This window comes from Amycolatopsis sp. CFH S0740 (assembly GCF_004522315.1).
Classification (GTDB): Bacteria; Actinomycetota; Actinomycetes; order Mycobacteriales; family Pseudonocardiaceae; genus Amycolatopsis; species Amycolatopsis nivea.
Window position 1 is genome coordinate 398,259 of sequence record NZ_SDLS01000004.1, and the last position, 53,562, is coordinate 451,820.

General features: G+C 69.7%; 50 protein-coding genes, 2 pseudogenes and 1 riboswitch (1 of these 53 cut by a window edge). Of the genes and pseudogenes, 23 read left to right on the plus strand and 29 right to left on the minus strand.

The genetic code is table 11. The features are described 5' to 3' along the window. Window positions 1-246, plus strand: the final stretch of a protein-coding gene (locus EIZ45_RS10335) for a class I adenylate-forming enzyme family protein (RefSeq protein ID WP_134662406.1). It extends 1,272 nt beyond the left edge of the window; only the last 246 of its 1,518 coding nucleotides appear in the window; its start codon lies beyond the left edge, outside the window; its stop codon occupies window positions 244-246. A 165-nt stretch (window positions 247-411) separates the two neighbouring features. On the opposite strand, the pseudogene EIZ45_RS47580 reads toward EIZ45_RS10335, so the two are convergent. The 7 genes and pseudogenes from EIZ45_RS47580 to EIZ45_RS10370 form a co-directional block, all read right to left on the minus strand. Continuing rightward, window positions 412-516, minus strand: a pseudogene (locus tag EIZ45_RS47580) (hypothetical protein); the annotation flags it as partial. A gap of 218 nt (window positions 517-734) precedes the next feature. Next, window positions 735-839: pseudogene (locus tag EIZ45_RS47585) on the minus strand (hypothetical protein); the annotation flags it as partial. Window positions 840-893: 54 nt separating this feature from the next. Next, window positions 894-2,426: an AMP-binding protein gene (locus EIZ45_RS10350; protein WP_134662407.1), complete on the minus strand. Its 1,533-nt coding sequence runs from the start codon at window positions 2,424-2,426 to the stop codon at window positions 894-896. 11 nt (window positions 2,427-2,437) lie between these two features. Then, on the minus strand, window positions 2,438-3,310 hold the full coding sequence (locus tag EIZ45_RS10355; RefSeq protein ID WP_167756396.1) for a cyclase family protein: 873 nt from the start codon (window positions 3,308-3,310) through the stop codon (window positions 2,438-2,440). A gap of 31 nt (window positions 3,311-3,341) precedes the next feature. After that, the gene (locus EIZ45_RS10360; RefSeq protein WP_134662409.1) at window positions 3,342-4,070 is read right to left on the minus strand and encodes an SDR family NAD(P)-dependent oxidoreductase; all 729 of its coding nucleotides are present in this window, start codon (window positions 4,068-4,070) and stop codon (window positions 3,342-3,344) included. A 112-nt stretch (window positions 4,071-4,182) separates the two neighbouring features. Further along, on the minus strand, window positions 4,183-4,923 hold the full coding sequence (locus tag EIZ45_RS10365; RefSeq protein WP_134662410.1) for a FadR/GntR family transcriptional regulator: 741 nt from the start codon (window positions 4,921-4,923) through the stop codon (window positions 4,183-4,185). Between the two features lie 106 nt (window positions 4,924-5,029). After that, entirely contained in the window at window positions 5,030-5,671 is a 642-nt protein-coding gene (locus tag EIZ45_RS10370) for a TetR/AcrR family transcriptional regulator (protein WP_134662411.1), read from the minus strand. A gap of 90 nt (window positions 5,672-5,761) precedes the next feature. On the opposite strand from EIZ45_RS10370, the gene EIZ45_RS10375 reads away from it, so the two are divergent. The 3 genes from EIZ45_RS10375 to EIZ45_RS10385 are packed head-to-tail and all read left to right on the plus strand — an operon-like array spanning window position 5,762 to window position 9,068. Beyond that, window positions 5,762-7,129: an NAD(P)/FAD-dependent oxidoreductase gene (locus EIZ45_RS10375; RefSeq protein ID WP_134662412.1), complete on the plus strand. Its 1,368-nt coding sequence runs from the start codon at window positions 5,762-5,764 to the stop codon at window positions 7,127-7,129. After that, window positions 7,126-8,007, plus strand: a complete 882-nt coding sequence (locus EIZ45_RS10380) for an alpha/beta hydrolase (protein WP_134662413.1) — start codon at window positions 7,126-7,128, stop codon at window positions 8,005-8,007. The genes EIZ45_RS10375 and EIZ45_RS10380 overlap by 4 nt, the downstream gene beginning before the upstream one ends. Then, on the plus strand, window positions 8,004-9,068 hold the full coding sequence (locus EIZ45_RS10385) for a trans-acting enoyl reductase family protein (RefSeq protein ID WP_134662414.1): 1,065 nt from the start codon (window positions 8,004-8,006) through the stop codon (window positions 9,066-9,068). The genes EIZ45_RS10380 and EIZ45_RS10385 overlap by 4 nt, the downstream gene beginning before the upstream one ends. Window positions 9,069-9,139: 71 nt before the next feature. Here EIZ45_RS10385 and EIZ45_RS10390 read toward each other — a convergent pair whose 3' ends face one another. From EIZ45_RS10390 to EIZ45_RS10405, 4 genes are all read right to left on the minus strand, one after another. Beyond that, entirely contained in the window at window positions 9,140-11,440 is a 2,301-nt protein-coding gene (locus tag EIZ45_RS10390; RefSeq protein ID WP_134662415.1) for an FtsX-like permease family protein, read from the minus strand. Continuing rightward, window positions 11,437-12,126 (minus strand): ABC transporter ATP-binding protein, encoded by a 690-nt coding sequence (locus tag EIZ45_RS10395; RefSeq protein ID WP_134662416.1) that lies wholly within the window; start codon window positions 12,124-12,126, stop codon window positions 11,437-11,439. Before EIZ45_RS10395 ends, EIZ45_RS10390 begins: the two co-directional genes overlap by 4 nt. Further along, a complete protein-coding gene (locus EIZ45_RS10400) occupies window positions 12,126-12,647 on the minus strand; it encodes a PadR family transcriptional regulator (RefSeq protein ID WP_043837530.1) in 522 nt (173 codons plus the stop codon). Before EIZ45_RS10400 ends, EIZ45_RS10395 begins: the two co-directional genes overlap by 1 nt. A 161-nt stretch (window positions 12,648-12,808) precedes the next feature. Beyond that, entirely contained in the window at window positions 12,809-13,681 is an 873-nt protein-coding gene (locus EIZ45_RS10405; protein WP_134662417.1) for a MurR/RpiR family transcriptional regulator, read from the minus strand. A 94-nt stretch (window positions 13,682-13,775) separates the two neighbouring features. Here EIZ45_RS10405 and EIZ45_RS10410 point away from each other — a divergent pair, with 94 nt between their 5' ends. From EIZ45_RS10410 to EIZ45_RS10445, 8 genes are all read left to right on the plus strand, one after another. After that, window positions 13,776-14,522, plus strand: coding sequence for an amino acid ABC transporter ATP-binding protein (locus EIZ45_RS10410; RefSeq protein WP_134662418.1), 747 nt, complete (start codon window positions 13,776-13,778; stop codon window positions 14,520-14,522). 14 nt (window positions 14,523-14,536) lie between these two features. Next, window positions 14,537-15,457 (plus strand): transporter substrate-binding domain-containing protein, encoded by a 921-nt coding sequence (locus EIZ45_RS10415; RefSeq protein WP_134662419.1) that lies wholly within the window; start codon window positions 14,537-14,539, stop codon window positions 15,455-15,457. Window positions 15,458-15,470: 13 nt separating this feature from the next. Then, window positions 15,471-16,109, plus strand: coding sequence for an amino acid ABC transporter permease (locus EIZ45_RS10420; RefSeq protein WP_051729800.1), 639 nt, complete (start codon window positions 15,471-15,473; stop codon window positions 16,107-16,109). Further along, complete coding sequence (locus EIZ45_RS10425) at window positions 16,106-16,918, plus strand: amino acid ABC transporter permease (protein WP_037820155.1); 813 nt, start codon at window positions 16,106-16,108, stop codon at window positions 16,916-16,918. Before EIZ45_RS10420 ends, EIZ45_RS10425 begins: the two co-directional genes overlap by 4 nt. Further along, a complete protein-coding gene (locus EIZ45_RS10430; protein ID WP_134662421.1) occupies window positions 16,915-18,381 on the plus strand; it encodes a serine hydrolase in 1,467 nt (488 codons plus the stop codon). Before EIZ45_RS10425 ends, EIZ45_RS10430 begins: the two co-directional genes overlap by 4 nt. Before the next feature lie 18 nt (window positions 18,382-18,399). Further along, a complete protein-coding gene (locus EIZ45_RS10435) occupies window positions 18,400-19,392 on the plus strand; it encodes an AraC family transcriptional regulator (protein ID WP_134662422.1) in 993 nt (330 codons plus the stop codon). 67 nt (window positions 19,393-19,459) lie between these two features. Continuing rightward, on the plus strand, window positions 19,460-19,885 hold the full coding sequence (locus tag EIZ45_RS10440) for a nuclear transport factor 2 family protein (RefSeq protein WP_134662423.1): 426 nt from the start codon (window positions 19,460-19,462) through the stop codon (window positions 19,883-19,885). Next, window positions 19,882-20,619 carry an alpha/beta fold hydrolase gene (locus EIZ45_RS10445; RefSeq protein WP_134662424.1) on the plus strand — a complete coding sequence of 246 codons (738 nt, stop codon included), beginning with the start codon at window positions 19,882-19,884 and terminating at the stop codon, window positions 20,617-20,619. Before EIZ45_RS10440 ends, EIZ45_RS10445 begins: the two co-directional genes overlap by 4 nt. Before the next feature lie 28 nt (window positions 20,620-20,647). Here the strand turns inward: EIZ45_RS10445 and EIZ45_RS10450 are convergent, their stop codons facing one another. The 4 genes from EIZ45_RS10450 to EIZ45_RS10465 are packed head-to-tail and all read right to left on the minus strand — an operon-like array spanning window position 20,648 to window position 24,286. Continuing rightward, window positions 20,648-21,415 carry an amino acid ABC transporter ATP-binding protein gene (locus EIZ45_RS10450; protein WP_134736045.1) on the minus strand — a complete coding sequence of 256 codons (768 nt, stop codon included), beginning with the start codon at window positions 21,413-21,415 and terminating at the stop codon, window positions 20,648-20,650. Then, complete coding sequence (locus EIZ45_RS10455; protein ID WP_037820147.1) at window positions 21,412-22,305, minus strand: amino acid ABC transporter permease; 894 nt, start codon at window positions 22,303-22,305, stop codon at window positions 21,412-21,414. Before EIZ45_RS10455 ends, EIZ45_RS10450 begins: the two co-directional genes overlap by 4 nt. Window positions 22,306-22,362: 57 nt before the next feature. Beyond that, window positions 22,363-23,331 (minus strand): aldo/keto reductase, encoded by a 969-nt coding sequence (locus EIZ45_RS10460; RefSeq protein WP_134662425.1) that lies wholly within the window; start codon window positions 23,329-23,331, stop codon window positions 22,363-22,365. A 31-nt stretch (window positions 23,332-23,362) separates the two neighbouring features. Beyond that, the gene (locus tag EIZ45_RS10465) at window positions 23,363-24,286 is read right to left on the minus strand and encodes an ABC transporter substrate-binding protein (protein WP_167756397.1); all 924 of its coding nucleotides are present in this window, start codon (window positions 24,284-24,286) and stop codon (window positions 23,363-23,365) included. 116 nt (window positions 24,287-24,402) lie between these two features. Here EIZ45_RS10465 and EIZ45_RS10470 point away from each other — a divergent pair, with 116 nt between their 5' ends. From EIZ45_RS10470 to EIZ45_RS10480, 3 genes are all read left to right on the plus strand, one after another. Further along, window positions 24,403-24,942, plus strand: coding sequence for a MarR family winged helix-turn-helix transcriptional regulator (locus tag EIZ45_RS10470; RefSeq protein ID WP_238607037.1), 540 nt, complete (start codon window positions 24,403-24,405; stop codon window positions 24,940-24,942). 138 nt (window positions 24,943-25,080) lie between these two features. Then, complete coding sequence (locus EIZ45_RS47590) at window positions 25,081-25,203, plus strand: DUF1918 domain-containing protein (protein ID WP_370318134.1); 123 nt, start codon at window positions 25,081-25,083, stop codon at window positions 25,201-25,203. A 205-nt stretch (window positions 25,204-25,408) separates the two neighbouring features. Next, window positions 25,409-27,238 carry a DUF4236 domain-containing protein gene (locus EIZ45_RS10480; RefSeq protein WP_134662427.1) on the plus strand — a complete coding sequence of 610 codons (1,830 nt, stop codon included), beginning with the start codon at window positions 25,409-25,411 and terminating at the stop codon, window positions 27,236-27,238. Window positions 27,239-27,240: 2 nt separating this feature from the next. Here EIZ45_RS10480 and EIZ45_RS10485 read toward each other — a convergent pair whose 3' ends face one another. The 7 genes from EIZ45_RS10485 to EIZ45_RS10515 form a co-directional block, all read right to left on the minus strand. Beyond that, window positions 27,241-29,613: an HAD-IC family P-type ATPase gene (locus EIZ45_RS10485; RefSeq protein WP_134662428.1), complete on the minus strand. Its 2,373-nt coding sequence runs from the start codon at window positions 29,611-29,613 to the stop codon at window positions 27,241-27,243. An 84-nt stretch (window positions 29,614-29,697) separates the two neighbouring features. Continuing rightward, complete coding sequence (locus EIZ45_RS10490) at window positions 29,698-30,159, minus strand: nuclear transport factor 2 family protein (RefSeq protein ID WP_134662429.1); 462 nt, start codon at window positions 30,157-30,159, stop codon at window positions 29,698-29,700. Window positions 30,160-30,270: 111 nt separating this feature from the next. Continuing rightward, window positions 30,271-30,471 (minus strand): hypothetical protein, encoded by a 201-nt coding sequence (locus EIZ45_RS10495; protein ID WP_134662430.1) that lies wholly within the window; start codon window positions 30,469-30,471, stop codon window positions 30,271-30,273. 89 nt (window positions 30,472-30,560) lie between these two features. Continuing rightward, a complete protein-coding gene (locus tag EIZ45_RS10500) occupies window positions 30,561-31,226 on the minus strand; it encodes a (2Fe-2S)-binding protein (protein ID WP_205669852.1) in 666 nt (221 codons plus the stop codon). Then, window positions 31,223-32,062: a CbtA family protein gene (locus tag EIZ45_RS10505; protein WP_134662432.1), complete on the minus strand. Its 840-nt coding sequence runs from the start codon at window positions 32,060-32,062 to the stop codon at window positions 31,223-31,225. The genes EIZ45_RS10500 and EIZ45_RS10505 overlap by 4 nt, the downstream gene beginning before the upstream one ends. Window positions 32,063-32,087: 25 nt before the next feature. Further along, a complete protein-coding gene (locus EIZ45_RS10510; RefSeq protein WP_037820126.1) occupies window positions 32,088-32,297 on the minus strand; it encodes a CbtB-domain containing protein in 210 nt (69 codons plus the stop codon). Window positions 32,298-32,353: 56 nt separating this feature from the next. Beyond that, a riboswitch (cobalamin riboswitch) is annotated at window positions 32,354-32,409 on the minus strand. Between the two features lie 138 nt (window positions 32,410-32,547). After that, entirely contained in the window at window positions 32,548-32,736 is a 189-nt protein-coding gene (locus EIZ45_RS10515) for a hypothetical protein (RefSeq protein WP_134662433.1), read from the minus strand. A 180-nt stretch (window positions 32,737-32,916) separates the two neighbouring features. On the opposite strand from EIZ45_RS10515, the gene EIZ45_RS10520 reads away from it, so the two are divergent. Further along, complete coding sequence (locus EIZ45_RS10520; RefSeq protein ID WP_134662434.1) at window positions 32,917-34,545, plus strand: GMC family oxidoreductase; 1,629 nt, start codon at window positions 32,917-32,919, stop codon at window positions 34,543-34,545. A gap of 16 nt (window positions 34,546-34,561) precedes the next feature. Beyond that, complete coding sequence (locus tag EIZ45_RS10525; RefSeq protein WP_134662435.1) at window positions 34,562-36,136, plus strand: succinic semialdehyde dehydrogenase; 1,575 nt, start codon at window positions 34,562-34,564, stop codon at window positions 36,134-36,136. On the opposite strand, the gene EIZ45_RS10530 is transcribed toward EIZ45_RS10525, so the two are convergent. Beyond that, window positions 36,123-36,785: a TetR/AcrR family transcriptional regulator gene (locus EIZ45_RS10530; RefSeq protein ID WP_134662436.1), complete on the minus strand. Its 663-nt coding sequence runs from the start codon at window positions 36,783-36,785 to the stop codon at window positions 36,123-36,125. The two genes, EIZ45_RS10525 and EIZ45_RS10530, sit on opposite strands and share 14 nt — an antisense overlap. Before the next feature lie 84 nt (window positions 36,786-36,869). Here EIZ45_RS10530 and EIZ45_RS10535 point away from each other — a divergent pair, with 84 nt between their 5' ends. Continuing rightward, window positions 36,870-38,366, plus strand: coding sequence for a long-chain fatty acid--CoA ligase (locus EIZ45_RS10535; protein WP_134662437.1), 1,497 nt, complete (start codon window positions 36,870-36,872; stop codon window positions 38,364-38,366). A gap of 6 nt (window positions 38,367-38,372) precedes the next feature. On the opposite strand, the gene EIZ45_RS10540 is transcribed toward EIZ45_RS10535, so the two are convergent. Beyond that, the gene (locus EIZ45_RS10540; RefSeq protein WP_134662438.1) at window positions 38,373-40,916 is read right to left on the minus strand and encodes a DUF5127 domain-containing protein; all 2,544 of its coding nucleotides are present in this window, start codon (window positions 40,914-40,916) and stop codon (window positions 38,373-38,375) included. A 142-nt stretch (window positions 40,917-41,058) separates the two neighbouring features. After that, the gene (locus EIZ45_RS10545) at window positions 41,059-42,843 is read right to left on the minus strand and encodes a gamma-glutamyltransferase family protein (RefSeq protein WP_134662439.1); all 1,785 of its coding nucleotides are present in this window, start codon (window positions 42,841-42,843) and stop codon (window positions 41,059-41,061) included. Between the two features lie 72 nt (window positions 42,844-42,915). On the opposite strand from EIZ45_RS10545, the gene EIZ45_RS10550 reads away from it, so the two are divergent. Next, window positions 42,916-43,827 carry a LysR family transcriptional regulator gene (locus EIZ45_RS10550; protein ID WP_134662440.1) on the plus strand — a complete coding sequence of 304 codons (912 nt, stop codon included), beginning with the start codon at window positions 42,916-42,918 and terminating at the stop codon, window positions 43,825-43,827. Window positions 43,828-43,851: 24 nt separating this feature from the next. On the opposite strand, the gene EIZ45_RS10555 is transcribed toward EIZ45_RS10550, so the two are convergent. Next, on the minus strand, window positions 43,852-45,123 hold the full coding sequence (locus EIZ45_RS10555) for a YbiU family protein (protein ID WP_134662441.1): 1,272 nt from the start codon (window positions 45,121-45,123) through the stop codon (window positions 43,852-43,854). A 101-nt stretch (window positions 45,124-45,224) separates the two neighbouring features. Here EIZ45_RS10555 and EIZ45_RS10560 point away from each other — a divergent pair, with 101 nt between their 5' ends. Next, window positions 45,225-46,313 carry an ROK family transcriptional regulator gene (locus tag EIZ45_RS10560; protein ID WP_134662442.1) on the plus strand — a complete coding sequence of 363 codons (1,089 nt, stop codon included), beginning with the start codon at window positions 45,225-45,227 and terminating at the stop codon, window positions 46,311-46,313. Here the strand turns inward: EIZ45_RS10560 and EIZ45_RS10565 are convergent. Further along, window positions 46,303-47,028 (minus strand): trypsin-like serine protease, encoded by a 726-nt coding sequence (locus EIZ45_RS10565; RefSeq protein ID WP_134662443.1) that lies wholly within the window; start codon window positions 47,026-47,028, stop codon window positions 46,303-46,305. The two genes, EIZ45_RS10560 and EIZ45_RS10565, sit on opposite strands and share 11 nt — an antisense overlap. Before the next feature lie 752 nt (window positions 47,029-47,780). Between EIZ45_RS10565 and EIZ45_RS10575 the strand changes: the two genes are divergently transcribed. Further along, window positions 47,781-48,185: an SRPBCC domain-containing protein gene (locus EIZ45_RS10575; RefSeq protein ID WP_134662444.1), complete on the plus strand. Its 405-nt coding sequence runs from the start codon at window positions 47,781-47,783 to the stop codon at window positions 48,183-48,185. Between the two features lie 2 nt (window positions 48,186-48,187). Here EIZ45_RS10575 and EIZ45_RS10580 read toward each other — a convergent pair whose 3' ends face one another. Both EIZ45_RS10580 and EIZ45_RS10585 read right to left on the minus strand, forming a co-directional pair. Next, window positions 48,188-48,823: a class I SAM-dependent methyltransferase gene (locus tag EIZ45_RS10580; protein ID WP_134662445.1), complete on the minus strand. Its 636-nt coding sequence runs from the start codon at window positions 48,821-48,823 to the stop codon at window positions 48,188-48,190. A 1-nt stretch (window position 48,824) separates the two neighbouring features. Beyond that, window positions 48,825-50,222: an FAD-dependent monooxygenase gene (locus EIZ45_RS10585; protein ID WP_134662446.1), complete on the minus strand. Its 1,398-nt coding sequence runs from the start codon at window positions 50,220-50,222 to the stop codon at window positions 48,825-48,827. 111 nt (window positions 50,223-50,333) lie between these two features. Here EIZ45_RS10585 and EIZ45_RS10590 point away from each other — a divergent pair, with 111 nt between their 5' ends. Beyond that, window positions 50,334-51,299: an Lrp/AsnC family transcriptional regulator gene (locus tag EIZ45_RS10590; RefSeq protein ID WP_134662447.1), complete on the plus strand. Its 966-nt coding sequence runs from the start codon at window positions 50,334-50,336 to the stop codon at window positions 51,297-51,299. 137 nt (window positions 51,300-51,436) lie between these two features. Next, window positions 51,437-53,500, plus strand: a complete 2,064-nt coding sequence (locus tag EIZ45_RS10595) for a phosphocholine-specific phospholipase C (RefSeq protein ID WP_134662448.1) — start codon at window positions 51,437-51,439, stop codon at window positions 53,498-53,500. The last annotated feature ends 62 nt before the right edge of the window (window positions 53,501-53,562 follow it).

Here is a 53,562-nt window from a genome sequence, read left to right on the forward strand (position 1 = left end):
CCGGACGTCGCCGACGCGATCGTGTACGGGATGCCGGACGAGCACTGGGGAGAACGGGTGGAAGCGAGCGTCGTCGCGGTGGCGGGCCGGACTGTGGAACCGGCCGCGCTGCGGGAGTATTGCCGCGCGGAACTGGCGGGCTACAAGATCCCGAAGACGGTCCGGTTGATCGCCGCGGTGCCACTGACCGCGAACAACAAACCGGACCGCCGCCAGGCTCGTGCCGACGCTCTCGGACAGCGCTGAGCTACCCCGCCAGCTTGCGCAACTCCGCCTTGCGGATCTTCCCAGTCGACGTCTTCGGCAACTCCGCGAACCGGATATCCCTCGGCACCTTGAAACCCGCCAACCGCTCCGCAACCAGCCGATCAAGTCCACATCGGACACCTCAGCCCCGTCACGCAACCGCACGAACGCGACCGGTACCTCGCCCCATTTCGGATCCGCCTTCGCGACCACCGCCGCCTCAGCGACCGCCTCGTGGTCCAGCAGCGCGTTCTCGACCTCGATGGACACGACGTTCTCCCCCGTCCGGATGCCGCACCCGCAAGGCTCCCGGACAGCGCTGACTTACTCCGCGAGCCTGCGCAACTCCGCCTTGCGGATCTTCCCAGTCGACGTCTTCGGCAACTCCGCGAACCGGATATCCCTCGGCACCTTGAAACCCGCCAACCGCTCCGCAACCAGCCGATCAAGTCCACATCGGACACCTCAGCCCCGTCACGCAACCGCACGAACGCGACCGGTACCTCGCCCCATTTCGGATCCGCCTTCGCGACCACCGCCGCCTCAGCGACCGCCTCGTGGTCCAGCAGCGCGTTCTCGACCTCGATGGACACGACGTTCTCCCCCGTCCGGATGCCGCACCCGCAAGGCTCCCGGACAGCGCTGACTTACTCCGCGAGCCTGCGCAACTCCGCCTTGCGGATCTTCCCAGTCGACGTCTTCGGCAACTCCGCGAACCGGATATCCCTCGGCACCTTGAAACCCGCCAACCGCTCCCGCAACCACCCGATCAAGTCCACATCGGACACCTCAGCCCCCTCACGCAACCGCACGAAGGCGACCGGTACCTCACCCCATTTCGGATCCGCCTTCGCCACCACCGCCGCCTCAGCGACCGCCTCGTGGTCCAGCAGCGCGTTCTCGACCTCGATCGACGCGATGTTCTCCCCGCCGCTGATGATCACGTCCTTGAGCCGGTCCCGGACCTCGACATACCCGTCCGGATGCCGCACCGCCACGTCGCCGGTATGCAGCCAGCCGCCGGCGAACGCCGCTTCGGTCGCCTCCGGATTGTCGAGGTACTCCGCCATGACCGTGTTCGAGCGGATCACCAACTCGCCCAGGGTCTCCCCGTCCGCGGGAACGTCCTCGAATTCCGGAGTCACCACGCGCGCCGACTCGACGTTGAGCGTTCGAACCCCTTGCCGCGCCATCATTTTCGCCCGATCCGCCGGTGCGAGGTCCTGCCATTCCGGCCGCGGGACGCACATCAGCGAAGGCCCGTACGTCTCCGTCATCCCGTACAGGTGCGTCACCTCGATCCCGATGCCCGCCAGCGCCGCGATCGCGGCAGGCGACGGCGGCGCTCCCCCGACCGCGAACTGCACCCGCTGCGCGAACCGCGCGCCGCCGCTCGCCTGTACCAGCATGTCGAGCACGACCGGAGCACCGCTGAGATGCGTCACCCCTTCCTGCTCGATGAGCTCGAACGCCCGCACCGCGTCCACCTTCCGCAGCGTGACGTGCCGCGCCCCCGCCGCGGTAACCGCCCACGTGAAGCACCAGCCGTTGCAGTGGAACATCGGCAGCGTCCAGAGATAGCGCGAACTTGCTTGCAGGCCAGTGGAAACGACCTGGCCGAGCGCGTTGAGGTACGCACCGCGATGCGTGTAGACCACGCCTTTCGGACCAGCCGTGGTGCCGGAGGTGAAGTTGATCGCCAGCGGCTGCCGTTCGTCGCCGGGCAGGCGCAACGGCACCGGATCCGCGGTTCGCAGCCAATCCTCATAACCGTCGCCGATCAGCAGGACCGCCCGCAGCTCCGGCGTCCGCTCGGGAACCTGGGCGATCAGCGACTGGTCGACGATGAGCACCTTAGCGCCGGAAAGCCGCAGCAGCTGCGCGTATTCGTCCTTGGAGAGACGCGTATTCAGTGCGACCAAAGCACATCCGGCTCCAGGAACGCCGTAATGCGCCTCCAGCAGCGGCACGCCGTTGGGCGCCAGCACCGCGACCCGGTCGCCTTCGCCGAGCCCCAGTTCCCGGAGGCGTCCGGCCAGCCGCTCCGCCCGGTCGGCGAGCCGCGCCCACGACAGCCGTTCCCCGGCGTCGGCGACCACGCCGATCCCGTCGCCGTCGAGGTCGGCGGTGCGCCGCAGGAAACTCAGCGGGCTGAGCGGCACGTCGTTCGCGAATTCCATCCCGGTTCCCTTCACACGACAGCGATCGGGCGCAGCGGCGAACCGGTCCCGCCCCGCAGCGTCAGCGGCAGCGCGACGAAGAGGGACGTGACGACGCCGTCCGCCGCCAGGTCCTCGCAGTTCACCCACTCCATGATGTGCACTCCGTGCCGCTGCAGCAAAAGCACGTGCACCGGCAGCGGATTCCCCGGCACCGGCGACGGCCGGACCTCGAACGACATGGTGTCCGCGCCGACGTACCGCACGCCCTTCGACACCAGCCACTCCGCCCCGTCCACGCCCACGCCGCTGCCGCCGCTGCGCTCGGCGATCCGTGCGGTGTCCGGCCAGAACTTCATCTGCCCGGTCCGCACGAGCACGATGTCCGACCCGGTGATCGTGACGCCGCCCGCTTCGGCCGCCTGCCGGAGATGGTCCTCGCCGACGGCGAAATGCGGTGGCAGGACGTCGAGTCCGAGCACCTTCGGGATGTCCAGCAGCACGCCGCGGCCGATGATCGGCCCGAATTCGGACGCGTCGCCGCGCAGCGCGCCGTAGTCGCCGAGCGCGCTGTTCGCCGAGGTGCCGCCGTGCCATTCGTCCTCGCTGCCGCACGTGACGTGGCACAGCGCGTCGATGTGTGTTCCGGTGTGGAGACTGCCGGAGACCAGTTCGGACACGTAGCCGAATTCGACGTCGTTCGTGCCGGGCGAGTCGAACGGGAACCGGCCTTCAGCGCGCTGGCCCTGCGGGGAGTTGTACGTGACGACTTCCAGCTGCGGGTTGCCCGCGAACGTCGGCATGTGCCGCCACCAGCCGGTCGACAGGTCGTACACGGAGCCGGTCGCGGGCAGGCCGAGGCTGCGCACGAGGTCGGCGTCGGGCGGGGTGCTGCGGGAGCTCATGAACACTTCCTCGGGTTCGGTGGGAACAGGGTCAAACGGTGACGGACAGCCCGGCGTCCACCGGGACGACCGCGCCGGTGATCCCCGCGGCCAGCGGGGAAGCCAGAAACAACACCGCCGCGGCGACCTCGGCGGGCTGCACGGCCCGTCCGCGCGGCGTGCGGCCCACCATGCGCCTGCCCGTCTCCGAGGGCAAGAACTCCTTCATCCGCGGCGTTTCCACCAGGCCGGGCGCGATCGCGTTCACCCGCACGCCGAACGGCGCTTCCGCGGCGAGGTACCGGGTGTAGCCGAGCACGCCCGCTTTCGCCGCGGAATACCAGCTCACGCCGCCGCCGATCACCGTGCCCGCGATGGACGCGACGTTCACGACGGCTTCCGCCCGCTCCCGCACCCGGTCCAGCCACGACGTCGTGACCAGTTCGACGAGCCCGAGCACGCCGACCACCCCGTCCGCGAACGGCCGCGGCCGCTGGCTCGACGGACCGGCGTTGTTCACCAGCATGCCCGGCGTGCGCCAGGCCAGCGTGCGGTCGAGCGCGGCCTGCACCGAGGCCGGGTCGGCGGCGTCGGCCTCGACGGGCAGCACTTCCCCGCCGGACTCCTCGGCAAGACGGGCCACCGCCGCCGGATCGAGATCCCACGCGGCCACTGCCACCCCCAGCTCGGCTGCCCCTAGCGCGACCGCGCGGCCGATCCCGCTGCCCGCGCCGGTGACCAGGACACAGCTTCCGGTTTCAAAACCCATCGTGGTCAGCATCAATACAGTATACTCTTTTATCGAGCCTGATACCAGAACTCGCGTTACAGATCAGTCTGGCGACGCTTGGTACCGCGCCGACGAGCCGAAAGAGTGTACTCTGAGCGGGAGGTCAGGCTTCGGGGCGCAGCAACGCGGCGATGGCCTGCAGGTGCCTGCGCATCCGGTGCTGGCCCAGCGGCGCGTCCCCGGCGACGAGGGCCGCCACGATCGCTTCGTGCGCCTCGTGCGATTCGCGGGCGGCGTCGCGGTGTTCGCCGCCGGCGGATTCCGCGTCCCATTCCCGCTGCACGATGTCCTGGTCGAGTTGCGCGAGAACTTCCACGAACAATGTGATCGCCGGATTTCCGGCGAGTTCGGCGATAACGCGGTGCAGATTGCGCGCGTGCCCCCGGGTGAATCCCTGTTCGATGAGTTCGCGTTCGGATTCGAGCGCTTCTTTCAGCCGCACGATTCCCGATTCCGTGAGGTTTTCCGCGGCCAGCGCGATGCCCGCGACCTCGAGCGCGGTCCGCGCCTCCATCAGCTGCTGCCTGCTCACCTCGGCGTGGCGCAGGTACACCCGCGCCGCGTTGCGCACGACGCCCGGATCCGGTTCCGTCACCACGAGTCCGCCGCCGGGGCCGCGCCGCATCGCCGCCATCTGCTGGTGCTCGACCAGCCGTACCGCCTCGCGGAAGACCGCCCGGCTGACCCCGTACCGCTCGATCAGCTCCGTTTCCGAGCCCAGCACCGATCCGACGCGCCAGCCGCCGTCGATGATGTCTTTTTCGATCTGCTCGGACACCTTTTCCGCCAGCCGCCGATTGCCGCCTTTTTCCCCGGCCGGCGTGGCGTTCTGCTTGCTGGTCATCGGTCGACCCCTGTCGGTGCGCGGGCGGCGGATCGGTAATCACGTGGGCCGTACCAGTCTATACCACTCCGGATTTCCGGCGGGGACACCGCATTTCCGGTATCGCTCAGCGGAGATACGGCCGCAGCATCGCCCCGGTCAGCCTGCGCGCGGTCGCCGCCGCGTGCACGGAATCGCCTTCGACGAGGCCGAGCAGCGGGTCCAGCCCCTCGACGTGCGGGGCCAGCGCCAGATGCGGCAAGACCAGCAGCAGCAACGACAACACGATCTCGACGTCGGTGTCCGCCCGCAGCTGCCCCGCCGCCACCGCCCGCTCGACCAGCGGCCGCAGCACCGCCAGATAGTGACGGTTGACCGCCTCGCGCACCGGCGTGCGGGCGACCGGATCGGGCTCGAGATTGGCCGCCGCGGTCATCGCGCGCTCGAGCGGATGGTCGTAGAAATACCGCACCCACGCCTCGAGCAGCCGGTCGAGCGCGCCGGCGAAATCCTTGTCCCACGGGAGCTTCTCGATCTCGGCCTCCATGGCCGCGCGGATCCGCACACTCGCCAACTCGGCGAGGTGGACGTACATGTCGGCCTTGTCGGTGAAGTACTGGAACAGGCTGCCCTTCGACACCCCGGCCTCGCGGCAGATCGTGTTGAGGCTGCCGCCGCTGAACCCGCGCGCCGCGAACTCCGCCTCGGCCGCCGCCAGCACCGCCGCCCGCCGCTTCTCCGGCAGCCGCTCCCACGTTCCCGTCGGCACCGCCGACCTCCTCTTCTTGACTCTCCCCGTGCTGCGATCGTACTCTATGACCGCTGGTCATATGACCACTGGTCACAAGGAGGAGAACGCATGTCCGCGAACAGCTTCCGGGTCTGCGTCGTCGGCGCGGGCTCGTCCGGGATCGCCGCGGTCAAGGTGCTCGCCGAACGCGGCATCGGCGTGGACTGCTACGAGCTGTCCGACCGGGTCGGCGGCAACTGGGTGTGGGGCAACCGCAACGGGGTCTCCGCCGCCTACCGGTCCCTGCACATCAACACCTCGCGGCAGCGGATGGAGTTCAGCGACTTCCCGATGCCCCGGAACCTGCCCGACTTCGCCCGGCACGACCAGATCGCCGACTACTTCGCGGCGTATGTGGCGCATTTCGGCTTCGGCGACCGCATCCGGTTCGGCACCGGGGTCACCCACGTCGAGCCTCGGCCGGACGGCAGCTTCGCGGTCACACTGTCCACAGGAGACACCGAGCGGTACGACGCCGTGCTCGTCGCCAACGGCCACCATTGGGATCCACGCCTGCCGGAGCCGATGTTCCCCGGAGCCGAAGGATTCCGCGGCGAGATCATGCATTCGCATTCCTACACCGAGGAAGCGCAACTGGCCGGACGGCGCGTCGTGGTGGTCGGCATGGGAAATTCCGCGATGGACATCGCCGTCGACGCCTCGTACCACGCCGCGGAAACGTACCTGTCCGCACGGCGCGGGGTGCACGTGATCCCGAAATACGTGTGGGGCAGGCCGTACGACCAGATCGCCGGGAAGGAATGGCTGCCCTCGGCGTTGCGCTGGCCGCTCGCGCGCCGGTTGATGGCCGCCGCGACCGGGCCGATGACGCGGTACGGCCTGCCGGAGCCGGACCACAAGTTCGCGCAGGCGCATCCGACGATGTCCAGCCGCGTCCTCGACCGGCTCGCGCACGGGGCGATCACGCCGGCGCCGAACATCGAGCGATTCGACGGCGGCGACGTCGTGTTCGCCGACGGCCGCCGGGTCGCCGCGGACCTGGTGGTGTTCTGCACCGGGTACAAGATCAGTTTCCCGTTCTTCGACCGGGACTTCCTCGATCCCTCCGGCGACAACGAAATTCGGCTGTACCGGCGGGTTTTCCACCCCGGCGTGCCCGGCTTGTATTTCGTCGGGCTGGTGCAACCGCTCGGCGCGATCATGCCGATCGCGGAACGGCAGGCACTGCTGATCGCCGACCATCTGCAAGGCCGCTACCGCCTGCCCGGCGCGGCCGAGATGGCGCGCGAAATCGACACGCACCGGCGACGGATCGCACGGCGTTACGTCGCGTCCAAACGGCACACCATCCAGGTTGACTACGACGACTACATGCGCGACCTTCGGCTCGAACGCCGGCGCGGGGCACGCCGTCCGGCCGGCCGCACCCCCGCTGACCGCCCGGTCGCCAGCGCCCGAGAGGAGATCCCCGCGTGAACGTGTCCTTCCCGGTCGGCGGCGACCAGTGCGCCGCCACGCTTTACCTGCCAGCGAACGAAAACCCGCCGATCATCGTGATGGCGCACGGTCTCGGCGCGGTCCGCGAAATGGGTCTCGCCGCGTACGCCGAACGCTTCACCGCCGCCGGATACGCGTGCCTGGTGTTCGACTACCGGCATTTCGGCGACAGCGAAGGCCATCCGCGCCACCTGTTGTCCCCGCGGAAACAACTCGCCGACTGGACCGCCGCGATCGCCTACGCGCGCACGCTCCCCCAGGTCGACGGCGACCGGGTCATCGCCTGGGGCACCTCGTTCGGCGGCGGTCACGTGCTCAGCACCGCCGCGAACCGCCCGGCCGGGCTCGTCGCCGCGATCGCGCAATGCCCGTTCACCGACGGCATCGCGTCCGCGCTCGCCATGCATCCGGCCAGTTCGGTCAAGGCGACCGTCGTCGCGGCCCGGGACGTGGCCGGGCACTGGCTCGGACGGCCGCCGCGGCTGATCGCCACCGCCGGCCCGGAACGAGGCACCGCGCTGATGACTGCGCCGGACGCCGAGCCGGGGTATCTTGCGCTGGTGCCGCCGGGCAGCGATTTCCGCAACGAGGTCGCGGCGCGGGCGGTGTTCGACATCCTGCGGTACCGGCCGGGCCGCGGCGTCGGCCGGATCGAGGTGCCCACGTTGTTCGCGGTGTGCGAGAAGGATTCCGTCGCCCCGTCCGGGCCGACGCTGCGGTACGCCGCCCGCGCGCCGCGCGGCGAGGTGCGGACTTATCCGGACGGGCATTTCGCCGTCTACCAAGGCGAACCGTTCGAGCGAGTGGTCGCGGACCAGGTCGATTTCCTCCGTCGGCACGTTCCGGTGACGGCATGACCGGGCGGATCGTGGTGTTCGGGGCGACCGGCTACACCGGCGGCCTGGTCCTGGAGTCACTGGTACGGCGCGGAGTGCGGCCCGTCCTGGCCGGGCGGAACCGGTCTGCGTTGGACGCGCTGGCCGCGGACCACGGCGACTTGGAGATCGCGGTCGCGGACGTCAGCGACCCGGCGACCCTCCGCTCGCTGGCCGGGCCCGGCGACGTGCTGATCGCGACCGTCGGCCCGTTCGACCGGATCGGGCACGCGGCCGCGCAAGCCGCCGCCGATGCCGGAGCGCACTACCTGGACTCGACCGGCGAGGTCGGTTTCGTCCGTGATGTACGTGCCCGACACCATGAGCGAGCAGTCGAAACCGGTGCGGCGATGGTCCCGGGCTTCGGTTACGACTACGTCCCCGGCATCCTCGCCGGCGCCCTTGCCGCGCAAGAGGCGGGCGATGACGTGCGTTCGCTGGAGATCGGCTACTTCGCGACCGGGCCGCTCTACCGAGGCTTGAGCCAAGGCACCCGGACGACCATGCGGGACGGGATGACGCTGCCCTCGCTGCGCTGGCGGGGTCGTCGGCTGGTCGAGGAACGCACCGGCAGCCGGGTGCGCGCGTTCCCGGTCCGCGGCCGGTCCAAGTCGGCCTTCCTGGTTTCCGGGACCGAAGTGCTGTTCCTGCCGGGGAATTTCCCGTCGCTCGACGAGGTGACTGTCTACAATGGATGGTTCCCCGCGTTGAGCCGGGCGATGCCGGTGGTGTCCGCACTGGCCTCGGTGGCCGGTCCGGTGCTGCGGGCGATGAGCGGGCCGATGGTGGGCCCGCCCGGAGGACCGGACGCGACCGCACGCGCGAAAACCGGCGCGGAGGTGGTCGCAGTCGCCGATTCCCGGGTCGAGGTGCGGCTTGAAGGACCGAATGCGTACACGCTCACCGGGGATCTGCTGACCTGGGCGGCGATCCGGTTGAGCACCGACGGCCCGGCGACGCCCGGTGTGGTGGGCCCGGTGGACGCGTTCGGCCTGGAACCGCTCCGGGACGGATGCGCGGAACTGGGGCTGATGCGGCAATAGCCGTGAAGGGCTCCTTGACGGAATCGGATTCCCTCAAGGAGCCCTTCACGGACCACCCCACACCCCCGGGGCTATTCCGAGCGGAGCGTGTCCAGCCTCGTCACCTGGCGCAGCAGCGGCAGCGTCAAAGCCGTCACCAGCAGCACCGCGGCGACCGCGGCTCCGGCCAGTCCGGCCAGGACCCCGCCGTCCACCATCATCGGCATTTTCGCCAGCCGCAGGATCGGCGCGGTCAAGCCGAGCCCTGCTCCGACGGCCAGCACCACCCCGACGACCACCGGAACCGCGGTCTGCCACAGGGATCCCCTGGCCAGCACCCCGATCGGCACGCCCGCCGCGGACAGCGCCGCGAGCGGACGGCGGCGTTCGCTGATCTGCTCGATCGACAGCATCAGCAGGCTCATCGCCGCCACCGCCAGCACGAACAGCGACGCGGTCAGCAGCACCGCGCGGAAGCTCTCCACCATCCGCTCGTCGCGGCCGGCGTAGTCGGACATGAAGTCCGTCTTGCCGACCTCGGCCTTCCACGCCAGCGGGCGCACCGCGGTCGCGACCTGGTCGATCAGGGCGTCGACGCCGCCGGCGCCCGCCACGAACAGTTCCGTCCGCTCGACCGGCAGCTGGACGTCGCCGAACGCGCCGGGCGTGACCAGCAGCTCGCTGGCCGACGCCTTCGCGGTGTTGCTCGCGGGCACCACCCGGACGTTGCCCGGGACTGTCCACATCGGACCCTCGACCTTGTTGCCGTTGCGGTAGCCGGTCAGCCGGTACTCCCCCTTGGGCACGGGCTGGGCCGACGAACCGGTCACGTAGAAAGCGTCCCCGTCGGCGCAGTCTCCGATGTTCGCCTGCGTTTTCAGCGCGACGCAGTCCCCGACAGTGCCGTAGACCTGGTTCTCGCCGGATCCCTGCAGCTGCAGGGCGCGGGCGCTGTGCACGCCGGTCACCCCGGGCACCCCGGACAGCCGCTGCCGGACCTCCGCCTCGTGCGCACTCGTCGTGTCCACCCGCACCGGCGCGGCCGCGACGCCGACCGGCGTCTCGTACGACCGCGAATTGCGGCTGGTCATCGACGTGAGCACGCCCTGGATCAGGATCGTCCCGGCGAGCACGACGACGAGCCCGGACACCACCCGGCTGGCGGTGCCGCTGTCGAGCTGCAGCCTGCGCACCGCGAGCTGCCACGACGGCGGGCCGCCCTGCAGCCGTTCGACGATCCGCTCCACCAGCCACGGCAGCAGCGCCGCGACGCCGACGAGCAGGAACACGCTGCCCACCGCGAGCGCCATCGCCGCGGCCTGGTCACCCGACCCCGGCGAGACGACGAGCGTCCCGAGCAGGAACACCACGCCGATCCCGGTGATCGTCCAGCGCCACCACATCCGGCGTCGCACCGGTTTGCCCTGCCGGACCACGCCGAGCGGTTCGACGATCGTCCGGCGCAGCCCGAACAGCGCCGAGCCGACCGCGAGACCGGGCACCAGCAGCACGATCACCAGCAAGGACACCCACGACGGCGTGAAGTCGTCCGGGAAGACGCGGAGGCCGAACGGGAGCCAGTCCCCGATGAACGGCCGCAGCGCGTAGAACAGCGCCCCGCCCGCCACGAGCCCGATCACCGCGCCGACCAGCGATTCCGCCGCCGCGACCCGTTTGATCTGCCGGGCGTCCACCCCGATCAGCCGCAGCGCGGCGAGCCGCCGTTCGCGTTGCGCCGCGCCCATCCGCGACGCGGTGGTCACGAAGATCAGCAACGGCAGCAGCAGCACCGCGGCGATCGGCGCGATGACCATCCACATCACCAACGGCAGGGTGAACCCTTCCGGAGGCTTGCCGTAGGAGTAGACGCTGGTGGCGTTTTCCCCTTCCGCCTTGATCTCCGCGGCGGTCGACCCGTAGTACGCCGTCAGGTCGGCCGCGTCGCTGACGCCCGGTTCCCCGATCTGGCCGGCCACGTTCCCCGGCAGCCGCGCCTTGATCGACGCGCCCTCGGCCGAGTTCAGCTTCTCCGCCAGCGCGGGCGACACGATCACCTCGCCCGGCGCGGGCAGCCGGGAAAGCCCCGGCGGCACCGGCGAGTTCTCCCCGGTCGCCGCGACCGCGGTCAGCTGGAGGAAGTCCTCGCCGACCGACGGGTACCAGCGGTAGGTCGCCAGCGGCGCGATCCCCTCGCGCGGCGTCGTGTCCTGCTTGATCGCCGCCGCCCGGTCCGCCCGCGCGTTCACCAGGTGGCTCACCGAGGCGGCGGGCAGGAGCACGGCGACCGCGAGCGCGATGCCGAACGCGGTCATCGCGAGCCGCAGGAGCGCCGAGCCGGACATCCGGCCGCCCCCGACGGCCAGCCGGAGTCCCAGCAGCAGATCCCGCATCATGCGACCAGCTCCCGGTCGACCGTGCGCCCGTCCCGGACCACGATCTCGCGGTCGGAGTACGCCGCGACCCGCGGTTCGTGGGTCACCAGCACCACCGCGGCGTGCGTTTCCCGCGCCGCCTGGGTGAGCATCTGCATGACCTTCTCGCCGTTGAGCGAGTCGAGCGCGCCGGTCGGCTCGTCGGCGAACACGACCTTCGGCCCGGTCACCAGCGCCCGCGCCACCGCGACCCGCTGCGCCTGCCCGCCGGACACGTCGCCCGGACGCCGCTTCGCCAGGTTGTCGACCTCGAGCCGGGCGAGCCATTCCTTCGCCTTCGCCTCGGCGGGCCCCCGCTTCGCCCCGGTCAGCCGCAGCGGAAGCGCGACGTTCTCCAGGCAGGTCAGCTCAGGCACGAGCTGGCCGAACTGGAACACGAAGCCGAATTCGGTGCGCCGCAACGCACTCCGGCCCTTGTCGTCCATCGCGACGAGGTCCTGGCCGCCGTAGTGGATGGTCCCCGCATCCGGCCGGACGATCCCGGCGAGACAGTGCAGCAGCGTCGATTTCCCTGACCCCGACGCGCCCATGATCGCGAGCACTTCCCCCGCCGCGACGGCCAGCGCCGCCCCGTCGAGCGCCCGCGTCTGGCCGAACGATTTGTGCAGCCCGCTGCCCGCGAGCAGCGCGGTTCCCGGCCTGGTCATCAGCGCACCGCTTTCTCGAGTTCGCCGAGCCGGGCCGCGGTGAGCTCGAGCCACCGCAGATCCGCCTCGAGGTGGAAGAGCGCGTGGTCGCAGATCAGCTGATCGGCGAGGTCGCCCTCGTACTTGCGTTTCGTGAGCGAGCGCATCACCTTGAGGTGCTCGCTGCGCTGGACGTCGAGCACGTCGGTGGCGTCGCGCCCGGACAGCAGCGCCAGGACCACCTTCGTGTACAGCGTGTTCTGCAGGTACGGCTCCGGGTTCTCCGGAGTGCTCAGCCACTGCTCGACGTCGGTGATCCCGGCGTCGGTGATCGTGTAGCGCTTCCGTTCCGGCCCGTCGCCGCTCTCGACCCCCGCGACCTCGACCATGCCGTTGCGCAGCAAGCGCGACAGCGTCGAGTAGACCTGGCCGTACGCGAGCGGGCGGTCCTGCCCGAACTGCTCGTCGTACGCCCGTTTCAGGTCGTACCCGTGTCTCGGCCCCGACTCGAGCAACCCGAGCAAGGTATGTGAAACCGACATTCCCCTGTTCCTCCCTTGACCCCGGAAACCCGGGGGTGAAGATCACTATACAACACAGGTATACGCACGGTGTATACCACCGCAGAATAGTGCTTTTTCGCAGCTCAGGGGTTTCGTGAGTGGCGATCGCGGAGAGAACCGCGATCGCCGCCCGGCGAGCGCTACTTCCGCTCGCCGAGGTCCGCCCGGAGCCGGGTCAGCAGGTCCGCGGCCGTCTTCGCGCGGTCCGGCTCCCGGCCCGCGATGGTGTGCGCGAGGATGTCGGTGACGATCGAGGCGGTCAGGGTCTCGCCGGTGAACTTCGTCGGGGAATCCGGCGCAGGCAGCACGACGCGGACCCGGGATTCGAGGTCCGCGGACAGCTGGCTCGTCACGAGCACTACCGGCGCGCCGACCTCCTCCGCGTAGCGCAGGATCAGCTCGACGTCGCGGTTCTGCCGGGCCGGGACGTACACCAGCACCGCGTCGTCGGCGGTCAGCGGGAGCATCGCGTCCGCGAGCCGGAAGCCGGTGTCGTCGCAGTGCCGCGTGACCAGCCCGCGGCGGGCGAGCCGGAACGCGGCGTACTCGGCGCAGACCGACGACAGCCCGAGTCCCCAGGTGAACACCATCCTGGCGGCGAGCAACAGCCGCGCCGCCTCCTCGACCGCTTCCGGCGCGAGCTGGCGCTGCATTTCCTGCAGCCGCTCGGCACTGTCGGCCATCACCCGGTCGATCTGGCGCGACCCGGTCGACCCGAGGTTCTCCATCGCCGCGCTCAGCCGGACGGTCGGCTCGGTGCGCGCGGTGAACGTCTGGCCGAGGTGGCGTTTCAGCTCCGGCAGCCCCGAATAGCCGAGCGCTTTCGCGGTGCGGACCACGGTCGCGTCGCTGGTCCCGGCCGCCGCGCCGAGGTCGCCCGCCGACGAGAACAGCACCTCGTTCGGATTGGCCAGCATGAACCGGGCGACCTGGCGTTCCGCCGGCTTGAGGTCGTCGAGCCGGGCGCGGACGTGGTCGTCGAAGTGGTCGCCGCCGAGATAGGTAGTGGACATGACACCCTTGACTGGACGTAGTGGCTACTACAAGATGCCGGAGGGTTCTCCGTTGTGTAGTGAACCCTACCCGCCGGCTCGACGAGGAGCACTCATGAGCACAGATCAGCCCCTGGTACGGCTGCGCGGCGTCGGCAAGTCGTTCGGATCGGCCCGGGTGCTGACCGGGATCGACCTCGACGTCCGGCGCGGCGAGGTCGTCGTGGTCATCGGCCCGTCCGGGTCCGGGAAATCGACGCTGTGCCGCTGCGTCAACCGGCTGGAGACCGCGGACGAGGGCTCGATCGAGATCGACGGCCGCCCGCTGCCCGCCGAGGGCGCGGACCTCGCCCGGCTGCGCGCGGACGTCGGCATGGTGTTCCAGTCCTTCAATCTCTTCGCGCACAAAACCGTGCGGGACAACGTGATGCTCGGCCCGGTCCGCGTGCGCGGGCTCAGCCGCGACGACGCGCGGAAACGGGCCGACGAGCTGTTGGAACGGGTGGGCGTCGGCGCGCACGGGGACAAGTACCCCGCACAGCTGTCCGGCGGTCAGCAGCAGCGGGTCGCGATCGCCCGCGCGCTGGCGATGGAGCCGCGCGTGCTGCTGTTCGACGAACCGACCAGCGCGCTCGACCCGGAGATGATCCACGAGGTGCTCGACGTGATGACCGCGCTCGCCGCCGACGGCATGACGATGATCGTGGTGACCCACGAGATGGGTTTCGCCCGCAAGGCCGCCGACCGCGTCGTCTTCATGGCCGACGGCCGGATCGCCGAATCCGCCACGCCGGACGTCTTCTTCGGCTCGCCGCAGACCGAACGCGCCCGCGATTTCCTCGCCCGCGTGCTCAGCCACTGAGCCTGGAGGCCTCCGTGTCCGCTCCCCTCACCCGCCGAGCCGCGCTGCTCGCCGCCGGCACCGTCCCCTTGCTCGCCTCGTGCAGCGGCGGAACCACCCGCACAGCAGGCAATCCCGCCTACGCCACGCTCGACCAGGCCGACGCCGTCGCGCGCGGACCGGTCGGCGTCGACCTGCCGGAAACGCCGACGCTGCGCCGGATCCGCGACCAAGGCGTCCTGCGGCAGTCCGCTTCGGTGACCACCCCCGGGTTCGGCATGATGAACCCGGCGACCGGCAAGATCACCGGCTTCGACATCGGAATCGCCCAGCTGCTGGCCAAATACCTGCTCGGCACGCCCGAGGTGGACAGCATCACCGGCGGCGCCGACACGCGCGAAGCGATCCTGCAGAACCGATCCGTCGACGTCGCCGTCTGTACTTACACGATCAGCAAAAGCCGGGCACGGCTTGTCTCGTTCGCCGGGCCGTACTACCTCGCGCGCTCCGGCATCGTCACCGCGGCGGACGGTCCGCAGGTCACCGCCGTGCGCGATCTGGCCGGGAAAGACGTCGCGGTACAGCCCGGCGCGGCACAGGAAGCGCTTCGGAAAGCGTGTCCGCAGGCACGTGCGGTGGTGTTCGAGGAGTCGAGCCAGTGCGCCGCCGCGGTCCGGCAGGGCCGGGTCCAAGCGTGGTCGGCGAACACCGCGATCCTGCTGGGCAAAGCGGCGGTCGACGCGCGGCTGCGGATGACGCCCGCGACGTACGGCAGCAGCCCGTTCGGCATCGGGCTGCCGAAGGACGATCCGGCGTTCAAGGAGATCGTCGTCGGATTCCTGCGGCGCATCGCCGCCGACGGGAGCTGGCGGCGGCTGTGGGAGCAGACCGTCGGCCCGCTCGTGTCCGGTCCCGCCCCCGAGCCGCCCGTGCCCGGCTCCGTCCCCGGCTCCTGAAGGGAGATCACCCGTGCTTTCCGGTCACGCCGGGGAAATCCTCGGCGGTTTCACCACCACTTTGCTGCTCACCGCGTGCGCCTTCCCGCTCGCGCTCGTCCTCGGCTGCGTCGTCGCGATCTGCCGGATCAGCCCGGTCCGGCCGCTGCGCGCCGCCGGACGGCTGTATGTCGACCTCGTCCGCAATTCGCCGCTGCTGCTGATCGCCGTGCTGCTCATTTTCGGGCTGCCCGACGCCGGTGTGCTGATTCCGTTGTTCTGGTGCCTCGTGCTCGCGCTGGGCGTCTACTTCGGCGCGTACGTCTGCGAAACCGTCCGTTCGGGCATCCGCGCGGTGGATCGCGGGCAGGTCGAGGCGGCCAGGGCGATCGGGCTGCCGTTCCGCCGGGTCGTGCTCGATGTCCTGCTGCCGCAAGCGTTCCGCGCGATGGTGCAGCCGCTGGGCACGATCCTGATCAACGTCGCGCTGGGGTCGGCGCTCGGCGCGGCCGTCGGCGTGGACGAACTGACCCTCGAAACCCGCTCCTTCAACCTCGAGACCGCCGAACCGATCCTGGCCTTCGCCGTCGCGGCCTGCGGTTATCTCGTGATCAACCTGGCGGTCAGCGGGGTCGTGCGGCTCGTCGAGCGAAAGGTCCGGGTGCTCCGGTGAACGACGACATCCTCTTCGACGCACTCGGCCCGAAAGCCAAGGCCCGGTTGCGCACTGTGTCCATCCTTTGTGGACTCGTCCTGCTCGGCCTGCTGACTCTCGTCCTCGTCAAGCTCGGCGCCTCCGGCCAGCTCGACCCGGCCCGCTGGGCGATCCTCGTCGACGGCGCGATGCTGCGGTTCCTGGTGCAGGGCTTGGCGATGACGCTGCTGGTCGGCCTGGTGTCCACGGTGCTGTCGGTCGCGATCGGCGTGCTGCTCGCGCTCGGCAGGCTGAGCCGGAAGCGGTGGCTGAGCTGGCCGTCCGCCGCGGTCATCGAGTTCTTCCGCGCGATGCCGCTGCTGCTGATCCTGTTCTTCTTCATGTTCGGGCTGCCGATCCTCGGCGTCCGGGTGCCGATCTTCTGGCAGCTGGTGCTGGCGATCGTCGCGCACGCCGGGGCGATCTTCGCCGAGATCGTGCGGGCCGGGATCCTCGCCGTGGGCCGCGGCCAGAGCGAGGCCGGGCACGCGATCGGCCTGCGGCACTGGGAGGTCATGACGTTCGTCGTGCTCCCGCAGGCGGCCCGCGCGCTCGCGCCCGCGCTGATCAGCCAGACCGTGCGGGTGATCAAGGAATCCAGCCTCGGCTACGTCGTCGGCATCGCCGAACTGCTCAACAACGGCAAGGTGCTCGGCGAGTTCAGCGGCGACTTCATCCAGGCCTACGTCGGGGCCGGGCTGCTCTACATCGTCGTCAACATCGCCCTCTCGCGGGTCGCCGAACGGCTCGCGAACCGCAAGAAAACACTCGTCCAGGAGCCTTCGTGACCTTCCCCTCCGCCTCCCCGTCCGACGCGGGCCTCGACGCCCAACGCGTGCGCGGCTTCCTCCACCGGCTGACCGCCGACGGGATCTCGCTCGACAGCCTGCTCGTCTACCGCTCGGGCAAGCTGGCCTTCGAACACTACTGGTGGCCCTACCGCAGCGACCGTCCACACACGACACACTCGGCAACGAAGTCCTTTGTCGGCACCGCAATCGGCCTCGCCCTGGACGAAGGCTTGCTGCGCCTGGACGACCGTCTGACTTCGTTCTTCCCGGAACTCGTCCCGCCCGACGCGTCGGAGCACCTGCGCGCCATCACCGTCGAAGACCTGCTGACCATGCGAACCGGCCACCGCGTCGGCCTGTCCGGCAAAACCTGGCGACTGCTGAAAACCAGCTGGGTGCGGGAATACCTGCGCACCCCCGTGGATCTGCCGCCGGGCAAGACGTTCACCTACTCCAGCGCGACGTCGCACATGCTGTCCGCCATCGTGCAACGGGCATCAGGCCTCTCTGTCTACGACTACCTGCAACCACGACTGTTCGAGCCGCTCGGTTTCGCCGGACACACCTGGGACACCGACCCGGAAGGCATCTGCTCCGGCGGAAACGGCTTGAGCCTGCGCAGCATCGACTTCCTGAAATGGGGCGTCCTGCACCTGCACGACGGCCTCTGGCAAGGCGACCGGATCCTGCCCGCCGGATGGGTGCGCGAGGCCACCACGTGGCACGTGCAGAACGCCGACGCCGGAAGCTGGAACGGCACCGAATTCGTCCCGTCCGCCTCCGCCGGAGACGAACGCCCGGAGGGTTACGGATACCAACTGTGGCTCGACGCCGACGGCGGATACCGGGCGTCCGGAATGTTCGGCCAGGACGTCTTCGTACTCCCCCAGCACGACGCCGTTGTTGCCACGACAGGCAGCATCACGCACAGGAAGCACCGGCTGCTGTCCGGATTGGTGCATGACCTGCTGGTGCCCGCTTTTACCGGCACTCCTTCCGCTTCGGCTGATGCTTCGTTGGCTGCCGAACTCGCTGTTGCTGCTCCCGCGCTTTCGCCGACCACCGTCGACCTGGGCGGCCAGCGGTACGAATGCGAGTCCAATGAGGACGGACTTTCCGCTATCTCGTTCACTGTGGACGGTGATGATCTTGTGGTGACCTTGGACGACGATCGCGGCTGCCATTCGGTCCGTTGTGGACTGTCCACGTGGGTCGAGTCGGATACCGGAGTTACCACCTGGCAACTGCACCACTCGTATCAGGCCGACTCGACGCGAGTCCTCGCTGCCGCGCAGTGGAGTTCCCCGGGGGTGCTGGTGCTGGAGTGGTACTTCGTGGAATCGCCGTTCCACGACACGGTCACCATCGAGTTCAGTGACGGTCAGTTGCGGTGGCATCGTCGGACCAATGTGAACAGTGGACCTACGGAGCGTCCGGTGGTTACCGCGAAGCTCGACTGACGGCGTACGATCCCGCGGATGAGCCGGGTGGCCGGGATCGCCGAACTCGTGCGGACGCGCGGGCGACGGATGGTGAGCGCCGCCGACGACGTGGACGAGGTCGTCGGCGCGTGCAGCACCGCCCTGCGTCCGCACGCGTTGCTGGTGCGCGATCGCAGGCTGTCCGCGCGGCTCGATCACCTCGCCGCCGGCTCGGTTTCGGTGAACCGGCTGCGGTACGGCGCGGCTGTGCGCATCTCGGAACTGGCTCCCGAACAGGACGAATTCCTGCTTTCGCTGCCGGTGAGCGGCCGGGCGCGGTTCGCTTACGGCACCACGAGCGCGGTGCTGCGGCCGGGGGCGGCGTCGGTGGTGAATCCGTACCGCTCGTTCCAGCTCGACTTCGACGACGCGTTCGACCAGGTCGTGCTGCGCCTCGACCGGCCGCTGGTCGAGCGGACCGCCGCCCTGCTCGCCGGGACGCCCGGCACGGTCGCGGTGCAGTTCGACCTCCGGGCGGACACTGTCTCCCCCGGCGTGCTGGCGCTGGTCGAAGCGGCGATCCACCTTTCCGCCGAGGGCGCGCGGCCCGGGCATCTCGAGGCGCTGCTGGCCGAGGCCCTGTTGCTCGGCCACCCGAACACCCTCAGCGAAACCCTTGCCGCCGAGACGAAAGCTCCCTCGTCGGCGCGGGTCCGGCGCGCGATGGACTACCTGCTGGCGCACCTGCCGGAGTCGTTTTCGATGGCCGAAGTGGCCCGGCATTGCGGGGTGTCCCTACGCAGCTTGCAGATCGGCTTCCGCCGCGAAACCGGCCGGACCCTCAGCGAATGGCTCCGCGAACAGCGTCTCGACCGCGCCCGCGCGCTGCTGGCCGCGGCGGATCCCGCCGGCGCCACGGTGACCGCGACCGCGCTCGCTTGCGGCTTCGTGCATCTCGGCGATTTCGCCGCCCAGTTCAAACGCCGGTTTGGCGAATCGCCGTCCGCCGTGTTGCGCGAAACCGACGACTGCAGTTCGCGCAGGCGATAGTCCTGGCACGGCGGGCCGCGCAGACTCTGCGCAACGCAAGTCCGCGCTGCCAAAGGAGAACGCCGTCATGCCACTATCCACTGAGGACAAGCTCGCGATCGTCGAGCTCTCGAACGCCCAGATGCGCGCCCTCGACAACCACGACGTCGACGGGTGGGTCGATGCCTGGATCCCGGACGGGCAGTTCGTTTCCACCTACGGCACCTTCGCCGGCCGCGCCGAGCGGGTCGAGTTCATCAAGGGCCACATCGCGGCGGGCAAGGAGGACGGTGCCCGCCACCTGCTGACGAACTACGTCGTGACCGGCGAAGCCGACCGCGCGGCCGTCACCTGCCTGGTCGCCAAACTGCAGGTCGAAGCACCGCCGTTCGTCATCGCCACCGGCGTCTACCAGGATGTCGTGGTCCGCACCGCCGACGGCTGGCGTTTCGAATCCCGCCGCCTCGACATCGACCGCGGCGTCTTCGCCCGGGCCGAGGCGGCCGCGCGATGACCGGCTTGGCTGTCGAACGGTGGGGAGAATCCGGCCCGCCGATCGTGATGGTGCACGGCAGCCTGAATTCGGCCGCCGCCGCGTTCAGCGAGCAAAAGGTGCTTGCCGACCGGTACCGGATCATCGCGCCATACCGCCGGGGGTACCGGCCCAGCCCGCCGACCGACCGGATCGACCCGGACCGCGACGCCGCCGACGTCGCCGAACTCTTGGCCGACGGAGCACATCTGCTCGGCACGTCGATGGGCGGAGTGGTGGCCATGCGGGCCGCCGCGCTCGCGCCGGGCAAAGTCTGGTCGCTGACCGTGGTCGAACCGCCCGCCCTGCCGAACGGTGCCGGCCGCCCCGCCGCCGACCTGCTCGCCGACGCCCTTCGAAACTGCTGGGCGGCTGCCGAAGACAGCGAGCCGGCGACGTTCGTGGCCCGGTTCCTGCGGGTGTTGAACGTCGATCTGCCGTTGCCGTCGCCGCTTCCGCCCCCGTTGCTGGAGGCCGCCCGCAATCTGATGACGGAACGGCCTTGGGAAACGGGTGTCCCCGCGGAGGCGCTGGCCCGCGCGTCGTTCCCGAAACTGGTGGTGACCGGCGGCGGCACTCCGGGATTCGAGGCAGTCGCCGACGCCCTGGCGGAAACATTGCCCGCGAAGCGGGTGCTGTTCCCCGGCAGCCCGCACGCGGTGCAGCGGATCGGGCAACGGTTCAACGACGAGTTCCTGGCTCACCTGAGCCGTTGAGACGAGGGAGGGCCGGCCCGGCCCTCCCTCAGGCCCGCTCCCCCAGCGACCGCACGAACGCCTGCGTCGTCCGGTGTTTCGGCGCTCCCAAAACCTCCTCCGGTGTGCCGAGTTCGACTATCGTCCCGCCGTCCATCACCGCCACACGGTCCGACACCTGCCGGGCGAAGCCGATCTCGTGGGTCACCACGATCATCGTCATCGTCCGTTCCGCGAGCCGCCGCATGACGCCCAGGACTTCGCCGACCAGCTCCGGATCGAGCGCGGACGTCGGCTCGTCGAACAGCATCACGTCCGGCTCCATCGCCAGCGCCCGCGCGATCGCGACGCGCTGCTGCTGCCCGCCGGACAACTCGCGCGGATACGCCGCGTGCTTCTCCGCCAATCCGACCGACGCCAGCAGCTCGTGCGCCTGCTCGGTGCACGCACTGCGCGGCCGGCGCAGGACCCGGGTGGGCGCTTCCAGGATGTTCTCCAGCACGGTCAGGTGCGGGAACAGGTGAAAGCCCTGGAACACCATCCCGAACCGACGGCGCTGGCGAGCGGCGGCACGGTCGCTGAGCGGGTAGTACGTGTCGCCTTTGCGCGTGTAGCCGATCAGCTCGTCTTCGAGCCGGATCTCGCCGCCGTCCACCGTCTCCAGGTGGTTGACGCAGCGCAGCAGCGTGCTCTTGCCCGACCCGGACGGGCCGATCAGGCACACCACCTCGCCCTGGCCGACATCGAGGTCCACGCCGCGCAGCACCTCGAGCGGACCGAAGTTCTTGCGCACGCCGGACAGCCGCAGGAACGTCATCGCGAGTTCTCCTTGCCCGGGCGGCCCGCGGTGAACCCGCGGCCGAAACGGCGTTCGAGGTACCGCTGGCCGATCATCGCGAGGCTGGTCAGCACGAGGTACCACAGGCAGGCGACCAGCAGCAGCGGAATCGTCTGGTAGGTGCGGCCGTAGATGAGCTGCACGGTGGTGAGCAGTTCGGTGTAGCCGACCACCGATACCAGCGAGGTGTTCTTGAACATGGTGACGAGTTCGTTGCTCAGCGGCGGGATGATCACGCGGATCGCCTGCGGCAGAACGACTCTCCGCAGTCGCTGCCGCCCGGTCATCGCCAGTGCGGTCGCGGCTTCCAGCTGTCCCGCCGGCACGGACAGGATCCCGGCGCGGAAGATCTCCGCGCTGTACGCCCCGAGCACCAGCGCGAGCCCGACGACCGCCGCGGAGAACTGCGAGATCAGCCGGTTCGTCGGCACGCTGAGGAACTCCGGGCCGAACGGGATGCCCAGCGACAGTTTCGGCAGCAGCGCGCCGAGGAAGAAGATCAGCAGGAGCAGCACCAGCGCCGGGATGGCGCGGATGAACCAGATGTAGGCGGTCGCGACCCAGCGCAGGACCGGGTCTCCGGACAGCCGCATCAGCGCGACGACGACGCCCACGACCAGCCCGGCCGCGCTGCTGATCAGGGTCAGCAGCACTGTGTTCAGCAGGCCGCGCAGGATGTCGGCCGAGAACAGGTAGCCCCCGACGAGCCGCCAGTCCCAGCGCGGGTTGGTGATCAGGAAATGCGCGAACATCGCGGCCAGCACGAGCGCGACGCCCGCGGTGAGCCAGCGCGCGGGCTGCCGCCGCCGGGCGAACCGGACGCCCGCCGGGGCCTCGACCGGCGCGCGGGTGGAGGTGGGGATCGACATGAGGACTCCTTCGGGACAGCCCGGGCGGCGGCCGTCGCGGGGACGGCCGCCGAGGGGTCAGACAGTGACGAACTCGCCGAGCGTCCGTTCGGTGTGCGGGTAGGGCGCGTCGTTCTCGTGCCCCGAGACGCCGAGCCCGGCCAGCGCGGCCACGATCTCCGCGCCGCGTTCGCCCGCCAGCTCGACCGCGCGGACGTTGTCCTCGATCTGCGCGATCCGGGTGGACCCGAACAGCACCGACGCCGTCGCCGGCTGCGCCAGGCAGAACGCGAGCGCGAGCTGCGACGGGCTCGCGTCGAACGAGGCCGCGATCTCCCGCAGCCGCGGCACGAGTTCCTTGATCCGCTCGCGGATGCCGCCGGTGTCGATGCCGATCTTGCGGCCGGGGTCGAGGTTCCCGGCGAGGATCCCGCCCTCCATCGTGTCGGAGGCGTGCAGCGAGATCCCGGTGTCGGCGAACAGCTTCTGGTACTCCGCGCTGTCCACGACGGACCGCCGGGCGACGCTGTACTTGAGCTGGACCAGCTGCGGCGTCGGGATCCCCTTCGCCTCGGCGTGGTCGTAAGCGGTGCGGAGATCGGCGGCCGACCAGTTCAGCGCGCCCCAGCTGCGGGCCCGGCCGCTGGTGACCAGGCCGGCGAGTTCCTCGGCGATCGCCGGGACGTCCATCCCCGGCCGGGGGTGCTCGGTGATGATGACGTCGACGTACTCGGTGCCGAGCCGGACCAGGGACTCGTCGAGCTGTTCGGCCAGCGGCTGGCGCGGATAGTCGAAGTACCACACCTTTTCGGCGATCGCGTAGTCCTCGCGCGGTTTCCCGACGACGTCGAGGATCCGGCCGAGCAGCACCTCGGTATGCGGTTTGTCGCGGTAATAGGCGACGTCGAGGAAATCGATGCCGAGGTCGAACGCGCGCCGGACGAGCGCGACGCCCGCCTCGAACGTCATCCGGCTGTAGGTGTTCCACGACCCGAGCGACAGCGCGGAAACCTCGGGTCCCTCGCGGCCGATGCGGCGGTAATCCATGCGTTTCTCCTTCTTCGGTGGACCGGGCGGCTCAGAACCGGGAACCGTTGACCGCGATCCGGTCGACGGCGATCGAGCCCTGCCCCCATTCGTCGAGGATCTTGCGGTAGGTGCCGTCCTCGACGAGCTTCTGCAGCGCACGCTGCGCTGCGTCGCGCAACTGCTGGTCGTCCTTGCGGAACCCGGCCGCGTACGGCGCGAGCCAGTGCACGCCGTCGCCGGTCAGCTCGAACTGGCCGGCATTCTGTTTGATCAGGTAGTTCGCCGGCGCGATGTCGTTCCACGCCGTTTCGACGCGGTCGCTCTGCAGGGCCAGCACCATCGCCTGCCCGTCGGCGAAGGCGTTGATGTTCACCGCGGGCTTGCCCTTGCCGACGCACTCCTTGCTGACCCGCTGCGCGTCGGTCTCCTCGATCGACCCGCGCCCGATGGCCAGCGACCGGCCGCACAGATCGTCGATTCCCTTGACGCCGTGCGGGTTTCCGGAACGGACCATGAGCGCGGTGCCGCCGCGCAGGAAGTCGACGAAATCCATCGTGCCCTGCCGGGATTTGAAGTCCCCCACCGACATCACGGCGTCGAACCGTCCGGAAAGGACTCCCGGCATCACGTTGCCGCCCTCGGTCCGCACGACCTGCACGTCCAGTCCGAGCAGCTTCGTCCACGCCTTCGTCAGGTCGACCACCACGCCGGTGATCTCGTTGTTGTTCTTGCTGTCGACGAAAGCGAGCGGCGGAACGCTCGCGCTGGTCGCGACGGTGATCGTCTTCTTGTCCCGGTACCGCTGCGGCACCAGCGCGCTGAGACCGGCGTCGACCTGGACCGCGGCCTCCGCGCCGGCCCCTTTCTTCTGCGCGCCTTCCGGTGCGGGCTCCTGCGGAGCGGCACACCCGCTCAACGCCACGAGTGCCGCGCACGCGGCGGCGGCGACGCGCCCTCGGGTTCGGTGTCGCATCGAGACCTCCATTGCTCTCTCGGACGCCGGGAACGCTAGAAGCCGCTCCGGAACATTGTCAAGGCTTTGACGTTCAACCTTTGACAATCTCGGGGAACCTGGCATGATCGAGAGGCGTGAGGGAGCCCGAAGCCGCCGAACCGGATTACTGGACCTTCGTCGACCACGCGGTCCGCTCGGTGAGCGAAACCCTGCCCGAGGTCGACCCGGACGCGATGCGCCTGGTGATGACCCTGCACCGGGCCACCGACCTGCTGTCTTACGACCTGCACGCCCGGCTCGGCGAGATCAAGCTGAACGAATCGGCGCAGCTGAGCAGCACCGGTCTGCGGCTGCTGCTGGTTCTGTCGGCGTCCGGCCCGCTGGAACTGCGCCGGGTGGCGGCCCTGTCGGGCATGAGCCGCGCGGCCGTGTCAGCCGCGGTGGAGAACCTCGCCTCGAACGGCCTGGTCGGGAAGGAACCGTCGCGGGAAGACCGGCGGACGGTGCTGTTGCACCTGACCCCGGAGGGGCAGAAAACGTTCGCCCGCTGCTTCGCGGCCTACAACGCGGGAGAGCAGCATTGGGCGGCAACGCTGACGGCCGAGGAACGGGGTCAGCTGGTCGGGTTGCTGACGAAGTTGATGCAGACCAAGGACGTGCAGCGGCGGGCGTGACGGCGGAACTCCTCAAGCGTCTGAGCCGAACCGACCCCCGCGAGCCACTTGCTTATCCCTGATCGGACTACTCCGAGGTTTCACGCCCAGCGCGACGAGGTATCGCTGCGGACGACGACGTCGTTCTGAGGAGGAACCATGCACGCACAGCGCGGAGACTGGCTGGTCGTGAAGGGAATCCACGTGGACGTGCCGGAGCACCGGGGCCGCATCGTGGCGGTGGGCTCGCCGGACGGAGGGCCGCCGTTCACCGTCCGCTAGCAGGGCGCGGACCACGAATCGACGGTCTTCCCGGGCCCGGACGCGATCGTGCTGACCGACGCGGAGATGGCCGCGCAGGACGAACAGGCCCGGGAGCGGGTCGAGGGGCTGGGCGCCTTGCAGCACCATCTCCCGAGCGGCGCGTAACAACCGGCGCACGCACGGCGATCCAGAGCGGGCAAATGCCGTCCGTCGAAGGTCGCCTATGTCGTTCTATCTGCGTACGAGGGTCAAGGTCGGTCCGCTGCGGGTAAGCATGTCGCGGGCCGGGCTCGGCGCGTCCGTCGGCGTGCCCGGGTTCCGCGTCGGCACCGGTCCGCGCGGTGCTTACGTCACGCTCGGCGGCGGGCTGGTCAGTTATCGGACGACGACCCGGTCAACGGCTCCGAGCGCACCGCCGCTGCTGCCCGCGAGCGACGTCGTCATGGCCGACATCACCGGCGCGACCACCCTCGAAATGGCGGCCGCCGATTCGAGCGAGTTCGTCGGCCAGCTCAATGCCGCGGCACGGTCGATGCGATGGTGGCCGTGGGTCCTGGTGCTCGCACTCGCGCTGGCGGGCGCGTCGCCGTGGACGCTGCTGGCCGGGGTGCCGCTCACGGTGTGGGTTTTCTTCAAGGACCGGATCCGGCGGACCGTTGTGGTGTTCTACGACGTGCAGGACGCCGAGGAAGCGCAGCGGTTCCAGGGACTGGTCGACGCCTTCGGACCGGTGCGGGAGGCGCGGCGGGCTTGGCACGTCGTCGCGTCGGGGGCGTTGTCGACAACGCGTCAGCACAAGGTCAACGCCGGAGCGTCCGCGCTGGTCAAGCGGCACTCGCTGGACCGCGGCATCGGCGGCCCGCCGCAGCTGTCCGCTAACATCGCCGTCCCCTCGCTCGCCACGAGCCATCGGGCGGTCTATTTCCTGCCCGACCGGGTTCTGCTGCGCGAAGGCAAGCAGTACGCCGACGTCCAGTACGGAGAGCTGCGGATCGAGGCGGACGTCCAGCGGTTCATCGAGAGCGGTTCGGTGCCCGGCGATGCCCGCGTCGTCGGGCACACCTGGCAGTACGTCAACGTCAAGGGCGGGCCGGACTGGCGCTACAAGAACAACCGGCGGCTCCCCGTCCTCGAATACGGATCGGTGCGGCTTTCCGGGCCGAACGGCTATCGCGCGACCTTCGACTTCTCGACGCCGCGAGCCAGCTCGGCGCTGGCGCGATCGTTGCGGGCGATGACCGCGCCCGTCGCACCGCCGGTGGTGGTCGCACCGCCTGCGGCACGGCCCAAACCGGACCGGATCCAGGACGCGCCGGCCGCCCCGCTGATCCGGCGGCGGCTGTCGGCGGACGGACGAATCGCGATCATCGGCGAAGCGCATTACCAGCCCGCGCTGCAGCGGGCGGCGAGGGGGATCGCTGCCGGTGAAGGCTTCGACCAGCACCTCCCGGTCGTCGCGCTTCTCGTGCCGGAACCGCAGAACCCGCACGATCTCCACGCCGTCCGCGTCGACGCGATCCACCCCGGAGGAACGGAAACCGTCGGCTATCTGTCCCGTTCGGACGCCCGCAGTTACCAGCCCGCTCTCCGTGCGCTCGGCAAAAGCGGCTATGCCGGCACCTGCCCGGCGCGGATCACCGGCGGCGGAAACGGCCGCCGCTACGGGATGTACCTGCACCTCGCGGGCCCGGACGCGCTGGAGATCACCAATCTGCTCGCCGAGGCCGATCTTCTCGCGCCGGAGCGGACGGTCACCGTCACCAAGGAGGAAAACCATCAGAAAACCTTGCGGCACTACCATTCCGGCGTGCTGCGCACGATCGTCGCCGCCGAGCTCGCACCGTCCACTGTGTCCAGTGGCAAGCACAAGGGTTCCTACGCGATCGAGGTCCGGCTCGACGGTCAGCGCGTCGGCGAACTGACCGCGGCGATGAGCGCTCGCTATCGGCACCTCGTCACTGGCGTCCCGCGGTGCGAAGCGTTCATCACCAGCGGCGACCGCGGATTTCAGATCGACCTCCGGCTCCCGAAGACCGACCCTGCCCCGCGCTGAGGCTATTTCCCCACCCGGTTCCCGATCCACCGCCCGACCTCGATCAACACCAGCCCCACTGCCGCGCAGCCCACTGCCGTCAGCGTGTACCTGGTGTTGCTCGGATCCAGCTGGAAAATCTCCCGGGTCCACGGCAGCAGGAACATCAACGCCGAAACCACCGCCATGGTCGCGACCAGCGCCGCCTTCCACCACGTGTACGGCCGCGCGACCACTGCCAGCACCCACAATGCCAGCGCCATCAACGTCATCAGTGCCGTAGTGCTCGCCTGCACCTGCGCGGCGTTAGTGGTCGCATGCCCCGGATGCACCAGGATGTACGACACGAACGACGCGGCCCCGATCACCACCCCGGCTGGAATCGCCATTCGCAGTACGCGGCCGACGAAACCGGGGCGCGCGCGGTCGTTGTTGGGAGCCAGCGACAGCACGAACGCGGGCAGCCCGATCGTGAACCAGCCGACGATCGTGACGTGCCGGGGCAGGAACGGGTACGGCATCGCGTCCTGCCCGATCAGCCCGGGCACGCCGACGATCAACGCCAGAAGCACCGAGTACACCGTCTTGGTGAGGAACAGATTCGCGACGCGTTCGATGTTCCCGATCACCCGGCGACCCTCGCCGACGACATGCGGCAGGGTCGCGAAAGCGTTGTCCAGCAAGACAATCTGCGCAACGGACCGCGTCGCCGGGCTGCCCGCGCCCATCGCGACGCCGACGTCGGCGTCCTTCAAAGCGAGCACGTCGTTGACCCCGTCGCCGGTCATCGCGACGGTATGCCCGCGAGCCTGCAACGCGGCGACCATCGACCGCTTCTGCGCGGGGGTCGCGCGGCCGAATACGGCGGTCTCTTCGAGCTGCGAAGCCAACTTCCCGGGGTCTTCGGACAGCGTCCGCGCGTCAACGGGAGCCTCGCCGCCAGGCAGGGACAACGCGCGGGCCACGCCGCCGACCGACACCGCGTTGTCGCCCGAAATCAGTTTCACCGCAACGCCTTGGGCGGCGAAGTAGTCCAGCGTTTCGCGAGCGTCGCCGCGGATCTTCTGTTCCAGCACGGCCAGCGCCACCGGCGTGACCTTGCCCGGCCCGTCCGGCGCGTCGACGGCGTTCGCGGCCCGGCCGAGCAGCAGCACCCGCAGGCCCTGCGCGCCGATCCGTTCCGCTTCCGCGCGTTCCTCCGACTCGGCCGGCAGCAGCACGTCCGGCGCGCCGAGCACCCAGTCGCCGTGCTCGCCGAACGCCGCGCCGCTCCACTTCCGCGCCGACGAGAACGGCACCACGGCCGTCGGCGTCCAGTCCGGCGCGGACGGGCAGCCCTCGGCGATCGCGACCAGGCTGGCGTTCGGCCGCGGGTCGGCGGCGGCGAGCGCGGCCAGCACCGTCTCGGGAGCCTCGCCCGCTTCCCGCAGCCGCCGCAGTTCGGACAGCCGCATCGTGTTCTCGGTGAGCGTGCCGGTCTTGTCCGCGCAGACGACGTCCACGCGGGCCAGGCCCTCGATCGCGGGCAGCTCGTTGACCAGGCACTGCCGCCGCCCCAGCCGGATCACGCCGACCGCGAACGCGACCGACGTCAGCAGGATCAGCCCCTCGGGCACCATCGGGACGAGCGCCGCGACCATCCCGCGCAGCGCGTCGGGCAGCTGCTGCGAACCGGAGAGCTGGTTGTAGATCGACAGCGCGCCCGCCGGGACCAGCAGGTACGTGATGACCTTCAGGATCTTGTTGATCCCGTTCCGCAGCTCCGAGTCGACCAGCGTGAACCGGCCCGCCTCTTCGGCGAGCTTCGCCGCGTACGCCTCCGAGCCGACCTTCGTCGCCCGGTACGCGCCGTTCCCGGCCACCACGAAGCTGCCGGACATGATCGGGTCGCCCGCGCGCTTCACCACCGGATCCGACTCGCCGGTGAGCAGCGATTCGTCGACCTCGAGCGCGTCCGCGGACAGCACCTCGCCGTCGACCACGACCTGGTCGCCCGCGCCGACCTCGATCACGTCGTCGGCCACGACCTCCTCCGGGGCCAGCTCGCCGCTGACCCCGTCGCGGCGCACGCGCGGGCGCACCTGGCCGACGATCGCGAGCCGGTCGAGCGTCCGCTTGGCGCGCAGCTCCTGCACGATGCCGACGACGCTGTTCGCCACGATCACCCCGGCGAACAGCCCGTCCAGCAGGTAGCCGGTGGAGAAGATGATGACCGCGAGCACCGCGAAGATCGCGTTGATCCGGGTGAAGACATTCGACCGGACGATCTCCCACGCGCTGCGGCTCGTGCGCGAGGGCACGTCGTTGGTCCGTCCCTTGGCGACCCGCTCGGCCACCTCGGCCGCGGTGAGCCCGCGCGTGCTGTCCTGCGTGAGCAGGCCGTCGTCCCCTGGCATGGCTTCGACCTTACGCAGTTTCCGGGCAAAACCGTCACGTCGCCGCCCCTGGCGGGTCCGCCCGTTCGGGTGACTCGGCGCAGCTCACCGGCCGAGGCGGGTCGCGCGGACCTCCCGGGTTCCGATCAGATCGAGGTGCACCTCGCGGCGCGCGAACCGCCATTCGCCGCCGGTTTTCGCGTAGCGGTCGAGGTAGTGGAGATGCCACACCGCGTCGGAGAATCGGCCGTCGCGCGGGCTGACGTGATGGGCGACGCAGGTGACCCGCCCGCGCGCGGCGGCGGGATGGTCGCCGGGGTCGAAGACGACGCCGGTGATGCCGTGCGCGGTCAGGGACACCTCCTCAAGGACGGCCAAGGCGGCAACCACGCCTTCGGGACCGCGATGTTCCCGGACCGGACCGAAGTCGCGCGGCGGATTCGGCAGGACGAGCACTCCGTCGTCGCCGAACAGCTGGGCGACGCCCGCGAAGTCCCGCTCGTCGACGCGCGCGGCGTAACGGTGCACGAGATCGTGCAGCGCGATCCACTCCGCCACGGGGATCATCCACGTTTCCTCGAACGGCCGGTCAGTGCGATGAAAGAGAAGAACACCGGGCCGAGCTTATGGACCACGACGGCACAGCGGCGGCAATCGTCCCGGAGACTGGGAGACGGTTCAGCTCAGCCACTGCTTCGGCGGCGGGTAGACGTACCGCGCGATGGTCGTGCTGACCCAGCCGATGCAGAAGCCGCCGAACACCGGCAGCACGAGCTGCACCTCGTGTCCGCCGCGGAGCAGGCCGGCGAGCAGGAAGACGAGCCCCCACGCGACGAGCAGGCCGGCGCTGTAGGTCCAGTAGTTGCGATACCTGCGCATGGCGGCCTCCCGATGCTCTCCTCCCCGAGTGTTCCTCGCGCAGGTCTCGATTGCAGGGTCACCGGGAGGTTTTCGGCATTCGGCCCAGTTCAGACCAGCACGCAATCCCCGCATTTCGGGCCGTCGCGGTCCGGGGCCGCCCGATAGAAAAGACAGCAGCTGCGGCGACGGAATCGGCCGTGCTCCCGAGTCGCGGTACCGGAAAGTTCCGGCAATTCCTCCAGCGCGGCGACAATTCCGGCAACCCGGTCAGTCCACTCCGGACGCTCGGACCGCAGCACCGTCACCGCCCCGTTCAGCGCCGACGCCACGTTCCCCCGCCGGACGTTCCGCGCCAGCGAGAACTGCGCCATCGCTTTGTCCAACCGTGCCAACGGACCGCGCAAGACCCGCGATGCGAAGGCACTGACCACATCGGACTCAACCGGCGGGTTTTCCTTCAACGACAACGGAAAGGCACCACCGAGCTTCGGCTGCCACCACGCCGTCGAGTAGTCCGGCACCGCTGCCGCACCAACAGCGAGACCCAGCGCGGGCGAGATGATCCGAGCCGCCAACCCGAGATGCGCGATCGACGCCGCGACCCGCAGTTCCACGAAATCGCCGCCGAGCACGGCCCGGTTCTGCGCGACGCGTTCGCGCAGAACCGGGCCGTCGTCCAGGACCTCGGACAACGGATGCCACGGCCCCACCGGTTCGTCGGCCGAATGCGTGTCGACGGCGAAGAACGGGCCCAGTCCGGTCAGCGGGTTCACGCCTCGACGGTAACCGCGCGCCCGCGGTCGAGCACGCGTTCGGCGAGCGGGCCGAACACGAGCGCGATGGTCCCCCACAGGATGACCTGCGCCAGCACCGAGTACAGCCGGAACCCGACGAGCGTGTCGGCGGGGAATCCGGGGTACACGATCTGACCGTCGGGACCCTTGAGCGGCAGCGGGGTTTCGCTGGTCTGCGGGCCGTACTCGGCGACGTTGCTCGCCAGCGAACCCAGCGAGGGCAGCAGTGCCATCAGCAGCGCGCACAGCACCACGAACCCGGCGCCCGCGACGAGCGTCGCGTTCCAGTTGCCCAGCTTCGGGGCGAGCCGCTTGCCCGCGACGACGGCCGCGACCAGGAAAATCACCGACGCGACGACCATCGTCAGGTACAGCCCGGTGCGCGCGCCGATGGTCGCTTCGTGCCCGATCGCCGGTGGGTTGGCCGGGTATTTCAGGAACGGCACGAGGTACAGCGACAGGAATCCGGCCCCGGCGACGAGCACCGCCAGCACCCGCGCGCGGATCCGGCCGACGCGGCCCAGCAGCACGGTGTACGTCACCGCGAACAACAGGCCCATCGCGACGCCGAAGAGCACCATGCCGAGCCCGATGCCGAGGTTGCCCTGCACGGCACGGCTGAAAATCTCGTGCCCCTCGTGCTCGGTCGGCATCCCGGCGGCCTTGTCGAGCGCCATCTGCGCCTCGTCGCGGCCGGATTCGTAGTCGATGGCCGCCTGGGTCAGCGGTTCGGCGAAAATCCGGGCGAAGACGAACGCCAGCAATCCGCCCAGCGCTCCGGCGAGGAGGCCGCGCAGAATCAGCTTGTTCTGCATTGTTCGGTTGTCCGTTCCGGGCGCGTCAGTGGCAGGGGAAGCCGAGGAAGTGCCGCGCGTCGTGGACGAACTCGTGCACGTGCGTGTCGCTGCCGAAGATCGAGACCGCGCCCTGGTCGACGCCGACGAAGTAGTACAGCAGCAGCGCGCCGACGATGGTGGCGCCGAGCAGCAGCGCGGCTTTCGACACGGGCAGAACGACCGGGGTGGACCGGTCGGCCGGAATGGTGGCCATGGCTCTCCTTCGGGATGACGCGTCCCTTGCGGGTGGACCTGACGACGGCTCCTCGACCTGACTCGCCCGGGATGGGCACACAGTGGCGCGACCGTGCCGGAATCTCACCGGCTTCGGGAAGCCGTCGCGCGAGCAGCACCGTACGGCGGTGTCCGGCCGGTCGTCAATCGCCCGAGCGTCCGGGGTGTCCGCTATCGCCTGGTTTGCGCAGCCAGTGTGCGCGGGGTCGCACCGAACGGAGCAAGGCCCCTCACGCGGGGTCCAGGCATCGCGCCGGCGAGGCAGGCAGCTCCGCCAACCGGCCGCCGTCGGCGAACAATTCGGCGAGCCCGAGACGGGCCAGCGAGCACGGCAGCTCGACGAGCCGGCCCCGGTCGGCCTCCGGCTTCTCGAGACCGCCGATGTCCGCCACCCGCCGCGGGACTTCCGTCAGCGGCAATCCAGCGTCGTCTCCCCGACGGCGAGCGCGGCGTCGATGCGGCGGTTCGCTTCCTCGGTCCCCATGGGGGCAAGTCAATCAGGTCCGCGCGCGAAGCGTTGCGCGGTCGGCGGGAAAGCTATACCGTGCCTGAACTAGAACAGGTTATAGTTTCGGCGGGGCGCGGGACGAGGAGCGGACATGGCAGCCAGGGTGGCCCGGAAGAGCGAAGCCGACTACGTGGTCGTCGGGTCGGGCAGCTCGGGGGCTGCCGTCGCCGGGCGGCTCGCGGAGTCCGGGGCCAGCGTGATCGTGCTCGAAGCGGGCAAGAGCGACGAGCAGCTGCTGTTGCGCAAGCCGGGGTTGGTGGCCCCGTTGCACGCGGTGCCCCAGCTGAAGAAAACGAGCGACTGGGGCTTCTACTCGGTGCCGCAGAAACATGTTCTCGATCGGCGCATGCCGGTGCCGCGCGGGAAGGTGCTCGGCGGCTCCAGTTCGGTCAACGGGATGGTCTACGTCCGCGGCAACCGGGCGAATTTCGACTCCTGGGCGGCCGAGGGCAACACCGGCTGGGACGCCGACAGCGTCAACGCCGCGTACAAGCGCATGGAGGACTTCGAGGACGGCGAGAACGCCTTCCGCGGCGCGGGCGGGCCGATCAAGATCACCCGCAACAAGATCCCGCAGGAAGGCACGCTGCAGTTCCTCGACGCGACGGCCGACGCGATCGGCTGCGACATCATCGACGACTACAACGGCGAATCCCAGGAGGGCGTCAGCCGGATGCAGCAGAACGCTGCCGACGGCCTGCGCTACAGCGCCTCGCGCGGCTACCTGCACCACCTCGCGCCCCGGACGCTCGAGATCCAGTCCCGGGTGTTCGTGCGGAAAGTGGTGATCGAGAACGGCCGCGCGACCGGCGTCGAGGTGACCGACGCCAACGGCACCCGCCGCACGGTCCGGGCGGGCAAGGAGGTCATCCTCGCCGCCGGGTTCGTCGGGTCGCCGCAACTGCTGATGCTGTCCGGGATCGGGCACGCCGAGCACCTCAAGGAGCACGGCATCGACGTGCTCGCCGATCTGCCGGTCGGCGACAACCTGCACGACCACATGTTCCACGCGCTGACGTTCCAGGTCTCCTCGTGCAAGAACAAGGGCACCGCACCGTATTTCGCCCGCGGGATGGCCCGCGAACTGCTCAAGCCGGGTTCGACGTTCCTGGCGAACTCGGTGTTCGAAGCGCTCGCGTTCCTCAAGACGTCGCAGGCCGCGGACGTCCCGGACCTGCAGCTGCACCTGCTGCCGTGGGCGTACGTCTCGCCGAACCAGGACGCGCCGGTCCGGCATCCGGTCGACAAGCGGCCGGCGCTGACCGTGCTCACCACGCTGATCTACCCGAAGAGCCGCGGCACGATCCGGCTCGCCTCGGCGGACCCGGCCGCTGCGCCGCTGATCGACCCGCAGTACCTCTCCGACCCGGCCGACCTGGAAGTGCTCGGCGAGGGCTCCGAGATGGTGCGCGAGATCTTCGCGTCGAAGGCGTTCAAGGGCTCGGTCAACGAGGAGATCCACCCGGGCAAGCAGCTGCGCGGCCAGGAACTGCGCGACGCGATCCTCAACCGCGCGACGTCGGTCTACCACGGCGTCGGCACCTGCCGGATGGGCGTGGACGACCTGGCCGTCGTCGGGCCCGACCTCAAGGTGCGCGGGGTCGACGGGCTGCGGGTCTGCGACGCCTCGATCATGCCGTCGATCACCGGCGGCAACACCAACGCGCCCTGCATCATGATCGGCGAAATGGGCGCGCAGCTGGTCCTTTCCGGCAACTGACGGGAGCGCGAGACCCATGACCCTCACCCCGGTCCGGCCCACCCGCCCGGCTTCGGCGACCGACGAATTCCTCCGCGGGCTCGTCGCGCGCGTGCCGGGTTCGGGCGGCGCGGTGTGGCCGCTCACCGAGGTCTACACCGGCGACGTCCTGGTGGACCTGCCGCAATCGACGCCCTCGGACATCGAGCAGGCGTTCGCCACCGCGCGGACGGCGCAGAAGAAATGGGCCGCGACGCCGCTCAAACAGCGGCTCGCAGTGTTCCGGCGGGCGCATTCGCTGTTCATCGACCGCGCACGGACGATCGCCGACCTGATCCAGGTCGAAAGCGGCAAGAACCGGCGGATGGCGATCGAGGAAACGTGCGATCCGCCGATGATCATGAGCCACTATCTGCGGCGCGCGCCTAAACTCCTGGCTCCGACACGGCGCGGCGGACCGGTGCCGCTAGTGTCGTCCTCGACCGAGATCCGGGTGCCCAAGGGCGTGGTCGGGATCATCGCGCCGTGGAATTTCCCTTTCGCTACCGGCATTTCCGACGCCATCCCAGCGCTGATGGCGGGCAATGCGGTGGTCTTGAAGCCGGACAACAAGACCGCGCTTTCGCCGCTGTACGGCGTGCAACTGCTCGAAGAAGCCGGGCTGCCGCGGGGCCTGTTCCAGGTCGTGTGCGGCGAGGGCCCGGACGTCGGTCCGACGCTCATCGACCAGGCGAACTACGTCATGTTCACCGGCTCCACCGCCACCGGGAAGGTGATCGGCGAGCAGGCGGGCCGGAACCTCATCGGCTGCTGTCTCGAACTCGGCGGCAAGAACCCGATGATCGTGCTGCCGGACGCCGATTTCGCGGACGCGGTACCGGGCGCGGTGTTCGGCGCGTTCGGGAACACCGGGCAGATCTGCATGCACATCGAACGGATCTATCTGCCGCAGTCGCGCTACGAGGAATTCAAGGAAGCCTTTGTGGCCAAGGCTTCTTCGCTCGACGTACGGGCCGCTTACGATTTCGGCCCGGAAATGGGTTCGCTGGTTTCGGTGGACCACATGAACCGGGTCAAGTCCCATGTGGACGATGCGGTCGAAAAGGGAGCCACCGTCCTGTGCGGCGGCCGTCCCCGGCCGGATCTCGGCCCGGCGTTCTTCGAGCCGACCATTCTGGAAGGCGTCACGAAGGACATGCTGTGCGGGGTCACCGAAACATTCGGCCCGGTGGTGGCCTTGCATCGGTACCGGACGGTGGACGAGGCCGTCGAATTGGCCAACGACACCGATTACGGGCTGAACGCTTCGGTGTGGGGCAAGGACCTTCGCGCAGCTTCCGCGGTGGCGGCCCGGTTGGAGACGGGCAACGTCAACGTGAACGACAGCCTGGCGACGGCGTACGCCGCCAAGGGGACTCCGTCCGGCGGCGTGAAGACATCCGGAGTCGGCGCCCGGCACGGGGATCAGGGGCTGTTGAAGTACACCGACGTGCAGAACCTGGCGGTGCTGAAGAAGCCGGTGATGAGCCCGCGACCGGGGCAGAAGTACGAGAAGTACGTGGAAGGAATGCTGTCCGGACTGAAGATGATGCGGCGACTCAGGATCCGTTAGTGTCCGCAATGGACTGACGCACCACCTGAACCACCTTGCCGTCCGCCTCGGTCAGCCCGTTGAGCCGGGCGCGGCGCGTCAACAGTCCGCCCAGGACCAGTTCGACCAACTGCGCGCCCACCTGCTCCGCCGATACCGGGCCGGTCGGGTCGAACCACGTCCACGCCCATTGCGCCGAGCCGAAGATCAGCAGGCTCTGCACCTCGACGTCGCACGCGCGGAACTCCCCCGACTCGACGCCCGCGGACAGCACCGCCCGCACCAGGTCGAGGTATTCCGCGCGCATCCGGCGGCCCTCGGCCATCGCTTCGTGGTCGGCGAGCCGGACGACCTCGCGCTGGAACGCGACGGTCGCCTCCCGGTCCACCACCTGGTACAGCACGAACGCGTACAGCAGCCCGGCCAGTTGCCGGGTCGGGGTCGGGAGGCGGTCGCGGATCAGCGCGGCCTCGGCGAGCCTGCGGCGCATGTACGACTCGTGCAGCGCGGCGAGCAGCCGGTCCTTCGTGCCGAAGTGGTGCACGATCGTGCCCTTCGACAGCCCCAGTTCGCCGGCGATGTCGGAGAAGTTCGTGGCGTCGTACCCGCGTTCGGCGACGTAGCGGGTGAACGTCGCCAGGATGTCCCCGGCGCGGCCTTTGGGTGGCATCGGCCCACTGTAACCGAAGGTTTGACCACTGACCGTCCGTACGGTTACCTTCGTCGTGGTCCCCGGCGACGAAGGAGTCTCGGCATGGCATCGAGCTTGGCGCAGTGGATTGCCCGGCGCAGCACCGTCACCCCCGAGTCGGTCGCGCTCGTGGCCGCCGAGACCGGCGAACGGATCACGTACGCCGATCTCGAGCGCCGGGTCGCGGGGCGAGCCGCGGCGCTGCGCGAGCTGGGCGTGCGCAAGGGCGACCGGGTGGCCTTGCTCGGATTGAATTCCACCGGCTACCTCGAAACGCTTTTCGCGGTGGCGTGGCTCGGCGCGATCACGCTGCCGATCAACTTCCGGCTCGCGGCGGCCGAAGTCGAGTATCTGCTCGACGACGCCCGGCCGGTGGTCGTGGTGCACGACGACACCTTCGCCGCGCTCGCGAAGGAGGCTTCCGGCGCTCGGACGCTGGTCAACAACAGCGAACTCGCCCGGGAGGGCCGCGTCGCGCCCGAACCGACCGGGCCGGACGACGTCGCGGTGCTGATGTACACCTCGGGCACCACCGGGCGACCCAAGGGTGCCATGCTCACCCACGGCAATCTCGAGGCGAACGCGATCAACGTGCTCACCTCCGGGGAAGGCATCCTCCCCTCGGACATCACGTTGACGGTCGCCCCGCTTTTCCACATCGGCGGGCTGGCGCTGTTCACCCTGCCGTTGCTGTACGCGGGCGGCACCGTGGTGGTCGCGGGCAAGTTCGATCCACAAGAGACACTCGCGCTGATCGAGCGGGAGAAGGTCACCGTCCACTTCATGGTGCCCGCGATGTGGGCGGCGATGACGCAGGTCCCGGATTTCGATTCCTACGACCTGTCGCGACTGCGGTATCTGCTGTGCGGCGGCGCGCCGTGCCCGCTGCCGGTGATCGAGTTCTACGAGGGCAAGGGACTGACCTTTGTGGAAGGTTTCGGGATGACCGAGCTCTCCCCCGCCGCACTGGTGCTGGAATCGGCGTTCGTGCGCTCGCACGCCGGGTCCGTCGGACGGCCCTTCCTGCACGTCGAGGCGCGGATCGTGGACGAACGCGACGACGACGTGCCCACCGGGACGGTCGGCGAACTGGTGCTGCGCGGACCGAACGTCTTCGCCGGTTATTGGGGCCTGCCCGAAGCGAGCGCCGAGACCCTGCGCGGCGGCTGGTTCCATTCCGGCGACCTGGCCCGCAGCGACGCCGACGGTTTCGTGACGCTGGTGGACCGCAAAAAGGACATGATCATTTCCGGCGGCGAGAACGTTTACCCGATCGAGGTCGAGCAGGTGCTGCACCGGCATCCGGACATCGCCGACGTCGCGGTGATCGGCGCGCCGGATCCGCAGTGGGGCGAAACCGTGATCGCGGTGGTGGTTCCGGCCGGAGACTCCCTCGACGGGGACGCGGTGATCGCTTATTGCCGCGAAAGGATCGCCGCTTTCAAGTGCCCCCGCCGGGTGGAGGTGGTGGAAGAGCTTCCGCGCAATGCCACCGGGAAGCTGCTCAAGCGAGAACTTCGTGCGCGATACACGGATTCCGCCGCTTCCGTCTCCCGGTAACCCGGCTCAGATGAACCGCCACAGGTGGTCCGGCGTCCCGTTGTCGTCCCACTGAGTCACTTGTGCACCGTCCGCAGTGGACTGCTGGTCGACCGCCATCACCTTTCCACTGTGGACGTTCACGAGCTTCCACCAGCCGCCGCCCGCGTCCACGATGCGCCACAGGTGATCCGGCGTTCCGTTGTCCTGGAACTGCTGCACGTGCGCGCCGTTGTCGAGGCTCTGGTCGTGCACCGCGAGTACCTTGCCGCTGTTGCGGTTCATGATCCGCACCGTTCCGTCGCCGCTGTCCACGACTGTCCACACGTGATCGACCGTGCCGTTGTCCTGCCATTGCGTCACGTCGGCAGTGTCCGAAAGCGACATGTCCTGCACCGCCAGCAGTTTCCCGGATCGCTGGTTCTGAATCCGCCGCCACGACGTCGTCGAGGCGGCTGGGCGCGGCAGCAAGGCCAAGTATCCAGCGGCGACCGGACGTGCTTGGAAGCCGGATTGCCGGGCGTCGGCGACGAAGTACCAGTCTGAGAACGGAACCCGCGAACCAGTGGTGTTGGCGAAACTGTAGACGCCTTCGACAAGCGTCGTGCGGATGTCGGTGTGGTCGGTCAGCCAAGCGGCCGTCCACAACTCCCAGTCGGCTTTGGTGTAGTCGTGGCGGAGGTCCAGCGGGACGCCGTGCGCGCCTCGTTTCGACTGGTACCAGGCGGCTTCCCGGGCAGCAGTGCCGAGCGGTACCAGGTCGAGGCCCAGCAGCCGGTCCGCGAAACCGTTGTACTTCAAGCTCCAGGTGCCCGGCTGGTCGTATGCCATCCGCAGGTGCGAGCCGTCGTCGGCCAAGGTTGTCCATTGGCTGATGTACGACCGCGAGATCGAGCGGTACCGCAGGGCATCGGCGGAATTTCCGGTGACGTCGGCCAGAACGGCCATCGCGCCGACCCCGATGATGCCCTTCAACGCGAGGTTGGCGCTGTGCGCGATCCATCCGGTGAAGTCGTCGGTCTGGTTCTGGTTGCCCGGATCGAGAGTGTTGCCCACCAGGTATTCGGCCCATTGCCGCAGAATTCCGTAGTGAGTGCTGGCGAACGCCTTCGCCGCCGCGGAATCCAGGCGCTGCGCCACCGCGGCGGACATGATGAGCATGTTCGCCGATTCCTCGACCGGCATGCTTTCCTCGTTGCCGTCGTTGTGCCCGGCCGCGTTCGGATAGGACGCGCCGATGTCGTGTTCCGAGAACGTCATCGGCCAGCCGCCGTGCTCCGCGTAATCCAGCACCGGTTCCAGCAGCAGCCGGACGAAATCCGGCGAGAGATGGAGGTAGCCGGGCAGCGCCGGGTAGATCACGTCCACTGTGGACACATTGCCGCTGGACGAGATCTCCTTCAGGAACGCCCACGGCGAGCCGTTCCGGTCGGCCAGTTCGGTGCCGCCGAACGCCTGGCGCAGGGCGAGCGCGCAGATCGCCGCGTAATGGTCGCCGGCCGCGGCGGACGCTTCGCTGTCGATCCGCTGGTCCAGTGCGATCCCCGCGGCGAGCGCGGCCGGATAGTCGGCGTGGAACCACGCGACCATGTCCTGCCAGGAGGACCAGTAATGCGTCCACCACGGCGCCAGCTGCGCACCGAGGTAGCTGACCGCGGGCGTCCGGACGTGGCCGATCGCCACCACCAGCGGGTCGGCTGCCGCACCCGGCTGGATCGTGCCCAGGTCTTTGGCGAACGCGAGGACCGGCCAGCGGTCGTTGATCGCTCTTGGCTGGTCCGGATCGCTCGTCCCGGGCAGCGCTCCCCCGTTCGCCGACGCCGCGCGCACGACCGTGTCCTGCCCGATCTGCCAGGTCACGCCGGCCGAAGGCGCCGCGACCACGAGCGAACCCCAGCGCGGCTGGTCGTGCCCGTCCTCGGCGAGCGCGGTCGGCGAAGCGGCCTGGACGCTCAGCGAGGTGATGCCGCCGGATTCCTGGTGCTGCCAGCCGACCGGCGTGGCCGAATCCCATTGCAGCCACTCGGCCGACGAGTCGAAATGCAGCGAAACGCTATGGGCCCGGCCGTCGGTGCTCGCGGCGGCGACGGTGACGTAGCCGAACGGCACGCATTGCCGTTGGAGGTTGCCGGGGTCGACCGGTGAGAAGAAGGTGACGGTGAGGGTCACGCCGCCGCCGGCGAGTTCGTAGATCGAGCGAGTCGCGGTGACCTGCAAGGAGTTCTGCGTCATCGGGGTCAGGCCCGGACCGGACGGCAGCTGTGGCGCACCGGCGAACACGTACGCGGCGCCGTCGATCCGGGCGATGCCGCACAACGCGGTGACGTGCCCGTTCCAGAACGTCGACCAGGTGCCGGGCAGGGTGTCCGCTGCCTGCCAGGTCGAGAGATACGGCGAGCGCACCACGAGCGGCGTCGCGGGCGGGCGCAGCGTGCCCGCGGGAGCCGCGGCGGCGGTGGACTGGACCAGTTCCGGAAGGCGCCAGAGCGCGACCGCGGCGGCCGCGCCGGTGCCCGCCCAGCGCAGCGCGGCGCGGCGGCTGACTTCGCGGGGAGATGCAGAGGAGGACATCGACAGCTTCTTTCGGTCGGCGACCGGACACGGGAAAGAAGAAACCGAGCGACCTCAGTGTGACACCGCGATACAACGTTGTAAATCTGCCGAAAGCACTGACAAACGCTGTCCTTTTCGGGACAGCGCTTGTCAATCCCCGCTACCGCCCCGCGGCGTACCCCTGCGCCCCGCGCGAGTTCGCGGCGGCCGACAGGACCCCGGTTTCCGGGTCCTTCGCCACCGCGCACAGCCGCCCCTCCGACCAAGGCTCGCCGACCGTCACGTCGTGCCCCCGGCTTTCCAGCGCGGCGATCACCTCCGCGCCGATCCGCGACTCCACCGTCACGCTGCCCGCCGCCATGCCGCGCGGGTAGAACGAGCTCGGGAAGCTGTCGGTGTGCCAGTTCGGCGCGTCGATCGCTCCTTGCAGATCGAGCCCGCCGCGGACCTTGTCGCGCAACGCGGTGCCGAGGAAGAAGTGGAAGTTCCACTGGTCCTGCTGGTCGCCGCCGGGGGTGCCGAACGCCATCACCGGGACGCCGTCGCGCAGGGCGAGCGACGGCGAAAGCGTGGTGCGCGGCCGTTTGCCCGGGGCGAGCGAGTTCGGCAGGCCCGGGTCGAGCCACGCCATCTGCAACCGGGTGCCGAGCGGGAAACCCAGCACCGGCACCACCGGGTTGGACTGCAGCCAGCCGCCGCTCGGGGTCGCGGCGATCATGTTGCCCCAGCGGTCGACGACGTCCAGGTGGCAGGTGTCGCCGCGGGTCAGGCCGTCCTTCGCGACGGTCGGCTCCCCCGCCCCGATCGCCGACGCGGTGACGCCGCCGCCCGCGACGTAGTGCACGTGTCGGCTCAGCCGGGGCGTGCGGCCTTCCGGGCTTCCCGGCCGCAGGTCGAAGGACGCGCGCTCGCCGATCAGCTTGCGCCGGGCCTCGGTGTACTCCGGGGAGAGCAGCGCCTCGACGGACACTTCCGCGCTGTCGCCGTACCAGGCCTCGCGGTCGGCCATCGCGAGCTTCGTGCCCTCGATGAGCCGGTGGTAGTACTCCGGCGTCGCGTACTCCAGCTCGTCCGGCAGGAGCGCGAGCTGCTGCAGGAAGGACGGACCTTGGCTCCACAGCCCGGCTTTCGCGACGGTCCAGCCGTTCCAGGTGCAGGTGACCGGGTCCTCATAGGTCGGCCGGAACGCGGCGATGTCGTCGGCGGTGAGGGTGCCCGCGTGCCGTTCGCCGGACGAGTCCATCGCCGGTTTCGCGGCGAAGGCGGCGAGCGCTTCCGCGACAAACCCCTCGCGCCACGCCTTCCGCGCCGCCTCGATCTGCGCTTCCCGGTCGCTCCCGGCCGCCTCGGCTTCGGCGATCAGCCGGCGCCAGGTCTCGGCGAGCGCGGGATTCTTCAGCAGCCCACCGGGTTTCGGCGCGACCCCGCCGGGCAAGTACAGCTCGGCCGACGTCGTCCATTCGTTCTCGAACAGTTCGCGGACGGTCTCCACCGTCGCGCCGACGCGCTCGACTGCCGGATGGCCGTCCGCCGCGTAGTGAATGGCGTACTTGAGGACCTCGCGCAACGACTTCGTGCCGTGGTCGTGCAGCAGGAGCAGCCACGCCTCGACCGCGCCGGGCACCGCGGCGGCGAGCGGGCCGGTGCCGGGGACGAGGTCCAGGCCGAGCGAGGTGTAGTGCTCGATCGTCGCTCCGGCCGGCGCGGGACCCTGCCCGCACAGCACCTTGGGCGCGCCGCCTGCCGGGGCGAGGATCATCGGCACCTCGCCGCCCGGCCCGTTGAGGTGCGGTTCGACGACGTGCAGCACGAACGCGCCCGCGACCGCCGCGTCGTAGGCGTTGCCGCCGTCCTCGAGAACCGCCATCGCGGCCGCCGAGGCGAGCCAGTGGGTGGACGACACCATGCCGAAGGTGCCCTGCAACGTCGGGCGCGTCTGGACCATGGGCCCTATCGTCGCGCGCGGGCTGGCGGTACGTCAAAGACATCTGAGACACCAGTCCGATAGCGTATCGCTATGGAACGCCGCCAGCTGGAATACTTCGTCGCGATCGCCGAGCACGGTGGGTTCACGCACGCGGCGAGGGCGTTGCGGGTGGCGCAGCCGTCGTTGTCGCGGGCGATCGCGAAGCTGGAACAGGACCTGGGCGTCGAGCTGTTCCACCGGGTCGGCCGCAACGCGGTGCTGTCGAACGCCGGCGAACTGCTCGCCGAACGCGCCCGGCTGGTGTTGCGCGACCTGGACGCCCTGCGCGCCGCCGCGCGGCTGGCGGGCGACGGACCGGCCGGGCGGATCGACGTCGCGGCCACGTCGTCGTCCGCGCTGGAGCCGGTGATCAGCATCGTCGCCGAGATGCGCACGCGGTATCCGGGCGTGCTGGTGAGCACGTCGGCAGCGTTGTCGGCGGCCGAGGTGGTCGCGATGGTGGTGCAGGGCCGGTGCGAGGCCGGGGTGTGCGGGAGCGCGGAACGCCCGGTCGGGCCGGGTCTGATCGCGCACCACCTGCGGGACGAGGAACTGCTGCTGGTCGCCCCGCCCGGTACGGAAATCGGCTCGGACGGGGCCGTGGAGCGGGCTGAGCTCAGCGGGATGCAGTTCGTGGTCACCACGTCGCCGACCGCGGTACGCGGCTTCTTCGACCGGCTCGCGGCGACCGTGCGGGACCTGTCGATCGCGGCCGAGGTGGGCGACCGGAGCGTGGTGCTGCCGATGGTGCTGCGCGGGATCGGCGCGAGCCTGATGCCGGACGGCTGGGCGGAACTGGCCCGCCGGGCCGGTGCGGAGGTGCTCCGGTTTTCGCCGCCGGAAACACTCCCGCAGTGGCTGATCTACCGGTCCGGGCCGATTACCGCGGCGACTCAAGCATTTCTGGACATCGCCACAGGCGGGACCGCCAGCATCGGCACGTCTTGCCCTGAACGTCCATGACGCCCCGAATGGACTAGACCACTTTCACCCGATCCCGAGGCCGCGCCGTCCGGTCGCGTTCAGCTGTTCCGGGGCGAACCGGTCCGGCCAGGAGCGCTCGTAATGCTCGGGAGGAAAGTCCGACGGGCTCGAACCAGTCTCGAATGCCTCCCGCACCGCCCCGGCGTACGCCTCGTTCCGCGGGCACCACGGCGCGGCCGGGATGTACATGACGTTGCCCCAGCCCTGCTGGTTCTTCACCGGCGCGACGCTGTGGATCAGATCGCAGTGCCACCACACGGAATCCCCGGCCCGCACGTCCGGAATGCCGCTGGAAGCCCGCAGCAGCAAGGAATGCCATTCCTCGCTGGCCGCGAACACGTGGTTCACCAGGACGCCGCACATGTCGTCATCGGGAACGTCGGCCAGCAGCGGGCGCAGCATCAGATAGCCCATCGCCTCCGGAATCGGCACCGCGTGCAGCACGCCCTGATCGTGTTTCATGTCCGACAGCGCGGTCCAGCCCTGGAAAGTGCGGAAAACCGAGCACATCGTCGAACCCTCGAACTGCGGCCCGGCCGTGCGGTGCGCGGCGTCCCACGGATCGTAGGACTCGACGGTGCCGTCGAACAGATGCCGGAACGCCCGCTGGTACGCCTCGGTCATCCACAGGTCGAGCGTGCCCGGGTCGAGATGCGAGCCGAGACCGCCGGAATCCGCGCCCGGCGGACGGCGGCGGATGCGGTCCGGGTACAGCGAATCCCGGCCCGGGTCGAACCACCGGACACCGTCGGATTCCGACTTCCACCGCGCGTTGAGGAACGCCTGCACGCGCGCCATCCGGTCGCTTTGCCGCGCCTCCATCTGCGCGGGCGACCAGTAGATCGGGTAGATCCCGGCCCGGGAGACCAGGCTGCCGAAGAAGTTGTCGCCGGGACCGCGGTAGTTCTCGAAGAACCGGTTGCCCTCGACGTAGTCGACGATCCCCTTGTCCCACGCCAGCGCCTGCTCGCGCGGGAAGTGCCCGCGCACGATCAGGCAGCCGCGCTTCCGGATCCGGTGCAGGTCGTCTTCGGAGACCCGGCCCGCCTCGATGTCGGCGTACTCCAGCACCGGCCAGATCTCCTCGCCGCGCGCTTTCGCCGCCTCGATCTCCTCGACCGCGGCGGCGACGCGAGCCTCGATCACCGCGAACACCTCTTCCACGGTGCGCCCGGACGCCTCGATCCGCGCCCGCAGCGCGGTTTTGGTCTCGCGAATCGCGGCCGGGAGGTCGTCCGGCGCGGTCTCCCAGTGCGGCAACGGGGGAAGCTGCATAACGCTCGCTCCATTCAGGAAGGGCTCCTTACTGATTCGACGGTAAGGCGCCCGCGCGGATTCAGGCAACAGTCCTGACTAAATCGGCTAGACTCGCGCCGATGACCCCGGCCAAGCCCTCCCTCGACCTGCTCCGGTCGCTGACCGACGAGCACGTCCTGCGGGCGCTGCTCGCCGAACGGCAGCTGACGCGCGCGCAGATCGCCGCCCGCACCGGCATTTCCAAGCCCGCGGTCGGCGACAGCGTCGCCCGGCTCGCCGAGGCCGGCCTGCTGCGCGACACCGGCGAACGCACCACCGGCCGCGGTCGCGTCGGCACCTACTACGCACTGGCCGACGACCTCGGCACGGCCCTGGTCGTGAGCATCGGCCACGACGGCGCGGTCGCCGAAGCCGTCGACGTTTTCGGCGAGGTGCTCGCCCGGCACGTCGAAGACCTCGGCCGCCCGGTGCGTCCGCGGAAGGTCGCCCAGGCGCTGCGCAAGGCCGCCGCCCGGGTCGCCGCCGACGCGGGACCGCTCCGGCTCGCGGTCGTCAGCGCCGCCGATCCGGTCGACCGGGCCACCGGGAAACTCGTCCATTTGCCCGATTCCCCGTTCCTGCTCGGGGAACTCTCCCCCGCCGACGTCCTCGCGCCAGTGGTGGCGGGCCCGGTCACCGTGGACAACGACGTCAACTGGGCCGCCCGCACCGAACAGGCCGCCGGCGATTTCGCCTACCTCTTCCTCGGCGAAGGCCTCGGCTGCGCGGTCGTCGCCGATGGCGAAGTGCGGCGGGGGCACGCCGGTCTCGCCGGAGAAATCGCGCACGTCCTCACGCGCGGCACCGACGGTCAGGCGACGACGTTCATCGACGTCTTCGCGGATCTCGGTGTCCGCCAACCGGATTCGACCACGATCGACGTCGCCGCCCTGCGAACCGCGATCAAATCCGACGACGTCCTCGACACCCTCGCCGAGGCGATCTGCGGCGTGCTGCTCGCTCTGGTGACGGTGTCCGACCCGGAACTCATCGTGCTGGGCGGCCCCTGGGGCCCCGACGTGCTCGACGCGGTGTCAGACCGCTTCGCGCAACTGCCGCGCCACGTCCCACTTCGCGCCCCGCGCGCCACGGACTACCCCGCACTGACCGGCGCGCGCGACGAAGCCGTACGTGCGCTGCGGAGCGCCGTTCTGACGGTCAGCCCTTGATGGTCTTCTTGATCCAGTCCAGCTGACCGAAGACGTCGCCGTCGGCCGCGAGGCTGCTGCGGTCGGATTTGCTGGTGACCCCCACCAGAGTGTCGCGATCGGCGGTGGACATGACCGGACCGCCGGAGTCGCCGCCCGCCGTGACGCCGGTCGTGGTCAGCGCGCAGAAATCGGTGCCGCCGGAGACGGTCATGCCCTCGCAGCGCGGGTCGTCGGGGTCGATGACCTTCGCGTCCACCTGCTTGAGCACGTCGGATTGGCAGCTGTTCTCGTCGCCGGTGCAGGTCGCGCCCCAGCCGAGCTGCCGAACGGTCTCGCCCGGCCGCACCGGTCCGCCGGTCGGCAGCTTCGCCGGGGTGACGTCCATCGGGGTGACCTTGATCAGCATGAGGTCCGCGAGCGTGTGGTTGTTGCGGCTCCCCGGGACCGGCTTGACCACCGTGCCGAGCCGCTGGTCGAGATTGCCGACGCGGAACTCGATCCGGGAATCGGCGATCGGCTGCGCGGCCTCGGCGAAGCAGTGGTCGGCGCTGATGATCCACTCCCGGCTGATCGCGGTGCCGGTGCATTCGGGCCTGCCGTCGACCAGCATCCGCACCGCCCATGGTCCGTAATGGCTGACCGAACCGCCGATCACCGCCGCTGCCGGAGCCGCCGCCGCGACGGCGATCAGTGCGGCGGCGGAGGCCAGGACGGCCCATCGGCGGAGGTGCATGGGGAGGACGTCCTTTCGGCAGCTTCGCGGTGACAACAGCAAGACGCGTCGGCTGGCGAGGGGTTGCCCGGTGACCCGATCGGGTAACCGGAAAAACCTTTGCGGCGGGCGCGCGGGTTCTCCTACGTTGGTCGCTCATCAGACTCTCGGCCGCGAAGGTGACCCGCCCGTCCGCCGACGAGGAGTTCCGCCGGTTCGAGGAGCTCGCCCGGGCAGTCGGCCCCGGACCGAACTGGGACTTGAGCTTTCTCGACGAGTTCCCCGGGGTCGCGGACCTGATCGCCCGAGGGTTGCGCACGTCCCTGGCAGCCTCCGACCACTACTTGTTCCAGGAGTACCTTCTCCTGGCAGGTCATCGAGTCAGTGCGGGACGACGACCGGGAGCGCGTCCGGGACATCGCCCGGCGAGTGCTGGCCCGGCGAGACGAGTAACGCGGCGGGGACGGCATCACCGCGTCGCCGCGTCGAATGGTCGAGGAAGCTTCAGGACTTGTCCGCCGCCTGGACGTGGGTGCCGGGAGTCGCGGGAGTCGCGGAGACTCTTTTTCGCGGCTTCCTCATTCGCCGCGTCCACGTCGCGCTGGTGCTCGACGAAGATGCCGTGCACGATGAATTCCTTTTGCTCCGCCGGGTTCCGCGGACGGCGGCGGCCGCGGCTGCCCGCACGAAGGAACCTCTGGCGGTGTGCTCCCACAACGAGAACACGAAACTCGGATTCTCCTGGCTCAGCACCAGCCGGAGGAGGAAACCCCGTGACGTACGCCCGGATCGGCAGCATCTCGGTCGACCAGTTCATCGCCGCCGCACCGGAAAAGGTCTGGCGCGCGCTCACCGATCCCGAACTGCACGCCAAGTGGTGGGCACCGGGCGACATCGGCCCGGACGTCGGGCACGAGTTCCACCTGGACATGCCCGGGTTCGGCTCGATCCCTTGCCGGGTCCTCGAATCCGAGCCGCCGTCGAGGTTCGTCTACACCTTCAACGGCGACTGGACTCTCACCTGGACGCTCGTCGCCGAGGGCCAGGGCACCCGGCTCCTGCTGAACCACTCCGGCTTCGACCTCGACGACAAACGCCAGGCGGACGCGTGCGAGCGGATGGGCCCGGGCTGGCGCGACGGCGTGCTGCCGCGGCTGGCGAAACTGGAGCTCGGCTGAACTCAGCGGCGAGCGTAGACAACCGCTTGCGGCACTTCGCTGTCCAGCTCCTCCACCCACTCCGCCTCGACGCTGAACCCGGCCTCGCGCAACCACTCCGACACCTGCGCGGGACGGCGGCGATAGACGTGCACCTGCATCGGATGCCCGCCGTACCCCTGCGTCTTCACCCGGGCCACGTCGCCGACGTGAAAGCCGACCGCGACCGGCGCTCCGGGCCGCAGCACACGGTGGAACTGCGCGAGGGCGGTCGGCACCTCGTCGTCCGGGACGTGGATCAGCGACCACCACGACAACAGCCCGGCCATCGAAGCGTCGGGCAGCGGAAGCGCGGTCATCGAACCGACCGCGAACCGCAGCCCGGGGTGGTCCCGCCGCGCCACCTCGATCATGCCGGGCGACAGGTCGAGGCCGAACGCGTCCAGACCGAGGCCGTTCAGGTGCGCGGTGACGTGCCCGGTGCCGCAGCCGACGTCTGCGACCGGACCGGTTTCCCGCACCAGCGAGGCGAACAATCCCAACGTCATGCGCAGCGACGGGCTTCGGGCGATCGAGTCGCGCAACCGGTCGGCGTAGCTGGCGGCGACGGTGTCGTACGAGGTCCGGGTGTCGGTCAGCCAGGTCTGCACGACGGCCACGCTAGCCCACCGGCGCGCCGAACCACTGGCGAATCGCGGACTCCAGCCGGTGCGGATCACCGGCCCACGCCACGTATCCGTCCGGACGGACCAGCATCGCTTCGGCACCCGTCTCAACGCGGTTCACCCGGTCCGCCCACCGCGTCGCGAGATCGCCGAATTGTCCGTCCGGGTCCACGAGAACGCCGCGTCCGGTTCGCAGTTCCGGGCCGAGGCCGGGCGCGGGCAGCCCCACCAGCGGATGCTCCTCGCTGCCCGGGACGGCGTAGCGGATTCCCATGCCGGACAGCAGGTCGTCCAGCAGGTACTGAACTTCGGGCAGCCCCACCAGGTCCGCGAACAACGACCGGGCGGCGGCCGAGTCGGGGCCGTCGTCCAGGAGCAGCGACTGCGCTTGAACGTTGCGCAGCACCGCCGCGCCGACCGGATGCCGTTCCGCGTAGTAGCTGTCGAGCAACCCCTCGGGCGCGGTGCCGCGCACGGCCGCGGCGAGCTTCCAGCCGAGGTTCATCGCATCCTGGATTCCGGTGTTCATCCCTTGCGCGCCAAGGGGAAGATGCACATGCGCGGCGTCACCGGCGAGGAAAACCCGGCCGTGGCGGTACTGCGCGACTTGCAGCGCGGCGTTCGTGATCCGGCGCGCGTAGCGGACTTCGACCAGCTCCACCCGGTCGCCGAAGACCGTCTTCAGCCCGGCGCGGAGTTCGTCCTCGGTGACCGGGACGTCCCGTTCCAGCGACCAGCCGGGTCCGCCGAGCGTGAGCCGGCGCAGCGGCCGTCCCTCGGCGTCGACGCCGAGCGGGAACACCTGTGCGCGGTAGCCCTCCGGGGTGATCGTGTGCATCGGGACCTCGGCGCTCAGCCGCACGTCGGCGGCCACCGTGGTCGCCGTCCCCGGACGGCCGGAGAACTCCGCGCCCAGCAGCTTCCGGACCGTGCTGCGCCCGCCGTCGGCGGCGACCAGGTACTGGGCCCGGATCACCGCACCGTCGGCGAAGGTCGCGGTGACGCCGTCCGCGTCCTGGGCCAGACCGACCAGCTCGTGGTTTCTCCGGATCCGGATTCCTTGCGCGGCAAGGTGTTTCTCCAGGAATCCCTCGATCGCCACCTGCGGGACCGACCGCCAGGAGAACCGGTGCCGCTCGCGGACCAGCGGCAGCAGATTGCCCGCGAAATGCGCGGCAGTGACCGGATAGTCGCCGGTGGCCAGCAGCGGTTCGAGCAGGCCGCGCTGGTCGAACGCCTCCTGCGTGCGGGACTGCAGCCCGCCGGCCTTGGACAGTTCGCTGGCCCGCGGCAGCCGGTCCGCCAGCACACAGGACACTCCGGCGAGCTGGAGTTCGTTCGCCATCGTCATCCCGGTCGGACCGGCGCCGACGACAAGCACCTCGGCAGTCATGATCTCTCCCTCGTGGGTCGGTGTTCGGAACCGACTCTCGGCCCGCCAGGAGCCCGCGAGCCAGAAAGCGACCGGATAGCGGCGGATTCCGACACGAGTACGCTCAGCGGGGTGGATTCCGACTACGATGATCTCGACCGGCAGCTCGTGCACGCCCTGCAGATCGACCCCAGGGCTCCGTTCAGCGCGATCGCCGAGGCACTCGGCGTGTCGGATCGCACCGTCGCTCGCCGCTACGCCCGGCTCCGGTCGGCCGGAGCGGTCCGGGTCATCGGCGGCGTCAACGAGGCGGCTTCCGGTGCGGTGCAATGGTTCCTGCGCATCCGGTGCGCACCCACCGCGGCGGGCGCGGTAGCCGAGGCCCTCGCGCGGCGGCCGGACACCGCGTGGGTGAGCCTGACGTCCGGCGGAACCGAAATCACCTGCACGGTCCGCCTCGAAAACGCAGCCGACAGCGAAGCGTTGCTGCTGGCCAAACTGCCCCGCACGCCGCGAGTCGAAGGCGTCACCGCGCATTCGGTGCTGCACGCGTTCTACGGCGGCTCCGACAGCGTAGTCGCCAAAATCGGCACGCTGGACGACGCCGCCGTCGCCCGGTTGCGTCCTCCGCCGCTCCCCCGCCGCCCTGGCCCAGCGACGCTCGACGACGGCGACCGCAAGCTCCTCGCCGCCCTCGCCGACGACGGCCGCGCCGGATTCGAACAGCTCGCCGCCGCGACCGGCTGGTCCCCGACCACCGTCCGCCGCCGCATGGCGGAACTGCGCGAACGGGACGTGCTGTACTTCGACCTCGATCTCGACTGGCGGTTGTACGGCAAGGGAATCCGGACACTGCTGTGGCTTTCGGTCGCCCCAGCGGCCCTGGAGGAAACCGGCATCGCGCTCGCCGCGCACCCGGAAGTCGCGTACGCCGCCGCGACCACCGGCCCGACCAACCTGTACGCGACGGTGGTGTGCGCGAGCCACCAAGAGCTGTACCGCTACCTCACCACCAGCGTCGCCGCGCTCCCCGCGGTTACCCACGTGGAAACGGCACCGGTGATCAAGACGGTGAAACAGGCAGCGAACCGGCGGTGACGCAGTACGAACGGGCGCCATCCCGGTCGGCGGTTGACAGCGCGCGGATCATCCGTCGATGATGCGTTCGGCCTTTCCCGGTGGGAAATTCCCGAACGCGTCCGCGAAACTGTCCCCGACTTTTCGAGGAGACATCGATGTCATCGGTCAGCCGTCGCAGATTCATGCACCTCGCCGCGGCCACGGCGGCCGGCACGGCTTTGCCCGCGAGCATCGCGCGGGCGGCTTCGGTGCCGGCCGCCGTGCGCACCGGCACCCTCGCGGACGTCGAGCACGTTGTCGTGCTGATGCAGGAAAACCGGTCGTTCGACCACTATTTCGGCACCCTCAACGGCGTCCGCGGCTTCGGCGACCCGCGCCCGGTCTCGCTGCCGAGCGGGAAACCGGTGTGGCACCAGGCCGACTCCGCCGGCGCCGAGACGCTGCCGTTCCGGCCCGCCGAGGACAACCTGGGGCTCACGTTCATCGAGGACCTCAACCACGACTGGAACGGCACGCACACCGCGTGGAGCACCGGCCGGTGGGACAAGTGGATCCCCGCGAAAACCCGCACCACGATGGCGTATCTGACGCGCAAGGACATCCCGTTCCACTACGCGCTCGCCGACGCGTTCACCGTCTGCGACGCCTACCACTGCTCGATGCTGTCCTCGACCGACCCGAACCGGTACTACATGTACACCGGCTGGACCGGGAACGACGGTTCCGGAAACGGACCGGTGCTGGGCAATGAAGAATCCGGGTACGGCTGGACCAGTTTCCCGGAAATCCTGGAAAAGGCCGGGGTTTCGTGGAAGATCTACCAGGACGTCGGCAACGGCCTCGACAAGGAGCACAAGTGGGGCTGGACCGATGACGCGTACATCGGCAATTACGGCGACAATTCGCTGCTTTACCTGACCCAGTACCAGAAATCCGCGCAGGGCACGCCGCTCTACGACAAGGCGCGCACCGGCACGAACGCCAGCGCGGGCGACGGTTTCTTCGACCATCTCACCGCGGACGTCAAAGCGAACCGCCTGCCGCAGGTTTCCTGGATCGTGGCCCCCGAAGCGTACTGCGAACATCCGGCGTGGCCCGCCAACTACGGTGCCTGGTATGTCTCCGGCGTGCTCGACGCGCTCACGTCGAATCCGGACGTGTGGAGCAAAACCGTCCTGCTCATCACGTACGACGAGAACGACGGATTCTTCGACCACGTCGTCCCGCCGTACCCGCCGCGCGACGCGAACTGGGGCAAATCGACGGCGAGCGTCGCCGGGGAATGGTACGAAGGCGGCGCGGCCGCGTCGTACACCAAAGCAATGCCTTACGGACTCGGCCCGCGCGTGCCGCTGCTGGCCGTTTCGCCGTGGAGCACCGGCGGCTGGGTCTGTTCGCAGACTTTCGACCACACTTCGCTGATCCAGTTCGTGGAAAAGCGTTTCGGCGTGCACAATCCGAACATTTCGCCGTGGCGCCGCGCGGTGTGCGGGGACCTCACGTCGGCGTTCGACTTCACCGGAGCCGACAGCGGCGTCCCGTCCCTGCCCGGCACCGGCGACTACCAGCCGCCCGCCGACCACAGCACCCCGCCGACCTACCGCCCGGTGCCGCCGTCGAACGGTTCGCTGCCGAAGCAGGAACCCGGCACCCGCAAAGCCCGCGCACTGCCGTACGACCTGGCCGCGGACACCGAGGCCCGCGACGGCCGGATGTACTTCACCTTCGCCAACCTCGGCGACGCCGGAGCCGGATTCCACGTGACGTCCCGGATGCGTTCGGACGGGCCGTGGCCGTACACGGTGGAAGGCCGCAAGTCGGTCACCGACAGCTGGCATCTGCCGAGCGGCGCAGGAGATTGGTACCAGTACTCGGTTTTCGGCCCGAACGGCTGGCTCCGCGAACAGGCCGGGACGATCGGCGGCTTGGGCCCGGAAGTCACCGCGCGGCACGACGCGGGCTATGTCACGGTGACCTTCAAGAACCCGACCAGCCGGACGGTCACCTTCACCGGCGTCGATGCTTACGCGCCTTCGGAGGCTTACCGGTACACGCTGGCCCCGGGCACCTCGCGCGCGGTGCCGAAGTGGGGCGTCGCGAACGGCTGGTACGACATCACGGTCACGGCGGATCACGACGGAAAGTACGTCCGGCGCTTCGCTGGCCACGCGGAGACCGGCCAGGCGTCCACAAGCGACCCGGCCATCGCGACCAGCTGATCGTCTGTGAGGGGAACCCTCCGGGAATCTGATTCTGAACTGGCCCCCGAAAGTTGGACTGG

Coding starts and splice junctions, on each gene's coding strand:
- EIZ45_RS10375 (WP_134662412.1), top strand. CDS start 5,762: ATGTCCGCGAACAGCTTCCGGGTCTGCGTCGTCGGCGCGGGCTCGTCC.
- EIZ45_RS10595 (WP_134662448.1), top strand. CDS start 51,437: ATGTCATCGGTCAGCCGTCGCAGATTCATGCACCTCGCCGCGGCCACG.
- EIZ45_RS10435 (WP_134662422.1), top strand. CDS start 18,400: ATGAGCCGGGTGGCCGGGATCGCCGAACTCGTGCGGACGCGCGGGCGA.
- EIZ45_RS10565 (WP_134662443.1), bottom strand. CDS start 47,028: ATGCACCTCCGCCGATGGGCCGTCCTGGCCTCCGCCGCCGCACTGATC.
- EIZ45_RS10465 (WP_167756397.1), bottom strand. CDS start 24,286: ATGCGACACCGAACCCGAGGGCGCGTCGCCGCCGCCGCGTGCGCGGCA.
- EIZ45_RS10385 (WP_134662414.1), top strand. CDS start 8,004: ATGACCGGGCGGATCGTGGTGTTCGGGGCGACCGGCTACACCGGCGGC.
- EIZ45_RS10490 (WP_134662429.1), bottom strand. CDS start 30,159: ATGATCCCCGTGGCGGAGTGGATCGCGCTGCACGATCTCGTGCACCGT.
- EIZ45_RS10555 (WP_134662441.1), bottom strand. CDS start 45,123: ATGCAGCTTCCCCCGTTGCCGCACTGGGAGACCGCGCCGGACGACCTC.
- EIZ45_RS10390 (WP_134662415.1), bottom strand. CDS start 11,440: ATGATGCGGGATCTGCTGCTGGGACTCCGGCTGGCCGTCGGGGGCGGC.
- EIZ45_RS10535 (WP_134662437.1), top strand. CDS start 36,870: ATGGCATCGAGCTTGGCGCAGTGGATTGCCCGGCGCAGCACCGTCACC.
- EIZ45_RS10450 (WP_134736045.1), bottom strand. CDS start 21,415: ATGACGTTCCTGCGGCTGTCCGGCGTGCGCAAGAACTTCGGTCCGCTC.
- EIZ45_RS10400 (WP_043837530.1), bottom strand. CDS start 12,647: ATGTCGGTTTCACATACCTTGCTCGGGTTGCTCGAGTCGGGGCCGAGA.
- EIZ45_RS10495 (WP_134662430.1), bottom strand. CDS start 30,471: ATGCGCAGGTATCGCAACTACTGGACCTACAGCGCCGGCCTGCTCGTC.
- EIZ45_RS10545 (WP_134662439.1), bottom strand. CDS start 42,843: ATGGTCCAGACGCGCCCGACGTTGCAGGGCACCTTCGGCATGGTGTCG.
- EIZ45_RS47590 (WP_370318134.1), top strand. CDS start 25,081: ATGCACGCACAGCGCGGAGACTGGCTGGTCGTGAAGGGAATCCACGTG.
- EIZ45_RS10405 (WP_134662417.1), bottom strand. CDS start 13,681: ATGTCCACTACCTATCTCGGCGGCGACCACTTCGACGACCACGTCCGC.
- EIZ45_RS10480 (WP_134662427.1), top strand. CDS start 25,409: ATGTCGTTCTATCTGCGTACGAGGGTCAAGGTCGGTCCGCTGCGGGTA.
- EIZ45_RS10440 (WP_134662423.1), top strand. CDS start 19,460: ATGCCACTATCCACTGAGGACAAGCTCGCGATCGTCGAGCTCTCGAAC.
- EIZ45_RS10350 (WP_134662407.1), bottom strand. CDS start 2,426: ATGGAATTCGCGAACGACGTGCCGCTCAGCCCGCTGAGTTTCCTGCGG.
- EIZ45_RS10550 (WP_134662440.1), top strand. CDS start 42,916: ATGGAACGCCGCCAGCTGGAATACTTCGTCGCGATCGCCGAGCACGGT.
- EIZ45_RS10585 (WP_134662446.1), bottom strand. CDS start 50,222: ATGACTGCCGAGGTGCTTGTCGTCGGCGCCGGTCCGACCGGGATGACG.
- EIZ45_RS10520 (WP_134662434.1), top strand. CDS start 32,917: ATGGCAGCCAGGGTGGCCCGGAAGAGCGAAGCCGACTACGTGGTCGTC.
- EIZ45_RS10530 (WP_134662436.1), bottom strand. CDS start 36,785: ATGCCACCCAAAGGCCGCGCCGGGGACATCCTGGCGACGTTCACCCGC.
- EIZ45_RS10460 (WP_134662425.1), bottom strand. CDS start 23,331: ATGGATTACCGCCGCATCGGCCGCGAGGGACCCGAGGTTTCCGCGCTG.
- EIZ45_RS10505 (WP_134662432.1), bottom strand. CDS start 32,062: ATGCAGAACAAGCTGATTCTGCGCGGCCTCCTCGCCGGAGCGCTGGGC.
- EIZ45_RS10365 (WP_134662410.1), bottom strand. CDS start 4,923: ATGACCAGCAAGCAGAACGCCACGCCGGCCGGGGAAAAAGGCGGCAAT.
- EIZ45_RS10355 (WP_167756396.1), bottom strand. CDS start 3,310: ATGAGCTCCCGCAGCACCCCGCCCGACGCCGACCTCGTGCGCAGCCTC.
- EIZ45_RS10510 (WP_037820126.1), bottom strand. CDS start 32,297: ATGGCCACCATTCCGGCCGACCGGTCCACCCCGGTCGTTCTGCCCGTG.
- EIZ45_RS10395 (WP_134662416.1), bottom strand. CDS start 12,126: ATGACCAGGCCGGGAACCGCGCTGCTCGCGGGCAGCGGGCTGCACAAA.
- EIZ45_RS10410 (WP_134662418.1), top strand. CDS start 13,776: ATGAGCACAGATCAGCCCCTGGTACGGCTGCGCGGCGTCGGCAAGTCG.
- EIZ45_RS10360 (WP_134662409.1), bottom strand. CDS start 4,070: ATGCTGACCACGATGGGTTTTGAAACCGGAAGCTGTGTCCTGGTCACC.
- EIZ45_RS10560 (WP_134662442.1), top strand. CDS start 45,225: ATGACCCCGGCCAAGCCCTCCCTCGACCTGCTCCGGTCGCTGACCGAC.
- EIZ45_RS10540 (WP_134662438.1), bottom strand. CDS start 40,916: ATGTCCTCCTCTGCATCTCCCCGCGAAGTCAGCCGCCGCGCCGCGCTG.
- EIZ45_RS10485 (WP_134662428.1), bottom strand. CDS start 29,613: ATGCCAGGGGACGACGGCCTGCTCACGCAGGACAGCACGCGCGGGCTC.
- EIZ45_RS10455 (WP_037820147.1), bottom strand. CDS start 22,305: ATGTCGATCCCCACCTCCACCCGCGCGCCGGTCGAGGCCCCGGCGGGC.
- EIZ45_RS10445 (WP_134662424.1), top strand. CDS start 19,882: ATGACCGGCTTGGCTGTCGAACGGTGGGGAGAATCCGGCCCGCCGATC.
- EIZ45_RS10525 (WP_134662435.1), top strand. CDS start 34,562: ATGACCCTCACCCCGGTCCGGCCCACCCGCCCGGCTTCGGCGACCGAC.